Source organism: Pseudoalteromonas rubra (assembly GCF_005887095.1).
In the GTDB taxonomy this organism is placed as follows: Bacteria; Pseudomonadota; Gammaproteobacteria; order Enterobacterales; family Alteromonadaceae; genus Pseudoalteromonas; species Pseudoalteromonas rubra_E.
Genome location: NZ_PNCI01000059.1, coordinates 1 through 56,970, shown reverse-complemented (window position 1 = coordinate 56,970; position 56,970 = coordinate 1). Strand labels below are relative to the sequence as shown.

The window sequence follows — 56,970 nt, the reverse complement described above, 5'->3', positions numbered from 1 at the left end:
CGCATTATAGGGAAATCGAAAAACGATGCAACCCCTTTTTTCATTTTTTTGGATCTTTTTGATCATTTATCTTTAAACCCTCAATACTGACGGTAAATCCATCAAGAAGGTGCAATCTTTTCAACAGGTTCTATATTTAATTATTGCGATATTTGATTAAGTCGTTAATATAGCAACCTTTCTTGTTAAATTAATGTGTATTCAACGTTTTTTGGTAGATCCTTATGAATATTCTCGATCGTAAGACACTGTTTACTGTACTTCTCCTGGCAATATTGAGTTATGCGCTTGGCCATTTTGTACTACTAAACAGTCAAATTGATCCCGCCTTATTGTTGGCGCTAGGTATCATCATCGGAGGCATAGCATCAGCTTTCGCTTCCTCAACAGGAAATACGGGCAGTGACGTCAGTGGAACAGTAGAAACAACCACACTGTATGTCGGTAATTTACCTTACAGAGCAAATGAACAGGTCGTCAGAGATTTGTTTGAAGAAAAAGGGCAAGTTTTTTCGGTTCGTTTGCTTAAAGATAAGAATACAGGTAAACGCCGCGGGTTCGGATTTGTTGAAATGCCGCAGCCAGATGCCCTCAAAGCCATCAACGAGCTCAATGAATCTGAGTTTCAGCAACGCACGTTAAAAGTCAGAGAAGCGAAACAAAAACAAGAATCGCTGACTACTAACGATCAGGACTGATCTTTAATTTGATAACAGCTCGTTGTACACACTAACAGGGGTAGTACCAGTCAGGTTACTACCCCTTTTTCATGGCCGCATTTCAGCATGCTCCTGGATTTGAGCATGCTGAAATGCGTCCTCCAACCAGCTGCTTCAATTATTCCTGATCAAGATTGATCAGTCTGATTTCAGGCCGCCCAGCCAGGCGTGCTTGTTGTGCTGTTGCATACCAGTTCAGTGTTCCTTGCTTTATTCCTATACACTCAGCCTGAACCTCATCTTCCTTAACAACACTATCTTGTGCAAGTAATGTATACACCCGCCTCGCAATCGCTGTACCTGAATCAATCAAAGTTACCGACTCCGGAAGAGACTCACTCAGGGGTTTGCCAATGATAGGAAAGTGCGTGCAACCAAGTACCAGATGATCTAACTCAGGTGAGAAGTTAAGCTGGTTGATCTCAGCGACAAGCTGTTTCCGATCAATGTCACCGGACCAGTAAAACTGCTCGGCCAGTTCAACCAGCTTAGTCGACTGATAAAGGTCAACCCGGCATTCATTGGCGAATTGCTGGATCAGTTGCTGCGTATAGATATTCCGGGAGGTTGCTGGTGTCGCCAGTAACCCAATGTGCTTTGCGCGACTGGCTGATGCCGCGGGCTTAATCGCAGGAACTACTCCGACAATCGGAATAGAGGTTAATTGGCGAGTTGCTCCCAACGCATAGGTTGAGGCGGTATTGCATGCAATCACGATAATATCGACAGAGTGCAGGTCACGGTCAATCCACTTGATGAGCGCAGCCAAACGCTGCTGGATCGTCTGCTGGGATTGCAAGCCATAAGGCAGCAGCTGATTATCCATCACATAACTGTAGTCGGCATGAGGCAAAGCGTTACGAATGTGCGTAAGCACACTGGTTCCGCCAATACCAGAATCAAAGACAAGAATATGTGGCACATGCGCTCCTTAATTACAGTTCGCGCGCAGTGTGCCACGGTCAGGGTTTAAAATAAATACTTACGTCAAATCCTAAACTGGGAGAAATTGAGCTCCTTTTTATACTTGCTGATCTTGCTTATCAGCCTGACGAGATTCAAGTGCACTAAAGAACCCTTGAGCATAATCAAGAAACTCATTCAGACGCGCCTGGCCTTCGTTTATCCAGGCCATGATATCCGGCAACTGAGCTTCTATGCCCAGTCCTTTCGCTTCATCATGGATCCCTTCAAGACGTTGATCCAATGGCTGCAGTGCTTTTTCCAGATCTTTCATAGGATTACTCTGTTGATACTGGGCAATCGCAGCGGAAGTTTTGGTCTGGCGCAGATCCATAGTGAAATTGACGATTTGCTCACTGTTAATTCCCAGTTCCTGCACTTTGGCAAACGCATCATCATAGTCACCGGCGAAAAAGGTATCGCTCACATCGCGGATGTCTTTCATCATCTCATTAATCGCAGCCTGCTCATCTTCGTTGAGGTCGCCATTCACACTGATGGAAAAATTAAGCTCATGACTGCTTTGCTCACCATACGCAAACCCTTCGCCGTCGCCATTACGTGCATAGCTTGCCGCTTTCGACTGACTCATCGCATCACTGAAAGAAATCACCACTTCGTCGCCTTCAGCTGTGGTGAAGGCATACTCAGCTTGATTAGATAAACTGGCAAACTGTGCAGCACTCACTGATACTTGCTGCGGTTTAGGATCAAACAGCTCTTTTTCAAACTCATCCAACCCTTTAAAAATCCCTTCGCGGGACTTTTCTATGCCTTCCTCAATTTCATCATTAAACAGGCCTGTGCCTTTTAAATCTTCAGACGCTTCATCAATACCCATCTGCACGCCCTTACGTGCTTGATCAAGCATACTTTTGAGTGTGTCGTCGTCTTCTCCGGCGGCCTTGGCTTTTTTAACTGCCCCCTGGACAAACCCCAGCACATTTTTGACTATTTCTTCAAAATCAAACAGGGGCTTGTCTTTTTCTTCTTTTTTCTCGATCCCCAACGCCTGCGCCAGTTTATCATCGAGGATCTTTGCCGCTGCCTGAGATTTGTTTCCGTGGTAACTATCCGTATTAATTGACATATTAGGGATAAGCGATTTGGCTTTACCCGCGTTATGCTGCATCGCCGGATTCAACAGCTGATTCAACTGTCCGATTTTCATGTCTGCTCTCCGCTTTACTTGATAGTTGGTTATCGGCCAAAACGCCTTAAGCTTAAGTCTATTGTACAATAAAAGAGCAAAATATTTTGCTCTTTGCTGGACAAATCGAAAGTGCATCCTAAAATAGCGCCTCTTTGCATTAACTATGGTGGTTTTAATATGGCGGTGATCACGATTGACACTTCGACCTACGAGCAACAGTTGACAGAAAAACAACAGCGGATCAGTGCGCAATTTGCCCGCTTCGATGCGCCACAACTGGAAGTGTACGACTCCCCAAAAAGCCACTATCGCCAGCGTTGCGAATTCCGCGTCTGGCATGATGGAGACGATCTGTTCCATATCATGTTCGATCAACAAACCAAGGAGAAGATCCGCGTTGATCAATTCGATCCGGGCGCACCGCTGGTAAACGAAATGATGCAGGTCATGATGGATAAGCTGCGCCATAACGAGATCCTGCGCCGTAAACTGTTCCAGATTGACTATCTCACCACCCTTAGCGGTGAAGTGCTGATCAGCCTGCTTTATCACAAAGCTCTGGACGACGCATGGCAAGAGGCCATGCAGGTTTTGCGTCAGGAGCTACAACAAAGTTATAAAGTCGACTTTATTGGTCGCGCCAGAAAACAAAAAGTGGTGTTTGGCGATGACTTTGTAACTGAACAGCTGACCGTCAATGGCAAACAATACACCTATCAGCAGGTTGAAAACAGTTTCACTCAGCCTAATGCAGCAGTAAATGAAAAGATGTTGGCCTGGGCACAAGACCTGTGCGCACCACTGCAAAATGATTTGCTGGAGCTGTACTGTGGTAATGGTAACTTTTCTATTGCCCTGGCCGGGCAATTTAACCGAGTACTCGCCACAGAGATCTCTAAATCGTCTGTTCATTCGGCACAATACAATATTGCAGCCAATAAGGTGGATAACCTGGATATCATTCGTATGTCGAGTGAAGAATTCACGGCAGCCATGAAAGGCGAAAAGCAGTTCTCCCGCCTTAAAGGCATAGATCTGCAAAGTTACAACTGCCAAACTATTTTGGTCGATCCGCCCCGTGCAGGTATGGACGAGCTGACCTGTAAGCTGGTCAGTCAGTACGACAACATCATTTATATTTCCTGCAACCCGGATACGCTGGAGCGCGATTTGGACATGCTGTGCAACACCCACCAGGTATCGCGTATTGCTATCTTCGATCAGTTCCCTTATACCCACCATGTGGAGTCAGGCGTTTTTCTGACCAGAAAATAATAGCTGACTGCAGGCAATAAAAAACCCGCGTTCATCGCGGGTTTTTTTTCATCTTAAAGATTAGGACTTTTTCGCCAGATAATTGATCAGAGCAGCAATGTCATCCGGTGAAGTCACACCAGATTCACGCGACAAGATCAGCTTGTATTTACCGTTGACAATAAAAGTCGGCACACCCGTCAGCGCGCCTCTGTCTTGCATCTGCTCTTGTGAACGCTTCATTTTCTTCGCTTTAGTGCGTACAGAGAAGCTCTTGTACAGTTTATCAAACTTCTCTGCAGACACGCCCTGAGCCACAAACAAATCTTTAATGTCAGCAACCTCGTTGAACTTACCACGCTTGCCGTGTAAGTGGGCAAACATCGCCGCAACGATCTTATCCTTTTGAGGTAATACTGACGCCGTCGCTAGTGCATTACTCATCATCTGCTGGATTTCAGGATCACGTACACCAACAAAGTCAACGTGGCTTTTTTTGAATTTCACGTCGCTGTCGAGTTTTGGTTTGAACTCACCAATTAAGGACTCAAAGTTGTTACAGGCCGGACAATAAAATGAGAAGTATTCGGTTACTTCTGGCTTCTTAGTGCCTCGCTCAGCAACGACCTCATAGTGCTTGCCTTCCTGGAAATTGGCAGCGTTTGCCATCAAAGGTAGGAATAGTGCCAATGCTGCGGCGCAAATTGATTTAAACATGGTCTGCTCCCATTATTTTTCTAGTAAGTGTTTAACCAGCTCATCCAGCTCAGCCTGACTGCTCAGCTCTCTCAGGTTAATTTTGTATTTGTCATTCACAACGAAAGTCGGTACACCTGTCAGTGCCCCCGCTTTGCTGAAAGTATTCTGCTTTTCAACCATGGCTTTTTCCGCGCTAATAACTGGCATGCTGGCCATAGCAGCATCAAACTGCTCGCCACTGATCCCATTGGCTTCCAGCAGCTTTTTGATGTCTTTAAGATCTTTAAGTTGTACCTGCTGCACATGAATGGTGTTGAAGATCTGATCGCTTACCTGCTGCGCTTTACCATGGTGTTTGGCAATGATGTAGGCATAGCTCAGGTAACTTTGCACTTCAGGTGACAGCCCGTTCAGAAAATTAACGTGGCTTTTTTCAAATACGGCACCCGCTGGCAGGTTTTTCTCTAGCGCTTTTGCTACCGGCTCGAACTGAAAGCAGTGCGGGCAGTAAAAGGAAAAGAATTCAGTGACCTTGGCCGACTCACTCTTTGTCGTTGTTAATGTCTGGTAGTGTTTACCATCCGTGAAATCGGCAGCCATTGCCAGCACAGGCATACACAACGCAATTAGCGCAACCTTAATCGATTTTAACATTACTCTTCTCTCTAAATTTTTATGGATAAAGACTGATCGCCGCTTCATCCAGTGCGGCAAGTTGTTCTTTTAACGCCAGGATCTGTTGTTCCCAGTATTTGTCTGTTGCAAACCACGAAAAGTTCCGGGGAAACGCCGGATCATGCCAACGTTTGGCCAGCCACCCCATATAATGCACCATACGCATTGCTCTTAGCGGCTCAATTAACGCCAGTTCGCATGTATCGAACGAGGCAAACTCTTCGTAGCCGGATAACAGGGTATCAAGCTGCATGACCTGATTTTGCCTGTCACCACTTAACATCATCCAGAGATCCTGAACAGCGGGCCCCTGACGGCAATCATCAAGGTCCACAATCATTAACTGTTCCTGAGACCATAGAATATTGCCAGCATGACAATCACCATGCAAACGGATCTGCTGGGTTGGTGTAAATTTTTCTTCTGCCTTGTTAATTACCTGATCAAGCACTGTGGTAAACGCCAGCCGCAATGTATCAGGCAAACACTCAGACGCCAGAATGTCCTTGCGTGGTTGATGCAGGTAACCAGTAACATTAATCGCGGGACGGTGCACAAACGCACTCTGCTGTGCAACGCTGTGTAAACGACCAATGTAGCGCCCCAACATTTCCAGGTGATCCAGATTATCCATCTCGAACTGGCGACCACCGACGCTGGGAAATAAACAAAATCGATAGCCCTGATGCTCAAACAAACTTTGTCCGTCAACACGCAAGGGAGCGACAACGGGCACTTCGGCTTCTTGCAGGGCCCGTGTGAAATCGTGCTCTTCCTGGATCTGTTCTGACTGCCAACGCTCGGGGCGATAAAACTTGGCAACGTAACGACGGTTATCATCAGCACGAAACTGATAAACCCGATTTTCATAGCTATTGAGTGGTAGTAATCCAGATTCGGGGTAAATACCTACACTTTCAACAGCATCGAGGATCAGATCGGGCGTTAAGTTCTGAAAACTGAAATCTGTCATAATTTTTACCTTTCACAGCCCGACACCTCAATGGCGGTGGGCCAAGTAACAAAAAAGCGGGCTAACCCGCTTTTGTGATGTATATGAGTTACCCTATTGTACCCTATCTATGCTAACGACCTTTAAAAAAGTTCGTTGGCTGTGCGATGAACTCTTCAGGTTCGTCTTTCACTGTAATGACAAATTCAAACTCAGTCACCGGCAGCGTCAAATCGTACGGGTCAATCACAACCGATAAAGGCTGGTCTACGGTTGAGCCTGCCGCGATTTGAATTTCCTGTTTACCAATGATTGTGAAGTCAGACAAACCGCGAATACTGATCAGGAAAGTCTGAGGTACCTGTGCCTTGTTGATCATTTTCAGCGTGTAGGTATTTTCCACCAGGCCCTCTACATTGACCCGGTAAAGTTGATTTCTGTCTCTGATAATATCCAGATCGAGTGTCTTACGCATCGCAACATTAGCAACCAAAGCGCCACTTAATACAATCAATATCAGTAAGTAACCGATCAATTTCCCGCGCACCGCTTTGGTTTTGTCGCTGCCACTTTCCAGGTTACGCTCAGTTGTATACGAGATGAGGCCTTTTGGATAGTTCATTTTATCCATCACACCATCACACGCATCGATACAGGCACCGCAGTTTATACACTCGTATTGCAGTCCATTACGGATGTCGATGCCTGTCGGGCACACCTGTACACACAACTTACAGTCGATACAGTCCCCTAGCCCCAGCGCTTTGGGATCTTCCTTACGACTACGCGGACCACGACTTTCACCACGTTCGGTGTCATAGCTCACCGTAAAGGTATCTTTGTCGAACATCGCTGACTGGAAACGTGAGTAAGGACAAATATGCAGACACATGATCTCACGCATCCAGCCAGCATTGCCATAAGTACACAAAGTGAAAACCACCACGCTCAATGCCGCATATCCGGAGGCCGAGAACATCAGCAGATCGGGGAGTAACGTACGGATAGGCGTGAAATAGCCTACAAACGAAATGGCCGTATACAAGGAAAACAGCATCCAACTTAAATGCTTGGCTGATTTACGCCAGAACTTATCAAAGTCCATAGGTCGCTGATCAAGCTTCTTGCGCTGATTGGCAGTCCCCTCTAACTTTTCTTCAAACCAGATAAAAATAAAGGTCCAGACCGTTTGCGGACAGGTGTAACCGCACCACACCCTGCCATAGAAAGTAGTCACCAAAAACAAGGCGAAGGCCGCAATCATCAGAATAAAAGCCAGAATGGTTAAATCCTGAGGCCACAGCGTCAGACCAAAAATGTTGAACTTTTGCTCAAAGATATCGAACAGCACCGCCTGTTCGCCGTTGAAATTGATCCAGGGTAACAGCATGAAGGCCAGCATGCCGATAAAACCTATCTGTTTTCTGAGTTTCTGATGCAACCCGGTGACGGCCCTGACATAAATGCGGTTGCGGGGGTTAAACCTGTCTGGTTGTAAATCGTCGGGTTTATGGATTTTGACGTCGACGGGGATATTCTTGACCTTAATTTGCTTGTCCATCACAGCTCCTTACGCGCCTGGGACAGGTACTTGCTACAGTGACCTCTATTTTATATGTGTAGTATATCAATCTGGATTAGATCTTGCTCATTTTAAAGGGAAAAGCCGACATAAAACAGCATTGCAACTAAACTAAGTAATAAAAAATTCCTAGCACTAAACTTGCTTTTATTTCCCTCATTTTATTACACTGGCGACATCTTTTGGCTGTTTAGATCAAAGTAGTTGCAGTTATGAAAAAGTACCTGATTTTAGTTGTGGTGATCCTGGCCCTGTTCACCATAGACCATCCGAGCATCAAAGAGCCACGCGAGCAAATGATCCAGTATGGTGTAGACCTGCTTGGAGATACCAGCAAAGCTCAGTACAGTATGGCCGCGAAACTGGCCCGCCAGCAGATCAACAAAGAGCTGACTTTGACGGAGTCAGAGCAGTCTTACATCATGTCTGCACTGTCAACCAATGAAAAAATGAAGGTGTTTCACCTGAAATTTTGTGAAGGCAATGAGCTGAATATGTATTTCTACGGTCCAAAGCTTCTGACAGTGTGTGAGATTGCAGCCAGTTCATTGAAACAGGCGGGTTTGTAATGGATTTTTCTCAACTCAACAAAGCCAGGGCTAAGTCTTTTAATGACCAAAAGGCCCTGTTGAAAAAATTAAGCAAAGGTCAGACGGTATTATGCACACACTGCAATCAGCCTGTGTTACTCGACCTGACCGGTGCTGAGGGGACTAAAGGCAGTGCCCATTGCGCGAAAGGCTGCACCCACATCGCACTTGATTTGATGTAATTGAGTTACTCGTTATACAGGCCGCTGGCCAGAGCAACTTGCTCTATCAGGGCGGCATACCCCTGCGCAAAGTCGTTGGCAAGGCTTAGTTGTTCAGCACAAAAAGCAGCCATATCATGCCCACCCTGTTGACAAAACTGCGCAACTTGCTGTTCTTCCAGACTGAAAAAAGCCAGCTGTTCAGTGGCCATTTGCAACGCCTGGAGCAGCTCTTGTGATACACCTGGGGCACTCATCAGGCGTTCATAATACTGCTGGCTGGCCAGTAAAAACCCCTGGCTCCACTGTTGCTTCTCAGCCCACAGAGAGTCTGCCTGCACAGGCACAGTGAACTGGCCAGAAAAAACCTGCTCACTGATATGATGATGTAATGCTAAAAAAGCAAACACAGTATGCTCTTCTAACGCCGCGTCATTCAGGCTCAACTCACTCAGCCATTGTTCTGGCTCTATCCCATCCGGACCACAAATAAGCGCAAACAGGTAGCCTTCAACGCCGCGCAGGCTCAGAGCTCCGGGACGCTGCTCAAGATACTCGCTGAGCGCAGCCTGATGCTGCGCCTCGTAACTAAAGGTCATCATAGTTTATAGGCTTACCGGGTAACGCCCTTCGCTATCCGGACGTCCTAAGAATTTAACTGCATCATGGACTTCTTTAGGTAAAGAAGCTTCCGGTTTGATATTGCCCGCAACGCGAAACTGCATGTTGGCAGCCAGGGTTGCATCAGCACGCAGCCCAAGGCGATTTTCCGGATCCACCGTCACGGCGATATCACCAGACTTACAGGTCAATGTGCCACTCATATCACCGATACTAAACCAACCCGTAAGACCTTTGATATCAATATTCGGGCTACTGATCTCACCATTAAGCGCTTCACAATAAGGCTGTCCGGTATAGTATTCATCAATACTCAAAATCACACGACCTTTGGCATCCACGGGCAAAGGCAGGGTAACCTGCTGCATAGCCTGCTCAACACTAAAGCGCAGTATCGCATCATCCAGCTTGGCCGACTTATCCAACAGTGACATAGAGAAATTGCTGTTGCCTGAGATTTCATCCAGTGTTCTGGGTGAGCCAAAGCGGACTTTACCCTGCACCTGGCCGGTCAGCAATCCCCAACCATTGAGCTGCCAAGTAACGTCATTGAGCTGAACGTTTTCATAGCGCACCTCGCTGATCCGCCCTTCCCAAATAGAGCCAGACACGGCGCCCACAGACAAGGCTCGTGGCAGCGATCCTTGTGACAATTGTAAAACGATACTGGCAGGCATAGTGATTGCGACAAACACGCTAAACGCCAGCAAAAAAACCAGTACCAGACTGATGATCTTTTTCATACTTATTTCTCTAATACCAGACGACTAACTCGAACATATCCGGGGGCGTCTTCTTTGCCCAAATCCAGGTTAGCCACTTTAACACCATGCTGATTGGTCAACTCGTCCAGCCAGGCAATCAATTGGTTAAACTCTACATTATCGATATTCACACGTAGTGAGTTATCGCTGGGTTGCATTTTGCTGATGGCAATTTTATATCTACCGCGAGTACGGTTGACCAGCTGAGTCAAGTTCACATTGCCCGCAGAAGCGCGACTTGAACTCTGACTTTTCAATTGCGTCACACTTTTGCTTACCCAGGAAACCAATGCCTGTTGTTTATCAACTTCTTTTTCTGCTTTTTCAACCGCATTGTTCAACGGGCGAATTATCCCCATTACCAATACAAATACGCAGAACACAACCCCAGCAACAATCAGTAACTTTTGCTCCTGTTCTTTGAGGGACTGCCAATAATTGATCACTTGCTGTTTCATGCTGCACCTCGAATGCGGATCTCACCGATCACGTAATCGCCATCATTATTAAGGGCACCTTGCTGTACTGTCATACCACGCTGCTCGAGGATACTCTTCACCTGACCAAATACCTGGAAGCCATTTGCTTTAGCACGGATCCTTAATTCATTACGGCGTTGATCATAACGCAAGGTCTCAGGTTCAAAATTTTTCACCTCGTCAAAAACCGTCACAAAGTGGTTTGTCAGCTCCAGAAATCCGCCTTGCTGTTCACCAGATAAACTGTTCAGCTCATTCTGGATCTGTTTCTTTAACAGGTGTGGGCGTACGACTTTATTCGGAAATGCCTGCTTGTAACTCGCAACAGCCTGAGCACTGAGTTCATCGGCCTGATTCTGTAGCAAGAGAAGCTGAGTCGATTTGACTGCAATAAAACACACTAATGCGACCGAGGCCGCAATCAAGCCACTGCGCCAGTCACGCCACCATTGGGGCTGCTTCTTCTTCGCGGCAAATTTACCCTGACGTAGATTAAACGCTTCATGTTCCAGCTGCTTGGCGAACAGCGCAAGGGGTAAGTCATACTCACTTTCCATTGCTTCTAATGTCTTTTCAGACTCCAGTGCCTCACCCGGGCTAAAATGCTGTATGCGCTCAGCAGGCAATAAGCTCAGATAACCCGCCAGCCAGTCCGGTTCAACACCGCTTACCTGCCATTCAGCTGTGCGGAACAACCACTGTGTACCCAGCTCAATGGCACTGACAGCACTTTCCGCTGGTACTGGTAGCAATAACGCATCAGGTATCAAACGCTGCACACTGATATCAAAGTCATCGAATAACGCCATCCAGCCGGTAAGCCAGGTTTTGTCACACAGGGCAACATCTATGGTGTGCTGCTCATCACGCTGACCCGCTTTGCCGACCGCAATAAAGGCCTTATCGATGTCACAGGCAATTTGCTCTTCCAGCATAAAGGGCAGAGCCTGCTCCAGCTTCCTGTTCCATTTTGCCGGTAAATCAATCGTTTTTAACTGCACGCTAGAGGCAGGCAGCAACACGGCAACCGAGCGGCTTTGTGCTTTTTCGCTTAGCTCACCGAGCAGTCCGGCATGTTCCAGCTCACCGCTGGCAATGATCTGCGCATCTTGCGCCGACCAGACCAACCAATGAACCGGCTCTTGTTGTGAGTGACCCACACGGATCATCAATTTTTCTGACACTAAACGCCTCCAAATTTACGCGCTAGGATGCTCGCCCGACCCTCTTTTATTTCGATTATTGAGGTCAGGCGAAACAAACGCTCATCGAACTGAGCCTTTGCTCGTAACTTAAAATAATTGCTTGAAATAGTAAAAATTTTCTCGTTCTTTTGCTTATCTGAAGCACCTTGATTCGCAGCTTCAGCGTAAAATTCCTGAATCGAGTCAAAGCCTTTTTCCGGTCGTGCAGAAATAATCGCCTCCGCACCAGACTGACTCAACCCGTCCATCAACGCACTCAGTAACAACGCTTGCTCAGGCTGTATCGTATTGACGTTAATAGCCAGCTCAGTGTTACCTGGAATAACACACACATAGGGCAATAGCTTTTCCATCACCAGCGGATTAAATCCTTTGATGATCCTCAGCTCACTAACCGATGCAAACAAGTTATTCGCCGTCAGATACGGTGTTCTGAGTGACATATATTCATCTTCTTCTGCCCCAGAGCGGAACGTGATGCTGTCATCATCCAGCCAGTCATACACGCTGTCTGCCATCGCCTCTTCGCTTTCTTCACTTGGCAAGTCTTCGATGTTCTTTAACAGCTCAAGCAGCGCTTTATGTGCCGGGTTTGTGTCATTTCGGCCACCGCTATTTTTTTGCGGTTTATTGCGTAACGCATTGAGGTTTAAACATGCCTGCAAATCGGTGATCTGCCCGCTTAATGTGCCATGGTCGACCGGATAGGGCACTTCTTCCAGTGCCCAGGGCTGGCCTAGATGCACTTTATCTGGCTCATCTTTTCGACTGTCCAGTAAGACCTTCTTTACTAACTCTTCTGCGCCGTAGCTATACCACTTTGCCTGTTGGTGGGTTTGCAGATTGGTCGCTTTTTGCACCTGAACCATCAGGTTCATGGTCATTTCCGTCGCAATCGTCGCCGCCAGAGCCACAATGAATAAAACAATGACTAACGCTGCACCACGTTGAGATCTCACGCTAGCCCCTCCTTTGTCCATCATCATTCTTATCGCCGCTATTATTGTTCCCGTTGCGATTATCATCATCGCTGCTGGCCTGCTTAACCTTACCGTCCCCGGGGGTTAAGAAAATACGCCTGATAGGCTCTGCATCTTTTTGTTGCACTGTGACGGCGACTGCCAACGGCAGGGCTTTAATATCCCAGTTATTTTGCCACTTTTGCTTGTCGTCAAGGAATTCAAACTTGAGTTCCTCTACATTTTCAAGGATCACCTGGCTACGGGGCTCTGTACCGTCCAGCTGATCAACATAAATTCGATAAATACGCTCCAGGTTGTCATCTACAACCCGGTACCCGACAGCCTGCAACTCAGAGCGTGGAAGCAGACTGATGGGGTTCGTCCAGCCGTCCCGAACAAAGGCAATACCATCGTACTGGCTGTTTAAATTATAACGACCATGAAGAATGTAAGTTGGGCTGAAGTCTCCGGCCTCATTACGCACCTCTCGCTTGGTCATCTGATTGAAATCCTGGTCCATCAAACGAAACATCGTCTGTAAAGACTCCAGCTCGGCCACAGTTTCCTCGGATGCCTCTTTCGCTCTGAGTGTGGTATCAAGGATCTGATGTGTTGCCGTCACCACCATGGCGAGAATAGCCAGTGCCAGTAATACTTCAATCAGGGTGAATCCACCTTGCCGGGCAGTGTTCTGCAACTGCATTACCGCTTCCCTTTCTTGTAGATAAAGGTGGTCAGGTCATACACCGAGTGTTCACGTTTTTCATCAGAAAAGACTTCAATCGTGACCTTTACAAAAGTCGGATCTGCTGTTGCAAGAGTGGACTGAGACCAATACCAGGTAACCCCCCCCATTTCCTCGTCGCCCTTAAGGCCATTTCTGACAGCCCCTTCTTTGGCACCTGCACGCATCATGACGAGGCGGTTTTCTGCAACCCAGGATGCGTAAGCCTGCTGCTCCAGCGTACCAATGTGGTTAATGTGCTCACCCGTTGCCTGCATCGCAGCAATACCGGCAACAGCACAAATACTGAGCGCCACCATTACCTCAAGCAGTGTAAAACCTGCCTGTCTAGTTCTTGCAATCAGACCGTTCATGAGTCTTCCGGCTCCTTGCGTAAATTCACCGGCGCCATAAACTCGCCCTCAATAAAATACACGGGCTCGCTTTGTTCCTCTAGCTCCAGGCTGACCTGAAACGCACTCACTTCGCCTGACGAGAGCAGCAATACCTGAGGGATTTTTAATTTCTTAAGTTCCAGTAAGCTTTCTTCGTCACCGGAGCCCATCAGCTCACGCCAGTTCGCCTGCTCCAGCATATTATCTTGTGCCCAGGCGAGATCTTCGGTAGTGAGTTCAATTTTATACTCATCCGGATAGTCTATGGCCTGGTAAAGTTCTTCCGCATCAAATGTGGCCCACTTCTCACCATCAAACACCAGAAACTCAAGCTTTTTCTTGTCCAGATGAAAGCCCAGCTCAATTTGGTTTAGAATAGCGAATTCAGAGGCCATGTTAATCACACTGTGCAGTCGAAGCGCTTCGCGCTCCAGTTCTTCTTCCATATCATCTGACAAGGTGTAAGTGACCAGATTGACTGAAAAGCCAATGATCACCAGTACCATCAGAATTTCGATAAGGCTGAACCCGGCCTGACGACCGAACTTCGGCGAGTGTGCTTGTTGCACACTCGGCTGAACGTCTACTGCTGTGCGCATAAGAATTAACGGTCTTCTTCGCTGTCCCAGTTACCCAGGTCGTCATCTGTACCAACTTCACCATCTGGTCCCATAGAGAAGATGTCGATCTTACCCATCTCACCCGGGCTAACCAGCTGATAAGGGTTACCCCATGGGTCTTCAGGCAATTTAGAAATGAAGCCGCCCTCAGGGAAACGCTTAGGCACCGGATCAATGGTGGTTTGTGTCACCAGCGCTTCCAAACCTTGCTCTGTAGTTGGGTATTTTTTGTTTTTAAGCTTATACATTTTCATTGCGTCTTCAATCTGACGAATGTCCAGCATCGCTTTTTCTTTCGCTGCTTCTTCTTGCTGACCCATGATGTTAGGTGCCACGATTGACATAATCATACCGATGATCACCAGAACCACCATGACTTCTAATAATGAGAAACCGGATTGTTTATTCACGTTATTTACCTCAATGCTGTTGGCGCATGGCAAAAAGCCAAGACGCTGATGTTGTATATGCAATTAATTTGACTACAGACCAATTGCTTTGTTCATCGCCATGATTGGCTGTAGGATAGCCATTACGATAAACAGCACGATAACAGCCATGCTTGCAATCATGGCGGGTTCGAGCAGTTTTAACGAAACGCTGACCATACTTTCGAATTCCCTGTCCTGGTTGTTGGCGGCACGCTCAAGCATTTGCTCCAGTTCACCGGACTTTTCACCACTTGCAATCATATGAAGCATCATGGGCGGAAATAGCTTTGTTTGTGCCAGTGCAGCCCGCAGGCTTGCACCTTCACTCACATGAGTTGCCGCATCTGTGACAGCGGCTTTGATTTTTTCATTTTCGAGTACCTGGCCAGAGATTTTCATACCCTCTAACAATGGCACCGAGCTTGAAGACAAAATACTTAAAGTACGGGCAAAACGGGCCGTGTTAATGCCTCGGCTGATTTTGCCAATGCCGGGAAGCTGCAAAAGCTTAGCGTCGTACCAAAAACGGACTTTGGGCCTTTTCAGGGCTTGTTTGCTCAAAAACACACTGCCAAATATCACCACCAGTGAAATCATCCAGTACGCCTGAACGAAATTACTGGCAGCCATTACCCACTCAGTAGTCCAGGGCAGTACCTGCTTGGACTTTTCGAAGGTTTTAAGGATTTTCGGTACCACGGTGCCCAACAAAACCGAGACGATGGCAATAGCAAAAATCACCAGAATGGTTGGATACACCATCGCCTGAGTGATCTGGCTGCGCATGTGCTGTCGCTGTTCGGTGTAATCCGCCAGGCGATTCAGTACCTGATCCAAATGACCAGACTTTTCGCCCGCCGCGACCATAGCACGATAAAGATTATCAAAGACATGCGGAAACTCAGACATACCATCGGCCAGCGTGTAACCTTCCACCACCTTGGAACGCACAGCCATCAGCATACGTTTCAGGCGCGGCTTTTCACATTGCTCAGCAACGGCCATTACCGCCGCTTCTACTGGGAGAGAGGACTGTATCAGGGTTGCGAGCTGGCGCGTGATAAGGGCGATATCGGATACCGAAGGCTTGTAACCTCGCGTTAAGGTAAAGCCGCCTGAGCTGGCCGACTTTTCCTTTTCCGCAGCCGGAGACACCTCCAGCGGCATCATGGCTTTTTCGCGCAACATCTGGCGGACCTGTTTGGCGGTGTCCGCCTCCAGAATGCCTTTTTTCTCTTTTCCTTTGCCATCTAAAGCACGATACTCAAACGCAGCCATTAGCCTTCCTCACGGGTGACCCGCATCACCTCTTCCAGCGTCGTCTGGCCTTTTAGTACCCGCGCACACCCATCCTGACGAATACTCGGACTGAAAGTACGAATGTACTTTTCTACCGACTGCTCACCTTTACCGTTGTGGATCAGCTCACGAATATGCTCGTCTACTATCAGTAGTTCATGAATACCGGTTCGACCCTTGTAGCCATTGAAATTACATTCTTCACACCCTACTGCACGATAAATGGTCGTTTGCGACCCTTTCTCAACACCTAATAGTTCACACTCGCGATCGTCCGCCAGATGGGCTTCTTTACAGTTAGGGCATAAGGTTCGTACCAGTCGTTGTGACAGTACACCTAACAGTGATGAAGACAACAGGAAAGGTTCAACACCCATATCTTCCATCCGGGTAATCGCACCCGAGGCCGTGTTCGTGTGCAGCGTTGACATTACTAAGTGACCAGTCAGAGATGCCTGAACACCGATTTGTGCAGTTTCCAGATCCCGGATTTCACCGACCATCACCACATCGGGATCCTGACGCAAAATAGCGCGCAGACCACGGGCGAAGGTCATATCTACTTTCGGGTTAACCTGAGTCTGGCCAATCCCCGGAATTTCATATTCAATGGGATCTTCTACGGTCAGTATGTTGCGATCGCGGGAGTTGATCTGCGTCATACCTGCGTACAAAGTGGTACTTTTACCAGAACCCGTCGGGCCGGTAACCAGAATTATACCGTGTGGCTTGGCGATGATCTCAGCAAACAGCTCACGGTTGCGCTCTGTCATACCCAAGTCTTCCAGATTCAGGCGTGCATTGTTCTTATCTAACAGACGCAATACAACACGCTCGCCAAAGCTTGATGGCATGGTCGATACCCGCACATCAACCGCACGGCCTGCAATTCGCAGACTGATACGGCCATCTTGCGGCACCCGTTTTTCAGCGATGTCGAGCTTAGCCATTACTTTGATACGTGACACCAGCAATGAAGACAACTTACGATTCGGCTTGAGGACTTCTTTTAGCACACCATCCACCCTGAAGCGGATCACCAGTTCCTGCTCGAAGGTTTCGATGTGAATATCCGACGCGCCCTCTTTGATCGCTTCACTGAGCATGGCATTGATTAATTTAATGATCGGTGCATCATCATCAGCTGCCAGCAGATCTTCCGTTTGTGGCATTTCTTCAGCTAATGAGAACAAGTCAACTTCGTTTCCGATGTCTTCCATCATTTGCTGTGTTTCAGAGCTGTCGCGCTGATAAGACGCTTCCAGTAGCAGTTCAAACTTATCGTCATCCAGCTGCTCTAGGGTAAAGCCAGCCTGGGCAATACGACGCACTTCGAGCAGTGCATCCAGCGAGGGCTGACCTTTGTAGTAAACTTTCAATCCGTCTGGCTGTTGACTCAGCAACAGGCTCTGACGTCTGGCATAGGCAAAGGGCAAACGCACATGCGACGCAGCTTCTGGTTCCATTGCCTCGTCCAGCGCAAGCGCCGTCTCATCATGGCCGTCAATCAGTTCCTGTACCGCCTCAGTCATTGTTCTTCTCGTTTTGCTCGTTCAGAAACTCTTCGTACGTTGGCGGTAGCACCATCGCATCGTCCCACTGCGGCAGAATTGGCGCATCCTGTAACGGCATCAGATCAATACCATCTTCACGCTGCTTAGTCTGCTCACTACGGATAAACTTGTACTTAGCATGGCTCAGTTCGTTCATACTGCGGCTGTCACGAACAATCGTCGGACGAATAAATACCAACAGGTTACGCTTACGCTTGGTCGTGTTGGTTGACTTGAACAAATGTCCCAGGAATGGAATATCACCCAACAATGGTACTTTAGAAACACTTTCCTGTACGTCTTCGTCAATCAGACCACCCAGGATGACCATGCCGCCGTCATCAGCAATTACGGTCGTGTTGATAGCGCGTTTATTCACTGAGATATCAACCGCAGTTGCTCCACTGACGCTGGAAACTTCCTGCTCAATGGTCAGCTGAACCGCTGTACCGTCATTAATTTGTGGGGTGACTTTCAGTTTTACACCCACTTCCTGACGGTCAACTGTCTGGAATGGATTCGAGTTATTCTCACTGGCAGTTGAGCCGGTAATAATAGGCACTTCCTGACCAACAATCATGGACGCTTCTTCATTGTCCATGGTTGTAATAGAAGGTGTTGCAAGGATATTCGAGTTGGTATCGGTTGATACCGCCTGGATGATCGCGCCCCAGTCGTTTTTCACAACGCCCATTGCCAGACCATTGATGCCGCCCAGCAAGGAACCCAGCCCGCCTAAATCACCTTCAACGGTTTCGTTGTATTCGGTTATCTTAGTCGGATCTTCTGTACCAGCCTGAGTACGAACAACCGTCTTATCACGAGCCTGCTCAGCCGCCACGGCCAGTGCCCCAACCGGCACGGTGGTGCCATTATTGAACTGCAACATGCCGCCTTTTTCGGTGATCCATTGCAGGCCAAAGTTGATACCATCGCCTTCCTGTACTTCTACGACAATGGCTTCAACCAGAACCTGAGCACGACGCACATCCAGTTTTTCGATGACGCTGGCCAGTGAACGCATGGTATCCGGCTGTGCCGTGATCACCAGTGAGTTAGAATCTTCATGCGCTTCAATGCTGGTCTCATTCTGATTGCTACGAGAGCGAGTTTTACTGCCGCCCTGCGCTTCTTCCTGCAGGGTTTTACTCACCCCTTGCAGCACTTTAACCAGCTCTTCAGCCTTCGCATAATCAAGATAGAAAACCTGGGTATTACCCTGGTTTTCCAACTCTTCATCCAGGCGCTTAATTAATTCAATCGCGCGAGTACGGGCTTGCACTTCACCACTGACCACGACGCTGTTAGTACGGTTATCTGAAACGATCTTAGGTATTAAAAACTGTGGCACCTGATTTTTACCACCGTCTTTATAAATTTTTTCGACGACCTGAACGACATCATCGGCCGTTGCATGCTTCAGGCGAACTATATCAACTCGCTGGTCACCGGCCTGGTCCACCGACTTGATAATGCTAACTAACCGATTTACCGAGGCAGCATGACCTGTCAGCATCATTACGTTGGCTGAGTTAAAGTTGGTGACGTGACCGCCATCTTTTTGGTCACTGAACTGCCGAATAAGTGGACCCAGCTCTTGCACGCTGACGTTCTTAACCTCAACAACCCGAGTGATCATCACATCGCCGTTATCAATGTCACCGTCACCCACTAAAGGTACGTTGGCTTTTTTACCATCTGAGCTACGCACAACTTTGAGCACCCCAGTTTCCATCTCTACGACTGCATAGCCATATACTTCCAGTACGTTGAGGAAAAACTGATAGTACAGCGCTTCGTCCATCAGCTCATAGCTGCGGACATTAATATTACCCCGAACGTTAGGGTCGATGATGATGGTCTTGTTGAGGTTTTTACTGATGATATTAATGAATTCGTTAATATCAGTGCCTTTAAAGTTGGCCGCATACTCAACCGCAGAAACAGACAAGGACAATCCAGCCGCAAATAACAGAGCTGCATACTTAGCTAACCCTTTTTTGATTTTTGTGAGGTGTAGCTTTCTACCCATGATTTTTATAACTCCAAAATTATAGTCTTTACAGGCTAAATTGCACATCGACAGTCTGGCCGTCACGTTCAATCGTGATATTGGCATCAGTACTATTTCTCAGCTCATTCATTGCTGACATAGCCTGTTTCATATCCGTGAGTTGGAAGCCATTTATAGCAATGGCGAGATCGTTATTTTTAAGCCCCATCTTCTTAAACAGTTCGGGGTCTTTGCCCGGACGTAAGCGATAGCCAACCAACTGGCCATTACGTCGCTCAGGCGAAATACGAATGTAGTCGAACAATTTGCCCGGCTCGGCCAGCAACTCATCACGGCGCTGTTTTAGCTCTTCACGGGCTTTGTCACTGATCTGTTTTGGCTGGTTGCGGTTAGCAGTGCGACGAGATTGTACCGGCGTGGCAACCTGACGACTAAACTCAATACCGTCCAGCATCAGGGTTTCAAACCGGCCACTGACGTCGAGAATGACTCGATCAGGCAGTACCTGAGCCAGTTTTGCACGCGTTCCCTTGATGGGGTCCTGCACCACATAGGTTTCCTGGCGACCCTGAGATTCAATAATAGCAAGACCCGCTGCATCATCCTGGCTAACCGCCACGATGCCGGTCAGACGCACATTCAATTGCGTTTCAGGCGCATCAGAAATCACTGGCTTGGGCGCTTCAACAACAGGTTTTTCGTTTGCCTTGCCAAATATGTTGTGGCCAAGAATGGTTTGACTGCTTACCGCAGCTGAAGTTTGCGCGTACATCTGAGATTGGGTGGGCAAAGGCTGAGTCTGAGGGACAGGCCAGAGCAGCCAAAATAACTTAGCACAAAGAAATGCGATATACACAACAGCCAAATACACCACCAGGCGGCTAAGCTTCGCATGGGGTAAGTCATGTATTAATTTTTGCAACTGTTGTAGCTGTAATTCCATATGTCATATTCTTATTCTGTTGAGCGCCTCAGTGTACCGCCTCGAATTCGATTCAACAAGCACGCGTATATGAAACTTTAAAGTAAATAGGTACAACTTAGGATACCTACCTGAACACAGTATTAACAGTGCTTGTGGCTGAGATATAACCACATCAGAGCGTGTCCAGATGCTTTTTTTGCCTCATCAAATGTGTTAAATTTCACCGATTAAATTAGCTTTGGGCATTAGTTAACGAATTGTGACAAAAGTCAATCAAGAAAACAACCTAAGCGAAGTGAAAGTACGCCTGGACAAATGGCTCTGGGCGGCACGCTTTTATAAAACTCGTACCATAGCCCGAGAAATGATCCAGGGTGGCAAGGTACACTACAACGGCCAGCGCTGTAAACCCAGCCGAATGGTTGATGTTGGTGCGGTGATAAAGTTGGCACAGGGCTTCGATGAGAAGGAGATCACCGTGCTGAAGTTAATGGAAAAGCGCCAGAGTGCGCCTATCGCTCAGACACTCTATGAGGAGTCCGCAGCCAGCCTTGAAAAACGGGCGCAAAACGCCATAGCGCGCAAAAACAATAGCTTTTTTGCTCCGCGCCCCGAGCATAAACCGGATAAAAAGCAGCGTCGCGAACTGCTTAAATTGAAATCTAGCTAGGATCTGAATTGATGCAACAAGATTTACTTCATCGATATATTTTCGATCAACTCGATGTACGTGGTGAGCTCGTACAAATTGAACACACCTTTAATGACATTATCAGCGGTCATGACTACCCAAAGGAAGTACAAACCCTGTTGGGCGAGCTACTACTTGCGTCCAGCCTGCTGACCGCCACATTAAAGTTTGAAGGCGACATCACAGTGCAATTGCAGGGAGATGGGCCGGTCAAATATGCTGCCATCAATGGTGACCACAAACAAAATATGCGTGGCATTGCCCGAGTGCAAGGTGAGGTTGCAGGTAGCAGTGTTCAGGATCTGATGGGCAAAGGCTATATGGTGATCACCATTACTCCTGATAAGGGCGAGCGCTATCAGGGCGTGGTACCGCTAAGTGGCGAGACCCTGGCTGCCTGCCTGGAAGACTACTTTGTTCAGTCTGAACAATTAAAAACTCGCTTGTGGTTTGCCACCGATGTCAGTGGTGAGCGCGCTAAAGCAGCCGGACTGTTTTTACAGGTGCTGCCGGTAGACAAAGCCAAATCGGAACAAGATTTTGCCCATCTGGAAGCACTCAGCAACACCATTAAAGATGAGGAACTGCTCGAGCTTGACGCGCAAACAGTGCTGACACGCTTATATCACGAAGATAACCCACAACTATTCGAACCTCAGGCGATTAATTTTGTCTGTGGGTGTAGCCGCGATAAAACCATCAGCGCTTTGGTTAACATTGGTCGTGATGCGTTACTTGATGACGTTAAAAAGCAGGGCGAGATCAATATTAGCTGTCATTACTGCCTGAAAAATTACCGGTTTGAGGAGCAAGATATTAAGGCAATTTTTAATTAGCCAGGCTACTTTTATCAAACCGGAGACAAGCCGCCATTTTGGCGGCTTTTTTGTCGCTAAAAATTGATACCGGTGTCATTTTAAGGTCTCATTTCATGACACCGGTATCATTGAAATTATTCGATTTTTTTGACAAATTTATGGCGTTTTACCTAGTTTCAGGGCTCGAATATCTGAATTTCATCTGTTACTATGATTTCAGCTTTTGGTGAAACTTCTCCAGAGCTATCCCGTTCAATTCTCACATTTAGGTATAAACATGACTTCAAGCGCTACTCGTTTTGTCGATTTAACTGCAGCTGAACTTGTCGAACACGCCATCCGCCGTGGTGAAGGGACTTTGGCCGCAAATGGAGCTTTTGTAGCAAAAACTGGCCGCCGCACAGGGCGTTCACCTAACGACCGTTTTATCGTTAAAGAGCCAAGCACAGAAAATGACATCCAATGGGGTAACGTTAACCGCCCATTCGATGCAGACAAATTCAACGCGCTGTGGGCCCGTGTAGAAGCACACGTGAACAGCAACGACCACTTCGTCTCTCACCTTGAAGTGGGTTCAGATCCTGAACACTATCTACCCGTTGTTGTAACAACAGAAACAGCCTGGCACCATATTTTTGCCAAGAACATGTTTATCGAGCCTGAAAAATATAATGCAGCTGATTTGCCCCAATGGCAGGTGATGAATGTACCCTCTTTCGTTTGCGACCCAGAGCGCGACGGAACAAACAGTGACGGTACGGTTATCATCAACTTTGCAGAGCGCAAAGTGCTTATCGCAGGTATGCATTACGCCGGTGAAATGAAAAAGTCTATGTTCTCTGTACAGAACTTCCTGTTACCAGCGAAGGGCGTACTGCCAATGCACTGTAGTGCAAACGTAGGCGAAGCAGGCGACACCACATTATTCTTCGGTTTGTCTGGCACAGGTAAAACAACCTTGTCGGCTGATCCTAAACGCTTCCTGATCGGTGATGACGAGCACGGCTGGGCACCTGGCAGTGTTTTCAACATTGAAGGCGGTTGTTACGCAAAATGTATCGACCTGTCGCAAAAGAACGAGCCAGTTATCTGGAACGCAATCAAGTTCGGCACCATCCTTGAAAACGTGGTACTGGACGAAGCACGCGTACCTGACTTCAATGACACCAGCCTGACGCAAAACACCCGTGCAGCTTACCCGCTTGAGCACGTTGAAAAGCGTAAAGTAGAAAACCGTGCTGGTGAGCCTCGTGCAGTCGTCTTCCTGACGTGTGACGTGAGCGGTGTACTGCCTCCAGTGTCTATTCTGTCTGAAGAAGCAGCAGCTTATCACTTCCTGAGCGGTTATACGGCCAAAGTGGGCTCAACAGAAATTGGTTCTACGTCAGACATCGAGTCAACCTTCTCGACTTGTTTCGGCGCACCTTTCTTCCCACGCCCTGCCGGCGTTTATGCTGAGCTTCTGATGAAGCGTGTACGTGAGTTCAACTCAAAAGTTTACCTGGTTAACACTGGCTGGACTGGCGGTCCTTACGGCATTGGTAAGCGTTTCGATATCCCAACCACACGTGCTGTGATTGATGCTATCGTTAACGACACACTGGAAGGCGTAGAAACACAACACATTGACGCGCTAAACCTGGACGTACCAGTTGCTGTACCAGGCGTAGACAGCAAACTGCTTAACCCAATCAACACTTGGGAAGACAAAGCAAAATATGCTGAGTATGCGTCTAAGCTGGCTGCAGATTTCGAAGCGAACTTCGCAAAATACGATGTCTCTGAAGCCATCAAATCAGCAGGTCCTCGCGGCTAAGCTGATTTAGAATCAGATTCCTTTATCAAAAGCGCCCCTCGTTGGGCGTTTTTTTGTGCCTGAATTTAAGCTAGAACTGAAATCGAGTGCAGCCCGACTAAAACAGATTTTTAAGCTGCTTCCAGGCTGTGGCGAGAAGTTGTCTTAAGGTTACCGGGATCACGGCAAGTAATGCCACCCCTTCATCAAAGTTGGGGTTCACAGTACAGTAATGGGCTATTTCTGCTTTGTTACTGGCTTTAAACTGAGCCACTTCCGCAGCTGAATAACGTGTTTTTCTTCCCACCAGTTTAAGACACAACATCCCATTCACGTCACTCTCAAGCCCAGTCGGATTTAACACCTGATACAATTGAGACTCCGTCGATGAGCCTGTCGCGGTTGGATAAACTGTGGCAATGTTTTTTGCCATAGCCCGGAACATGGCAGGACTGAGCATGGTATCTGCATATATCAAAGTGCGCCAGGGCCGGCGCAGATACGCCTTGGTCACCTCAAGAATAGAAAAAGAAAAGGTGTTGTTTTTGCCGCGAAATTGCGGCAAAAAGCCGGCCGATGCGCCGATGACACAAAAGGCCTGATGGCTGTCGTCAAAAGTGAGCAAACAGTACCCTGCCAGCTCGCCCGCCTGCGTGTAATACAAGCGCAGCCGCCGAATAATGGGCCCGTCTTGCTCAAAGTAGTAAGCAAAATAGGCCTCGGGCTCTATTCCCTCAAAGCACTGCCCAATGATACTAAGCAGCTGAGCTCTGGTTACTGCACTCAAACAGCCGGGCAGATAAGATAAGTCGCGTTTATTCACTGGGCTTTGACTGCTCAGGTGCAGTATTCATGGTGCCGAATTTTTTCGCTACCGGCAGCATAACTTCGGCGCTCAGACCGCCTTCTTTACGATTGCGCAGGCGCACTTTTCCGCCGTGGGTGGACACGATCCGCTTGATAATAGCAAGGCCTAAACCACTACCTTCACTCCCTCGGGCCTGATCGCCTTGCTTAAACGGCTCAAAGAGCGATTCTAACTCCTCTTCCGGGATCCCAGGGCCGCGGTCCTTCACTTTGATAAAAACCGCTTTGTGACGAGCACTGAACTCTGTCATCACCTCTATCTTATCCTCAGAGTAGCGGATGGCATTCTCAATCATATTGGTTACCACACGCTTTAGTGCAACATGATTCATCATGACCGCGGGGATATTTGCCGTCGTTGTCAGGACGATTTCTCTTTGATGCTGTTGTTCAGCATGTACAACTTCTTCAACAACCGCATTGACATCATCCAGCACCATTTCTCCGCTGTTATGATGTCTCAGGTACTCAATAAACTGATCGATGATGGCATTCATGTCTTCAATGTCGTCGATTATTCCTTCTTTTAAATAGGCTTCCTCATCCGACATCATCTCCGTCGCTAGACGGATACGCGTCAATGGCGTTCTTAAATCATGGGATACACCCGCCATCAACAAACGTCGATCATTCTCAAGTTCTGCGATCCCTTTGGACATTTTATTAAATGCACGAGTTACTTCGATAACCTCCGTGGAACCATGTTCAATCAGACGAGTAGAAAAATCACCGACTCCAACCCGACTGGCCGCAATCTGTAAGGCCTTAAGCGGCCGATTCAGATGCCGAGCAAACAACCAGCCTCCGAGTACGCTTAAAAAGCCGATACTGGAGAGATAGAATACGAGAAATTCCATTTTTGTTTCAGAAAAACCCGTGAGGGGCACCCGCACCCAATAACCCGGTGCCTGAGGTGCTTCTACCCAGTAAACAACAGGGTCACCCTGACTGATCCGCACCCGGGCAGACCCATTAAGCTGCTCAGACATACTGCGTGATAGCAGAGTATATTCCTTTGCCTGTCCAAGCCCGCTGCGGTAGGCCTCGCGCTGAGCCATGACCTGAATGCCTGTGATCTCAAAAAACTTTTCCGATAAAGCAGAGTCGACCTCAACGCCTTCTTCCCAATCAATGAACACCGTTTTGACCTGCTTGGCGAGCATCAGGTTAACCTGCTCAAAGGTCGGCTTAAACACGTACAGGGTCACCGTAATGTAGGAAACAATCTGGTTGATCAGCAGCAGCGCACCGACAAAAAATACCGTCTGTCCAAATGCGCTGCGAGGCAGGATACTCATTTACTTCTCGCCATCTGGGACAAAAACATAACCCAGACCCCAGACAGTCTGAATATAACGGGGGTTAGAGGCATCTTCTTCTATCATTCTGCGCAAGCGCGAAACCTGAACATCAATGCTGCGCTCCAGTGCGCTGTAATCTCTGCCACGGGCCAGGTTCATCAGCTTGTCACGACTCAGTGGCTCTCTGGGGTGGCTCACCAGCGCCTTCAGCACAGCAAATTCTCCACTGGTCAGGGCGATGGTTTCATCGCCTTTTTGCATTTCCCGGGTTGCCAGATTGAGTTTGAAGGCTCCGAATTCGACTTCATTTTCTTCGACCGCTGGCGCACCAGGTACCTCTTTAGCGCGGCGGCGTAACACCGCCTTGATCCGTGCTAGTAACTCACGTGGATTAAATGGCTTTGGTAAATAATCGTCCGCCCCCAGCTCCAGGCCAATGATCCGGTCAACTTCATCTCCCTTTGCCGTCAACATGACAATGGGTATTTCATTTTCTTTTTGCCTGAGTCGACGGCAGATAGACAAACCATCCTCACCTGGCAACATGAGATCCAACACCATCAGATGAAAGTTTTCACGTTCAAGCAATCTGTCCATTTGTTCAGAATTAGCAGCACTGCGAACAATAAAGCCCTGCTCAACCAAATATCGCTCCAGCAGGCTGCGTAAACGCATATCATCGTCAACGACTAACACTTTAGTGGTTTCATTCCCCATTGGCATTCTTCTTATTTTTTCTCTAGTTGACCTAAATATAATTGAAATTAAAACGCTTAGACACCATAAACACAGAATAAGATTGTTACCGAACATTACAAGTGTTTACCTGGTTTGGCCTTACAGATTTCAAGTTTTGTGGAATTGGTATGCACCCGGATCCGGAGTACACTAAACACATGTAGTCGTTTCACCCTAGTATGCAAAAGATGAAAACCAACCTAATTACACCTGAGGGCTATCGAAAGCTTCAGCAGGAGCACGATCACTTATGGTTTGAAAAGCGCCCGGAAGTAACAAAGATCGTTAACTGGGCAGCAAGTTTAGGCGATCGCTCAGAAAACGCCGACTATACTTTTAACAAGCGCTTGCTACGCCAAATAGACCGTCGCGTCCGCTATTTACGTAAACGCCTGCCAGACTTGAAAATTGTAGAGTACTCACCGCAGCAACAAGGTAAGGTCTATTTTGGTGCCTGGGTCGAAATAGAGAATGACGATGGTGAGGTTAAGCGCTTTCGCATTGTAGGGCCAGATGAAATCTATGAGCGAAATGATTACATTTCAATCGATTCTCCCATGGCAAGAGCGCTACTCGGAAAGTCAGTTGATGAAGAATACAGTGTGAAAACCCCGCAAGGGGAAATGCTTTGGTACGTCAATAAGATCGATTACACGGCCTGACCACATCCGTTCCAGATATGATATGATGACCGCAAATGCTGGCCAAGAAATAGAGCTAGCCAATTGAACTATATAAGGATTTTGCATGAGCAATATCTCAGCCCGTTTAGCTGCTGAGCTAAACGCATCACAACAGCAAGTGGATGCTGCTACCGCACTACTGGATGAAGGTGCGACCGTTCCGTTTATTGCCCGTTACCGTAAAGAGGTAACCGGTGGCCTGGATGATACTCAGCTGCGCTTGCTTGAACAGCGCCTGGGCTATTTACGGGAATTGGAGGAACGCCGAGCTTTCATTATTAAGACCATTGATGAGCAGGGCAAACTCACCGAACAGCTTGCGTCAGAACTCAACCAGGTACAAAGTAAAACCGAACTGGAAGATTTATACTTACCCTACAAGCCTAAGCGCCGTACCAAGGGCCAGATTGCCATTGAAGCTGGGCTTGAGCCACTGGCCGATTTACTATTCAGCGATCCGGATCAAGCACCAGAACTGGCGGCTGAAGCCTATATCAATGCAGACAAAGGCATTGAGGATTGCAAAGCCGCACTGGATGGTGCCAAGTTTATCCTGATGGAGCGCTTTGCAGAAGACGCAAAATTACTCAGCAAGTTCAGAAACCAGTTAAAACAACATGGCTATTTACAGAGCCGTGTTGTTGCGGGGCAAGAAGATGCTGGCAGTAAATATCGTGACTACTTTGAACACGATGAAAAACTGGCTGGGGTCCCGTCTCACCGTGCACTCGCCATGCTCAGGGCCCGTAATGAAGGGATTCTGCAGTTGTCTATCAACCCGGAACCACAGGCAGAAGACCCCCAACAATATTGTGCTCAGATGATAGCGGACCACTACGGTCTGGATGTATCGGGCCGTGCAGCAAGTAGCTGGTTGATGACGGTTGTGCAGTGGGCCTGGAAGATCAAGCTGGCCACGCATCTTGAAAATGAAATGCTGGGTGCGACTCGGGAATTTGCTGAGCAAGGCGCCATTGATGTTTTTGCCAAAAACCTCAAAGATCTGCTGATGGCGGCCCCAGCGGGACCGCGTGTGACAATGGGGATCGATCCAGGCCTCAGAACCGGATGTAAGGTTGCCATTGTCGACAAGACGGGCAAGTTACTGGCAACCACTACAATTTACCCACATGCGCCGCAAAATCATTGGGATAAATCACTGCGCACCCTGGAACAACAGTGTCGTCAACACAAAGTGGAGCTGATTGCCATTGGCAATGGCACGGCCTCTCGCGAGACAGACAAACTAGCCGCCGAGCTGCTGAAAGCCGCCAGTGAGCTGAAGCTCACTAAAGTCATGGTCAGTGAAGCAGGCGCGTCGGTCTACTCCGCTTCGGAGTTTGCTGCCAATGAATTTCCGGATCTGGATGTCTCGTTACGTGGTGCCGTGTCGATCGCTCGCCGATTACAGGACCCACTTGCTGAACTGGTTAAAATTGAGCCTAAGTCGATTGGTGTAGGCCAGTATCAACATGATGTATCACAAAGTCAGCTGGGCCAGACACTAACGACCGTTGTAGAAGACTGCGTAAACTCGGTTGGTGTCGATGTCAACACAGCCTCAGTGCCTCTATTAACGCGTGTGTCAGGGTTAAATAAAACATTGGCCACCAACATCGTTAAATTTCGGGATACCAATGGCTCATTTAGCAACCGTAAACAGCTGAAACAGGTAGAGCGTCTGGGGCCAAAAGCGTTTGAACAGGCTGCGGGTTTCTTGCGTATTGCCAATGGTGATGACCCTCTGGATGCCTCAGCGGTTCACCCCGAGGCTTACCCTGTGGTGAAAAAAATCTGCGGTAGTAGATCACTGGATGTCACCGCACTGATAGGTAACAGTGATGTACTGGGCAAACTGGATCCTGCCGATTATGTCGATGACAAGTTTGGTGTGCCAACCATCACTGATATTCTGGGTGAACTGGACAAGCCAGGTCGCGATCCTCGCCCCGAGTTTAAAACGGCTCAGTTCAAAGCTGGGGTAGAGACCATTTCCGACCTAAAGGTTGGCATGACCCTTGAAGGCGTCGTCTCTAATGTTGCTAACTTCGGTGCCTTTGTCGATGTTGGCGTACATCAGGATGGACTCGTCCATATTTCAGCACTGACAGACAAGTTTATCTCCGATCCACGAGAAGTGGTTAAGGCAGGTGACATTGTTAAAGTTAAAGTCATTGAAGTAGACGTAGCCCGTAAGCGGATCAGCTTTACCATGCGACTAAACGATGAGATCCCGGCAAGTGCAGGACAAAAACAGAGTAAGCCCGCCGCGCAAAAGCCCGGTGGCAAGTCTCAACGAACAGCACAGCGCAAAGACACTCGGCGTGACAATCGTCGCGACAACGGCAACGCTGCAATGGGCAATGCCTTTGCTGAAGCCTTTGCCAAGCTGAAAAAGTAATTGCTGATAAACACAACGACACAGGCCCGCATAAGCGGGCCTGTGTCGTTTAACTGATTGGGCTTATTTGCTATTTAAATTACCACCGATAGCTGAGATGCTTCTTTGGGCTTGGCAACATGGCCGTAAAAGCCCTCTATTCTCAATGCCCGTGACGCTATTTCAGGATCCCTGTCGATAGGCAGCGCTACCGCAAATGGGTCTACCTCTTCTTCCAGGCGCGCAGACTCAGGTTGCTGCTCGTTTAACTCATCTTCATTCAGGCGACGAGTCTGATACCCCACAACCCGGTTGCCGTTTTCATCCGCGTCTTCACCGCTGATGGATTGTTTGGCAAGGTCAGCCTGAGCCTGTGCAATTTTGGCCGTTGCATCTGCTGCGATAGCTCTGTCTGCACCCGAAGGCTCTGCCGGCGCTAACGCTGCTGCACGAACTGTTTGCATTTTGTCTATGGTTTCACGCGGATCCCCAGTCGGCGCTACGTCTATCATCACTTCGCCGCCAACAGCGTAATTGTTGCCGTCCGGACCGCGCTGATATTCATAGCTGGGCGACCCTGCATACTGACCACCCACTCTGGCATGCGCTTCTTCGTGCAGGCGCACTTCCCGATCCCGCTCTTTCAGTTCTTGTATCTGGGCTTGCTCAGCTTCCAGTTCAGCCTGTTCACGATCGCTTAGTTCTTGCGGGTCTTGCTGATCCTGTTGATTGCCCTGCTCACCTTGTTCTCCTTCCTGACGCTCTTCAATCGTCTTACCATCTTTAAGCTGACCTGTACTGTCGTACAGGCCGGAATCATCGGCAGAAAAGGTTTTTTGTTTTTCACCGTCAGACAGCGGCTTGTTTTCCGTAAACGCAGGAGAAACCGGCGCAGGTTTAGGAATAACCTCGCGGAGCTGATTGTCACGTTGCGCCGTCTCAGTGTAGACGTTCGCCGTGTTTAGGTTCATCGCCGGGGGTGGCGTTACTATATTCATTACACTTTAATATCAATCAAAGTACCCAATACTTCGTCGGCTGTGCGAATGGTCTGCGCGTTCGCTTTGGCGTTAAATTCTGCTACTTTTAGGTCAACCACAGCTTCGTCTAACCTGGGGGGTTGTCCCACAGGCGCAGTGACGCCTTCATTACTGGATGCGCCCTGGAGTTGACGTTGCTGAGCAACCTGTTGCTCACTTTGCTGGTCCAGTGTTGCCTTGTTAATATCGGCTGCGGCTTGCTCGGCACTTTGGCGGGCAAACTCAAAACCCTGAACACCTGCATTGAGGATATCATTGACTGCCATATTTCGCCCTAAAGTTAGAAAATCTCACATTAATTATTGCTCAATTTATAGACGAAATAAAGTAAAGGCGGCAAAAAATTGCCGCTTTTTCCATTGTAGAAAACTAAAGAATTGATTTTAAATGAGTAACAAACTCATCTTTATGGGAAATAAACGGCGCGTGTGATGCTCTGGGGAAAGTAAACGCCTTAAACTGCGGATTAAGTGTAGCCATTCTCTCAATCACATCACTCGGTATCAGTGTATCGAGACGACCAAAAAAACCAAAGACAGGCTGACGGAGTGCACCTAAATAAGCGCGGTAGTCACAGCCCTGCAATGCATCCAGCCCAAGGCTGAGTGCTTTAGGGTGCGGGGCTGGTAGCAGGCTTAACAGCTGACGCAATTGTTTGATGTCATCCCGGGCATGTTCGCTGCCCATCGCCTGAATCGCGAGAAACCGCTCTATGGTTTTGGCGCTGTCATCGGCCAGTGCTTGTTTAAACCCTGCCAGTACTTTCGGTTTTATCCCAGGCCAGTCTGGTTGCTCAACGAAGAAGGGATTAGATGCCACCAGCACAAGTTTAGCGACTTTTTCCGGATATCGATGCGCCAGGTTGAGGGCCACAAGTCCACCCAACGACCAACCTACCAGCACTGAGCCATTACCCAACTGAGCTGCAATGTCATCCGCAACCTCATCTAAGGTGGAGATGTGCTCAGGAAACGCCGCACCGCCAAAGCCAGGTAAATTCACCGCACGGACAGGCAAAGCTTGTGCTTGCTGAAGCGCTTCAACGCTCAGCTGCCATACCTGTTTATTCATTCCCCAGCCGTGCAATAAGACAATTTCGCTTTGCATTAACTCACTTCCTCAACCAAACTTGTCGCTATGATAGCGATTCAAGGATGGAAAGCAATGTCATTATCCCGTGTAATCACGCAGACTCTGTTCCCCTGCCAGTGCGCCTGTTGCCGCAGTCCAATGGAAACCACTGGCCTGTGCGCATCATGCCTGGAGGCCCTGCCACTTTTCTCGCCTGCAGAGGGGAACCTGCTATTTCGCCCGGATATACAAGCGCAGTTTAGCTTACCTTGCTGTGATGGGCTGATCGCCTGTGGGTGGTATCGTGGCGCACTGAAACGTTGGCTGTGTGAGTTAAAACTGCATCAGAGAAACCATGCAGCCTGCTTGCTACGTCAGGTCATTGCGCACCAGTGGCAGTGCTACTGTGAGGAGCAACTGATTGATGTTGATGCCGCTATTATTATCCCTTTGCCCAGACACCGTTTGATCAACCGTGGTTTTAATCAGGTGATGCAGACCTGGGGCCAAGTACTTGAACCCCAGCTATCGATTCTACCTGTATTATCAAAACGTATGACCCGACCCCAGCAATCGATGAATCGCAGGGCAAGATTGCAAAACCAGCGCCAGGCTTTTACCTTATCGGGAACACTGGTTGGCAGGCGTGTTGTGTTGGTTGATGATGTGATCACCACTGGGGCAACCCTAAATGCAGCTGCCCAGCTCTGCCAACGCGCTGGCGCTGAACAGATCTGGGCATGTGCTACATGTCTGACGCCAGCCTAATGAACTGCTTGTGCGAAAAAGAGCGCATTATTAAACAGTCGGCTGCTGCCATACCAGAAACCACGAAACACAGGGTTGTCCGTCATCGCTATTACCACCCCATTTCCATAGCTGTCAGCGACCAGTGCTGCTGATTTTGCGATTTGTGAGACATTCCGCTCGTCAGCATAACCCGCAAGTAGCGGCTGTTGTTGATACACAGCCACATCGAGGAACGGGGCTTCATTGGGCTCAATCACCCAGGTGCTGTTTTTGAATACTGGCAAGATGTGATTGTCAAAACCAAAGGCCAGTGGATGGGACAGATCTAAGCGTGTCTCAAAAATGGCACCTGCAATTCTTTGTTGTGCAGCCAGTTGCTCTTTGTCTTCAAAACGCAGTCCCTTGGTATCAAACGCCTCGCGCATTTCTTTACTGCCGATGACCTTGGCATTGAGCAACTGGTGCTCGATCAGCCACTGCGCACCGCGCTTATGACCCCAGATAACACCGCCTTTATGGACCCAACTGATAATAGCAGCTTGCGCTTTTTTACTCAGCGCTGAATAGCGCCCATCGGCCAGCACAATGTGGCTATAGCGACTCAGGTCAACCCGTTCAAGACGATTTAGTTCAATGATGCTGGGGGCAATCCCCACATGCCTGTCGAGATGGTACCAGACTTCGCCCACCTCATACTGACTGGTACCCTGACCACCCACCAATAATACTTCAGGCTTGTGCAGTGGCATCATACGACGGGAACCTAAATCGATCCCCTGGGGCGTCAGACCCGAGCTGATAGTTGTAAGGGGAATACCGAGTTCCCTTGCCTGCTTTGTCAGCAAGTGCTGCCAGTCATGCTGGTGTTGCAGCCCCGCAGGGATCACAACCGTGCCGGCATCAAAATGTTGCTCTCCGTTTGCCAGTTTGGCAGTGAATGACTGCAATGCGACCCGCGCTTCCAGCCCTTGTGTCAATAGCTGGTTAAGTAACTTAGGTGCCAGATAATGCTGCCATGAAAAGGCATAAGCGTACGCTTTATCAGACATCGGCTCTGGTTCACTCAAGGCGGCCGGCTGCCACTGAGTGTCACTGACATTCAGACCCCAACTACTGGCGACCTGCGCAAAGTCCAGGTCATAGGCATATGGCAAGGTCCATCCCGATACATCGTAAAATGTATTGTCCTTAAAATGCGTTTGTTCGCTGAACATGGCCAGGATGAGGCGAACCTGAGGCTGCGCCAGTGGGATGTAAAGATCCCCAGCCTTAAATTGATGTGTTTTAACCTTTAATGGTTTTTCCAGCCGATACGCCTTCACCTGATGCTGGTTCAATAACGCAACAAACTGCTTTAACCGATATAGATCTTTACCAGCCGACACCACATATCCCTGAAAGTCTTGTTGTTTTGCTTCTTTGAGCGCACTTGAATAAAAGTGCTGCTGGTAATCAAGTAGTGCCTGACGGTTAGCAGCCGCTCCCTGAATTGTTGAAAATGAAGTAATAAGCTGGTTCTTGATCGTCTGTGGAAAGGTCAGCAAGCCATTAATGGTCTCCTGTGCATGGCCACGGCTACTGGCTTGCTCAAACAAAATACCCACAGAGCCATTAATATCCGGGTAGGTTGATCCTTTGCCATAGTAAAAGTCGTCAAAACTCTCCTGAGTAAAATACAGCTGACCGGTCTGGTCCAGTGCATCTGCATGAAACTGACCAATGGCCGCAGTTAAACTTTGGTTACGCTCGGGCGTCAGTGGATGCGTGCGCGATGGGATCCCAGGCTGGAAAAAGTAGCTTGAGTTAGGTCCCATTTCGTGAAAATCAGCCAAGACATTAGGCTTCCACTCATGAAATGCCGCGATCCGTGCCTGTGACTCGGGATGTTGCAGCAACAGCCAGTCCCGATTTAAATCAAACCAATAGTGATTGGTTCTGCCAGAGGGCCAGCCTTCAACATGCTCTCTGTGTTGCGGGTCGCTTGACAGTACCTGGCCGCGATGACTATTCGCCCAATTAGCAAAACGCGCCAATCCGTCCGGATTCAGTGATGGGTCTAGCAATATCACAGTATCGCGCAATAGGGCCTCTATTTTCTCCCCCTGAGCAGCCGCCAGATAGTAAGCCACCAGCATGGCCGTGTTACTGCCCGACGGTTCATTGCCGTGAACACTATAACCGAGCCAGACAATGGCCGGCGCCTCTTTACGGGGCTGTGACTGTTGCAGCGCAGTGAGGTGTGCACTTTTTACTGCTTCTATGTCTTTAAGCCGTTTTTCATTGGTGATCGTCAGTAATACCAGTGGCCGGTGTTCATGGCTGTGACCTATGGTCTTTATCGTTACCCGCGGGCTGGCCTCTGCCAACTTGCTTAAGTAGTGTACCAATTGCTCCGGGCGCACATGCCACTCTCCGACTTCATACCCCAGCACCTCATGTGGTTTTGGAATGAGTGGGTCAAATTGTTGTGTGTCATCAAAATAAAAACTCAGTGGCTTGGCGCTGAGTTGCAAACTCAACACACACAGCGCGATTAACAGGCGATACATAGTTACTCCATCTACTCCGGCAATTTTTAACCAGCCAGTACGCTAGCAATGAGGCTCGAGTTGCTGCAAATTTTTACGCCCAACACTAGCTACAACAAGATGAGGGGAGTATCATAGGGATTAACCGAGTAATTTAGTCAAGTATAGCGTAGATTATGATCACAATTTCAGAGACAGCTCAGTCACACTTTGCCAAGCTATTGGCCGACCAAGCCGATGGTACAAACATTCGCGTATTCGTCGTAAACCCAGGTACAGCTCAGGCTGAATGTGGCGTTTCATATTGTCCAGCCGATGCCGTTGAAGACAGCGATATCCGCTTACCATTCAATGGATTTGATGCCGTTGTCGACGCAGAAAGTGCACCATTCCTTGAAGAAGCAGAGATCGACTTTGTCACTGATAAAATGGGCAGCCAGCTGACCCTTAAAGCGCCTAACGCTAAAGCGAAAAAGCTCAGCAACAATGCGTCACTGGAAGAGCGTGTCGAGCATATGCTGGTGACCGAAGTAAACCCTCAATTAGCCAATCACGGTGGCCAGGTCAGCCTGGTTGAAATCACGGCCGAGGGCATTGCCGTATTACAATTTGGCGGCGGTTGTAACGGCTGCTCTATGATCGATGTCACACTCAAAGAGGGTATCGAAAAAGAAATGATCGCTAAGTTCGAGGAAATCACCGGTGTCCGTGACATCACCGAACACTCACGGGGCGATCACTCCTACTATTAAATCCGTATGCGGTATTTAATATATCGCTTAGGGTCGCACCCTAAGCGTAGCCTGCGATTCTTCCTCTCAGGGCTGGCGTTATTTGTTCTGAGTATGGTGCTCATTGCCTTAGGCTATTTTTATCAGCCCTGGCTGCAACTGCCTGGAGTGATGGTTCTGATACCCGCGCTGGGTGTTGCAGGTTATGGTTACCTGGGAATTTTCGCCAACCGTTTTTCTCAGGTGCTATCGGCACGCGAAGCAGCCAAAGCGGCAGCCAAAAAAGCCTTTGAGGAGTAACCCACCTCCTCATTAGATTACCTACTCCAGTAACTGCTGTCTGACACTCAACTGCCGGAACTTGAGTATCAGGGTCAGCCCCCTCAGTGCCATAAAGCAGCTCATGGCAAACCATAAGCCATGATTCCCCCAATGCTGAACCAGCCAGAACGGCACGAAGAACCCAAGCACAGCAGACAATAACATACTGTTGCGCATTTCTTTTGCGCGGGTCAGACCTACGAAAACACCATCAAACAAAAAGCAGCTTGTTGCAATCAATGGAAGCACTATCAACCAGGGCAAATATATTTGCGCAGTATCGATAACAGCAGGAATATCGGTCAATAAGCCAATTACAAACGGACCAAAAAGGGTAAATACCCCCGTGTATAACAGTGCAAAGCAACCAGCCCAGAAGCAGCTGATCCGGACCCAGCGCCTTAACATAGTCAGATCCCGGGCTCCTTTTGCCTGCCCGACTTTAGCTTCGACCGCATAGGCAATGCCATCCATCGCAAAGCTCACCAGCATCAGGAAATTCAGCAATACCGCATTGGCAGCCAGAATATCTTCGCCCAGTCTTGCACCATAAAAGGTCATAAAGCTGAAACACAGCTGCAGCATGAGTGAACGAATGAAGATATCACGATTCAGATGCAGCAGACGCTGTACTTCTTGTCGGTGAGGAACTTTGAGCTGCCACTGCCAGCCAGCGTCGTTCAGCACCTTGCGAAGCAAACAACAAGACAACACCAGCGCCGAATAGTCTGCAATCACTGATGCCCAGGCGGCACCTGCAACGGCAAAATCCAGCACCACCACAAACAATACATCCAGCACTATATTAACGATATTAGTAAACAGCACCACATAGAAAGGACCACGCCCGTATTGCATCCCCAACATAAACCCAAGCATCACCAGGTTTAGCATGGCCGCTGGCGCACTATAAATTCTAATGGAGAAGTATACCTCGGCTTGCTCAAGCACCTGAGACGTTGCACCGGACAACACCGCTATGAGCTCAAGCAACCAAGGCGTACACCCTATCAGCAACAAAGAAAATACCAGAGCAAAACTCATACTGGCTGAGAGTGACTGCAGCGCCCGGCCTGAATCCTGCTGACCATGTGCCTGAGCAATCTCCCCCGTGGTACTCATTCGCAGAAAACTGGCCAGCCAGAACAGCAAAGCAATACTGCCAGAGCCCAGCGCTATCCCGGCAAGGTAATATGCATCACTCAAATGACCAATCACAGCAGTATCAACTAACCCTAACAGGGGCACCGAAATATTTGATAAAATCATCGGAGCAGCAATAGCAAGCAACTGAAAATGGTGGGAAGTATGCGCTCGATTAAGTGGTTTCATGTTTTAGTTCTTATACTCGTTTTATTTAATACCCGAACAGGCCTGGCCGCGGTCATTCTACAATATCATCATGTCAGTGAAAAACTGCCGGCGGTGACCAGTGTCAGTGAAGCTACTTTTCGCCAGCACCTGAATTTTCTTAAGTCGGAGCAGTTCTCAGTCATCGCGCTAGATGAACTGATTCAGCAGCTACAAGCAGGAAAAACCCTGCCACCTAAAACAGTCGCCATCACCTTTGATGATGGCTATCTAAACAATATGGAAGCCGCCGCACCGATACTTGAACAGTTTGGCTACCCTTACACAATTTTCGTAAATCCTAAGCTTATCGATGAAAAGAAAGGCTACGTTATGAGCTGGCCACAGCTACGACAACTGTCAAAACGCGGCGCATTAATCGCCAATCACAGTGCGCAACATGACTATTTACACCTCAAAAAGGCAGGAGAAAGCCAGGCACAATGGCGTAGCCGGATCCGTCAGGATTTGGTCTGGTCACAGGCCAGGATCAAAGAAGAAATAGGTCATGACTTACCTTACATAGCTTATCCCTACGGCGAGTTCGATCGCCCTTTACAGGATCTGGTCGCGGAACTTGGCCTGGTCGGGATTGGCCAACATTCTGGTGCTGTGGGGCCAGACTCAGACTTTACCCGGCTGCCACGGTTTCCTGCATCCGGCATTTATGCCAATCTCAGCACCTTAAAAACCAAACTGTATTCACTGGCATTTTCACTTGCAAAAGCTGACTACCAGGACTCGGTCACGGATAATCGAACCCCATCAATCACGCTGACTTTTAAAGAAATGGATTTCTACCAAAACCAGTTTGCTTGTTTTGTTTCAGGGTTAGGCAAAGCCGATTTGACTTGGCAGGGAGAAAAGACCGTGACCATTACAACCCCCAAACCTTTGTCTAGTGGCCGTTCGAGATACAACTGTACTGCGCCGTCTAAACGCTTTAGCGGACAGTTCTATTGGTACTCACAACCTTGGGTCGTTACTGACGCTTCACAGCATTAAGCAACTCCATTGTCACTTTAGACAAGGGGACCACTTTCTCAGCCGCCTGCAGTTCAACGGCGGCTCGGGGCATGCCCCACACAACCGATGTGGCTTCATCCTGAGCCAACGTTTTTGCTCCGCCCTCTCTCAGACGTAATAAAGCTGCAGCACCATCACTGCCCATACCGGTTAGCAGGCCTGCACTCACTTGTTTTGCCCACGGCATCAAAGAATCGAACAACACATCAACAGATGGCCGATGACGATTAACTTTCTCGCTCTGACAGAGCTGGCATTGCAAGCGCCCGCCTTTTTGAACGATTTTGAGGTGCATGTCTCCCGGTGCAATAAACACATGGCCGGGCATAAGGACATCACCATCCTCGGCTTCTTTCACATGTACATCACAACAACGGTCCATACGCAGCGCAAACGAGGTACTAAACACCGGTGGTATATGCTGTGCTATAACGACGGGGGGGCAATGCTTGGGTAAGCGCACCAACACTTCACGCAGCGCTTCGGTACCACCGGTAGATGCCCCTAGTGCCAATACGGCACTGCTTTTAAACTGTGTATGCTGAGACACCGGCATTTGACTGGTATCTTTTTCTGCACGAAATGCGTAGAGATTGGCCTGGCGAGCAATTCTTATTTTCTGATGTAGCGTTTCTGCGTAGGCAGTGAGCTTTTCAGCGACATTTGAGGTGGGTTTGGCAATAAAGTCGATTGCACCCAATTCAAGCGCTTCCAGTGTGGCGGGCGATCCTTGTTGCGTTAAAGTCGACAGCATAATCACGGGCATGGGGCGTAATCGCATAAGATTTTTAAGAAAACTCAGCCCGTTCATTTTTGGCATTTCTATATCGAGTGTTAACACATCTGGGTTCAGCTGCTTAATCATGTCTCGTGCCTGATAGGGGTCTTCTGCTGCGCCAACCACCTTAATGTCATCGGCAGCCTCCAAAACCGCCGTTAATATCGCTCTGAGTGATGGGGAGTCGTCAACTATCAATACCTTAATCATGCATTCCCTCTAAAACAGCTCAATATCAGTTTGTTTGCCTTGCTCTTCAATATCATGCAGATATTTGACCTCACGTTTTTCAATGGTGTCATTATGCATCTGACGTAACTTTTTAACCTGAGCTTTGCCGGTTTGGGGGTGGAATACCACTTTGCGTGGCCACGGACCACCAACATCGTGAGAAACCAGCGCGAGCTGTTCTTCCTCAACATAGGCTTCCGCAAACCGAATATTGCCAATGCCTATGTCAGTCATCGAACTGATGATTTTACCTCCACCAAACAATTTTATTTTCAGGTTTTCACGTCTGGCGCCATTTTTAATCACTTCGTTAATCAGATATTCCATCGCCCAGTTACCATAGCGGCAATTGAGATCATCGGCATGAATTGAGGAGGTACCCTTTACGCCAGGTAACATAAAGTGGTTCATACCTCCAACACCTTGTTTTTCATCATAAATGCATGCGGCAATGCAAGAGCCCAAGACAGTCGAAATCAGTTCGTCGCTTTTAGACACATAAAACTCTCCTGGCAGTACTTTGGCCACTACAGCTCCCCGGCCAGAATCCCAGAACCGTTTTACATGCTCAAAACCGTGTAGTACTGGCTGAAACTGATTCATATCTGTGCTGCCTTTTGATACATAGTTTTCCCCAGGTTCTTAAACTCCAGATGCTCCTTGCCCATTGTCTCAGAATGGCCAATAAACAAATAACCGTGCTCTGCCAGCAATTGATAGAAGTTCTCAAACAACCTGTCCTTTGTTGTCTTGTCAAAATAGATCAGCACATTGCGACAAAAAATCACATCGAAAGGCCCTTTCATAGGCCAGGGCTCAAGCAAGTTAAGGCGTTTAAAGTACACACTTGCCCGCAACTTATCTTTTACTCTGTATTGGCTTCCATCAGGGCTGCACATAAACCACTTTTTTAGGTGTTCATCGGTCAGGCCGGTCACTGAAGCGCTGTTATAGATACCTTCTTGCCCTTTGTGCAAGACGTTGGAGTCTAGGTCAGTTGCCAGTACCTTGACATCCCAGTCAGCTGGAAACGCATTACTGATTGTCATAGCAATACTGTATGCTTCTTCTCCGGTAGAACAACCCGCTGACCATATCCTGATGCGTCTATCTGTTTTATGCCTCTCCTTGAGCTGAGGGATCACTTGTTGGTGCAAAAAATCAAAATGATGTGACTCACGAAAAAAAGAGGTCAGATTTGTCGTGATGGCATTAATAAAGTGGCTAAACTCTGCGTCTGTATCTTCATTTAGAAATTCAAGATAGTCAGAAAAAGAGCTTAACCCGTTTGCTCTCACCCTGCGTGCAAGCCGCGAGTACACCATATCGCGTTTGTGAGGCCCAAGCACAATGCCACATGTTTCGTAAACGCGTCGAGAGATACTGCTGAAGTCCTCGTCGGTCATCAAAAATTCTTTCATATCTCTGCTCACTCATACGCAGTGAAGTCTCAACTCCCGTGGCTTGCTGTGCCATATGCTACTTCTGAATATTACTCCGGGTGACAAAGACCTATTTCCAAGGCGGAGCCGCACCCGTTACAGCATCGCGGCTCCGTAAAAATTGTAACGAACTCCAAGCAGTTAAAATTCTTCCCACTCCTCAGAGTCGTCTGCAAAGCGGTTGGCAGCTGGCTCCAGCGGTTGCCGCACTGGACGATTTTGGGGAGCCGACAAGCCAATCGGCGTATGGGCTTGGCCATTGGTCGTTTTAGTTTGTTCCGGTATTGCTTGGCGAGCAACAGGCGCTTCACTCACTTTGAAAAAGTTCAACATATTACGCATATCATTGGCCTGCTCAGCCATCGATTCTCCAGCAGCAGACGCTTGCTCAACCAGGGCCGCGTTTTGCTGAGTCATTTCATCCATCTGAGTGACCGCTTTGTTAACCTGTTCAATCCCTGAGCTCTGCTCCACCGACGCATCAGCTATATCGGAGATCATGTTCGTTACCCGTCTGACTGACGCAACTATCTCTTTAAGGGTCTCACCCGATTCATTCACTAACAGCGTACCATCTTCAACCTTGCTTACACTGTCTCGGATCAAATCTTTGATTTCTTTTGCCGCACCAGCTGAACGCTGGGCCAAGTTACGTACTTCGCCCGCGACTACAGCGAAACCGCGCCCCTGCTCACCGGCACGCGCAGCCTCAACTGCCGCATTGAGAGCCAGCAGGTTTGTCTGGAAAGCAATTTCGTCGATCACACTGATGATGTCAGCAATTTTCTTACTCGCATCATTGATAGCGGACATGCTTTCAACCGCTCGATTGACCACTTCACCACCGCGCGTTGCTTTCTCACTGGTTTCTTCGGCCAGTTCATTTGCGACTTTAGCATTGTCTGCATTCTGACGAACCGTACTCGTCATTTGCTCCATGCTTGAAGCTGTTTCTTCAAGAGAAGAAGCCTGCTCTTCTGTACGCTGGCTCAAGTCAGCATTACCTTGTGATATTTCTTCTGCACCACTGGCTACCAGCCCAGCTGAGGCACTGATCCGCTCTAACACATTGGTTAGCTTGTCGGCCGTACTGTTGGCGTCTTGCTTCAATTTATCAAACGCCCCCTGATACTCAGCTTCAATTCGCTGCGTCAGATCTCCCCTGGCAAGCGCATCAAGCATGTTGCCGGTATCGGCTACAGCACAATCGACACTTTCCAGTAAGCCATTCAGGCCTTGTGTTAAGCGTAAATAGAAGCCCTGCTTATCACCTACCTCCAATCTGGCGGACAGGTTACCTGCCCGGGCCGATTCAACAACAGCGTTCACTTCCTGTTCAATGGCGACTTCACCGGTTCTGTCTTCCCACTCTACGACGGTACCCGTACGTTCACCTGTGTCTGTAATGATCGGATTAGCAACCAATCCAAAAGTCCGCCCCCCCACTTTAATCTCTGTTTTGTAGGGTTTAGACAAGGTTTCCAATAGGCGTCTCTGATGCGCAGGATTACGGTGGAATACATCAATATTTTGTCCGACTAACTGACTGCTATCGAAGTTAGGTAAGTCTTTACGAATATCAGACTCAGCGTTTCTCATCATCTCGAGCACAGCCTGATTCATGTATATAATCGTATTGGACGAGTCCGCAATCATGGTATTGGTTTGCACATTGTCGAGTGCCCGCCGCACCCGCAGGTTTTCATTGGCAACCTGGCGCGCTTTTTTCTCTGTGGTCAGTCGCTCTGTTTTATCCTCCCACTCCACCACTGTACCGATGCGTATCCCTGTTTGATCAAACACCGGCGTGGCAATCAAGCCAAAGTTAAAGCCCGCTATAACTATATCTGTGTTGTACACGTCCGATAATTTGTTCAGTATGCCGCGTTGATGTTGCGGATTAGCATGAAATACATCAATGTTGGTTCCTATCAGGGTATCTGCATCAAAGTTAGGTAGTGCCGTGCGAAGCTGCTCTTGATTTTTTCTGAGCATCGCCAGCACAGACTCGTTGACATAAACAATATTAAGGTGCTCATCTGCTAGCATCACATTGGCCTGACACACGTCCAGTGCACGCGAAATACGTGCATTTTTCTCTGCTAAGCTTCTATGCTTTTCTTCCACCGCCAGCCACTCAGTTTGGTCTTTCCACTCCACCAGCGTCGCGATTCGCTGCCCTTCTTCAAATACAGGCGTTGCAATCAGCTCGAACGTTAAACCGGCAACTTTTATCTGGGTTTGATATGTTTCTCGCAGATTAGCCAGAATATTGCGTTGATGACTTGGGTTTTTATGGAAAGAGTCAATGTTGGTACCAATCAGGCTCGCAACGTTAAACCCAGGCAGGTCAGCTTGTAATTGACGTTCATTCGCGCTTAACATGGATTTGACTGAATCATTCAAATACACAATATTCAGGTCTTTATCCGCAACCATGATATTGGCTTGGCATCCCTTTAAAGCCAGTAACAGGCCCTGTGTGTGGTCAGAGTGTTGTTCTTCATGAGCCACATTTAAGGCTTGAAATAATTCAGGGAAATCTGTGAGATCCATTGCATGCAAAACACTCTGGTCATCCATAGACATATGGGGGAGAACACGATATACACAGCCAAGTTGAGCGCCCAGCACTGACAGCGCCATTTTGAGATAGCCCAGCGCAATTACAACGCCGAATACAGGTAGGGCTATCGATAACATCTTCATTTGCTCAGAGCCTGTGCCCCCAAGTTGGAGCCCAAGTATGATACTGACGATCAGGATCACACCCGCAATTAAGATTTTATTGTTTAAACTACTTTGAATACTCTGACTACTCATCTCAGCCCCCGCTGCTCTTAACACTGCTCTTGTCGTGTAAATCGAGCACTTTTTTCAGATTTAGTAACACCACCATTTTTTCCCCAACATTGACCAACCCATGAACAAACTGGGCGTTCTCAGAATCCTGAAAGTCCGGTACGTCTTTGGCTTTTTCTTCGGAGATGCTGTACACATCAGACACGGCATCAACGACAATCCCCATCAATTTGGTCTGTTCTTTTAGTTTTACCGACACCACTATGACGACCGTTAACGGGCCGTAGTCGATATGCGTTATGCCAAAACGCTGCCGCAAGTCAATAATAGGGACTATGGTTCCACGTAAGTTCATTGCTCCCTTCACGTAAGATGGTGAGTTGGGGATGACAGTGACAGGCTCCCAACCCCGAATTTCCTGAACCGCTAATATATCAATGCCGTATTCTTCTTGGTCCATCATGAATGTCAGAAACTGTTTTTCATCACTCTCGGTGTCCAGTACCAATTGTTGATTTAATTTTGTATGCTCTGTCATGCTGTAACCGCCTCATCCGCCTTCAGATCTACAAGCAATTCTGAAGAGCCAGGCCGCCTTAGGCCGCTCAGTTTGATTAATCCACTAATATCTATGATCAAAGACACCGTTCCATCACCCAAAATGGTTGCGCCTGATATACCATCAACACGTTGGTAGTTGGCCTCTAAACTTTTTATGACAACCTGCTGTTGCGCAAGCAAATCATCCACCAGAATTCCAACCTTATAATTGTCGTTTTCAACAACCACCAGTAAGGTTTTATCGAGCTCTTCTCTCGCCCCTCTGTGATTGAAAATATCGTACAAACGCAATATCGGGATATATTCGTCACGCAAACGCAGCACCTGTAACCCTTTGCCAACGTTACTCACTTTGGCAATATCAATTTGTAGTGACTCAACAATAGAGATCAGGGGGATAATATAAGTATGGTCAGCAACCTGTACGAGCTGACCGTCCAAAATGGCTAAGGTGAGAGGAAGACGAATTGTAAACGTTGAACCAACACCCGCCTCTGAGCTCACCTCGACCGAGCCATTTAAAGCCTGGATGTTTTTGCGAACCACATCCATTCCGACACCGCGCCCGGAGATTTCACTGACATTGTCGGCAGTGGAAAATCCAGGCATGAATATCAGCTCATTAATTTCGTCAACTGTGAGCTCATCCATTTCCTGGATCAGCCCGTTTTGAACGGCTTTATTACGAATTTTCTCTGTATCCAGACCTTTGCCATCGTCCATAATTTCGATAACAATATTACCGCCCTGATGAAATGCGTTTAACGTAACGGTCCCAACGGGGTCTTTGCCTTGCGCGATACGTTGCTCTGGGGTCTCTAGCCCATGATCCAGAGAGTTGCGCACCAAGTGCACCATAGGATCCGAGAGCTTTTCCATCACCGTTTTGTCCAGCTCAGTTTGCTCTCCAATCAACTTAAGCTCAACTTGCTTGTTCAGTTTTTGTGAGATGTCTCGTACCAGCCTGGGAAAGCGACTAAAAACAAAGCTTATCGGTAGCATACGAATACGCATCACATTTTCCTGAAGGTCACGCGTATTGTGCGCCAACTGTGCCAGACCTTCCTGTAATGCGGCAATACTGGATTCCGTTATTTCCTGCTCGCCAATCTGGCTAAGCATTGCCTGTGTGATGACCAGCTCACCGACCATGTTAATCAATGAATCGACTTTATCGATACCCACCCGAATGGAAGTCGTACTGGGATCGGCGTTTTTTCGGGCATCTTTAACTTGTGGTGATTCTTTCTTTATTTCCTGAACAGGTTTTGTAAGGGCTGAGCTATCAGCCTGCGATTCGGGCTCACCAGGGGGATGTTGCGTATCGCTTTCAGAGGGCTCACTGGCGGGTTCTTCGAACAAACCTCCACATTGAACTATGGTGATCTCGGCATCATCCTCAACCCATTCGAATATTTCCCGAATGGCGCTCTCCCCGCGCGTCGTTGTCAGAAAAAACCGCCAATATAAATAACAATCCTCGGGGTTGAGTTGTTTAAATTTAGGCAGTTCATCATGTAATACTTGCGTTTCTAATTCACCAAGTTCAGCTAATTCCGCAATCATAAACAAGGGTTCATTACCTGTTTTGAACAGATAAGGCAATGGCTTGAAGTCGATCTGAAAGGTGATAGGGAGACTCGAACTTTCTCCGGGTTCGCTGACTTCTTCAGCCTGACTGCTTGAGGCATTGTCGCCATTGAGGATGGCTTCAAACCGCAACTTTAGCTCATTCGCTTCCTCTTGCTCGGGCTCCTGCTGTGCTTGTAACGCCGTCAACATAGCACGCAAGCAGTCTACGGCCTTGAGCAGCAAGTTTACATGCTCTGCGGTGAGCTGGCGTTCTCCATTGCGAATTTGATCAAGCAACGTCTCAAGTACATGAGTGAAGTCAGAGACAGCCGTAAAGCCAAAGGTACCGCTGCCTCCCTTTATCGAATGTGCAGCCCGAAATATGGTGTTGATGGTTTCCTGATCTTCTTTCCCCGGCTCGAGACTTAGTAGCTCGGACTCCATCGCATCAAGCCCTTCAAAGCTTTCTTCAAAAAAAACGTCGAAAAACTGACTTAAGTCGATACTCATGGCAGCACCTCGTAAGGGTTAACGAATTACTTTTTTCAGTACAGCCAGTAGTTGTTCCGGATTAAATGGTTTCACAATCCATCCTGTCGCACCTGCTGCTTTACCTTCGCTTTTTTTGTCCAACCCAGACTCAGTGGTCAGCATCAGAAGTGGCGTGAATTTATAGTCTGGCAGATTACGCAACTCTCGTATTAATGTAATACCGTCCATCACCGGCATATTCACATCTGAGATCACAGCATCAAACCCTTGTTGCTTAGCCAGATTGAGTGCTTCACTGCCATCCTTAGCTTCTACCACATCAAAGCCTGCTTTTTTCAATGTAAAGCCAACCATCTGACGCATCGAAGCAGAATCATCCACAGCTAAAATCTTTTTCATAATGACCTCTTAATTCGTACTACTGATAGATAAAAGTTCGGTTAACCCTAGTTTCTCAACAGATAAAGACAATGCAGCACTTTCGCCTACCCACATGATCTGCTGCTCAATATCCCATAAATACTTTTGCAGCGCGCACAACAGTTGAATTGAAGCCGTGTCCGCATGCTGTACTTCACTAATGTCTAAAGAAATGGCATGACCAGCTTCGAGCTCTAGCAACAACTGTTGATGCAACTCTTCAACCTGGTTTATCACAAGCTCTGAGGGGAGTTTAATCATGTGCCTTGCACATTCCTTGCAAATCTTATTGATATGAATAGATTAGACCGTGACCGTGAAATTGCCATATTTATAACGGAAAAGAAATAATTAATTATTAAATTCAGTGACTTTACTCAGCTCACTAGTACTTGGACACGATTACTTTAAAGTCGTCTATGAGCTGTTCGGCATTGATAACGGGCACTTCTCCGGCCTTGAACTCTGGTTTAAATATTGCCTCCAACTGTGCCTTTGGATTAACCAATGCAATGGATGCACTATGGTCAACATAATACTCGGGTTCATCACTGTTATTAATGGCATAGATCAAACCAATGTCTCTAACAAATGGAAATAAGACGTTATGCGGTGCAGACGCTGCGACAAACCGAGGGTTGAAATAGTCTATATACTGTTTGCGCTTTTCCTGAGTATCACGTTGTGGATCAACAGCAACGAACCAAACATTGACAGCCTGGACAGACTCCAGCGATGCAGCAATATTTGTCAGCTTAGCCAAGGTCATAGGGCATATATCGGGGCAGTGTGTGTAGCCGAGAAACAGCAAGCTCCATTGTCCAGTTAGCTGTTCAGTCGTCACCTGCTGGCCATGTTGATCTTCCAGAACGAACGGCTTTAGTGTCCGACTTTGCTCGTAATGTACGGCAAATTCAGATACTTTCGGTGCTGGCTGACACCCACTTAACATTGCCAGCACCACAAAAAGAATAAAAAGGGTTTTCATACCAGTGCTCTGTCTACGAATAATAAGATAAAGAGTAACAGCAAATACCAGATAGAAAAACGAAAAACCCCCATCGCCTGTTGCGCTGTATGATCCACGTACAGGCGCACAACTAAAAATGTAAAAACCCCATTGAGGATGCAAGCCGAAACCAGATACACAAGTCCCACCATACCAATCAAATATGGCAACACACATACCAGGGATAGCAACACCGTATAGACGACCATACATAGCTTGGTAAACTGTATCCCATGTGTGACGGGCAGCATGGGGATCCCTGCTCTTGCATAATCCGCTTTGCGAGCGATCGCCAGTGCCCAAAAATGAGGCGGCGTCCAGGCAAAAATAATCATAACCAACAACCAGGGCTCTGCTGCCAAAGTACCCGTCTCGCTAACCCAACCGAGCAATGGTGGTAACGCACCTGCGAGCCCACCAATCACAATGTTTTGTGGTGTCATATGCTTGAGAAACACAGTATATACAACGGCATAGCCAAGTAATGCCAGCAAAGTCAGTACCGCGCATAACCAATTACTAAACCATAAAAGACCTATGGTCCCAGTAACGGCCAGGCAGGCAGCAAAGAGTAGCGCTTTAGATACAGAGAGTTGTTGCATGGCAAGAGGCCGATGGCGCGTCCTTGCCATTTTACTGTCTCTGTTACGGTCTACGACATGATTGATGGCCGCTGCCGACGCAGAGATCAGGCCAATTGATATTAAGCTCATTAATTGCTGGCCATAACTACGCCCTAAATCAGGTGCAAGTGCGAGACCCACCCAGGCCGTCAGCACCAGCATCAAAACCACCTTGGCTTTGGTAATCGCCAGGTAAGGCTTCATACCGGAAAAGAAATCAGGAAAAACAGAGCCGAGTTGTTGTACGCTCATCGCCATACCTTACCCCCTGGATTGATAAAACAGTAGATAACACACCCGAACCAGTGACAGTAACAAAAGTGCAGCCATCACGTTGTGGAACAACGTCAGCAACAAGGGGAACTGCCAATGTACAATTGCCCCCCCTAAAAGAACTTGGCACAGCACCAAAATAGCCGGGAACAAAATAACAGGCCTTACACGTATGTCAGGAATACGCACATAAAGTCTCCAGCAAAGAAACAAAATAGCGGCCAGCGTTACCATGGCCCAAATCCGATGAACCAGGTGGATAGAAAGACGAGTTTCAAAAGGTAAGACACCGAACTCATAGCTGGCAGAGGAGTGTGGTAACTGAAACAAGCTACTCAGCGAGAACAGCTCACCATTTTCACACAGCGGCAATCCTCGGCAGTGTGGTGCAGCGTAATTTGCAGCCAGCCATCCTCCCAGTGCAATTTGTATTATCAAAACCATGAGTACACTGAGTGCTATCACTCTCAGGCCTGATAAATGCGTAATAGTGACGGCAGGCGGCTTACTGGCTTTAAGCCACAGCAGGGTCAACAGGCTGAGTATGGTAAACCCACCCAGCAAATGGCCCATGACAATCAATGGCTGCAAGTTCATCGTCACTGTCCACATACCCAGCAGCGCCTGAAACACGATTAATACGACAAGCAAAGTAGACAAGCCTTTGATCCCTTTACTATAGCTAGGATGACGCAGTGCTAAAATGAAAATCGCGGCAACGACTAACCCTAACCCACCGGCAAAATACCTGTGTACCATTTCAATCCAGGCCTTCTTTTGATGGACTTCGCTACCGGGAAACTTTTGTTGTGCAGATTTCAGTTCATGTGCTTCATTAGGCACCGTCAAAAAACCATAACAGCCGGGCCAGTCCGGACATCCCAGACCTGCATTACTTAGCCGGGTGTAGGCACCTAAGGATACAACCAGTGCTGCGAGCAACGCTGACATCAAAACCAGCTTTTTAAATCCCTGCGTCATTGACTACCTCCAGAACTGCTTCGTTCATAAGACAAGAGTTTTTTTAGATCTTTCAGCAGGCCTTTGAGCAATACTCTGTTTGCAGTTTGGTCCTGCTGTGGTAAATATTCCAGTACGACCAGACCACGCTTGTCGACCAAATAAAACGCCCCCGGTGACAATACTGGTGCTTCCGGTATTACGCTGGCCACTTCGCTCTGACCTTCCCCCAGCAACAAAAGACCAACTTGCTGACGATGCTTTCCCAAAGCAACAACTAACTGGTCCATTAATTCTGACTGACCCAGGCATGCCTGATTACAGTCTCTTGGTTGATTCAATGCAATAAACCAAGCTTTGTGCGCTTGTTCTGGTACACCCAGTATGATTTCCTGACTTAAAAACCGCCCCTGATTGGTCGTCGTGTCTGGTTGCCATCCAGACCTGAGTACGAGCCAGGCAGCAAGCAAAGGTATGATACAACACGCTAAAAATAATCCTGGAACCTTACTCATCATGCTTCCTTTTAAAGGCAAAATAGGGAATGATCATCGCCGCAACGGCCAGTAAAAACCATTGCAATGCATAGGCTCTATGCTTTTCCGGTCCCATCACCACCGCCTCATAATGAGGTAGAATTGCCGTAGTAACGGGACGAGAAACATACGCGAGTGTGGGCGCAACAGAGCGCTGTGTCTGAGAAATAAAAAATGCATGATCTAGATACTGGAGCAGCTGTGGCTGCGTAGCATTTAAGTCAGGCTGAGTTGCCAGAGTAAATCCCGCCCACTTACCGATTTTGAACTCAACGTCGATTGTTTGTTGTAAGGCAGGTAGCTCAACTTTTGGTAATACCGTACGACTTTGTGTTGCAGGTACAAATCCCAAATTAACGACAAGCCATTCGTCACGATATTCAGGGCGAAACAGAGCCACCACGTCATAGCCTGGTAATCCATCGACTATCTGGTTGTCGAGCAACCAGTAGCGTGATTCGTCAAAGTATCCACGTATCCGAAACTGTTTTCCCTCTAATGCCGCCTGGTTTTGCAGATCTGTAAGCGCATTAAACTCATGTGGTGCCTGGTCGCTTTGCCGCTTCTCAATCAGGTAAGATTTTTGGGCTGCTCTTTGCCATTGCCACACAGAGAGAGCCAAGCATGTACATACCACAACACTCACTGCCAAAAATGTGCAATATGCGCTAACCTTTGATCTACTTATACTTATCTGCGTCATATGCCATGCTACTCAAGTTAATTATTATTGTTTTGCTTTTCAGCATCATTTATAACCTGTTTCGAGCTTTGTTCATTATGCTCAAAGGAGATCACTCTGGTGAATCTATGTCTCGGCTCCTCGGTAAAAGGGTATTTTTCTCTGCAAGCGTGTTACTGCTTATTCTCATTGCGAAAGGGTTGGGCTGGCTCAACTTCAATCCAGCCCCGAACGCTATAACACATACACAAACACAAACAAGCACAGCCAAACCACGTCCACAAAATGCCAGTACCACGCGCCAGCCTGAAACGCAAAGTGGTTATGTGCGCTAAAATGGCCTTTCATCACCCTTAACCACACCACAGCTAAAATAATGGCTCCGAGCGTGACATGCATGCCGTGAAAGCCTGTGAGCATAAAGAAGGTGTTGCCGTAAATCCCTGCATCTAGAGTTAACCCCAGATCCTGATAAGCATGTATGTACTCCTCTACCTGAAGTACAAGAAACGCAAAGCCCAAAAGAATGGTGAGCCCCAAAAATACTTTTACTTTGTTTCTTTGGTCCTGCTCCATTGCACTGTGCGCAAAATGCAAAGTGACGGAAGAGATGAGGAGAATAATGGTGTTTATAAGGGGTAACCCCTGCCAGCCCATCGCCTGTGTTGTATCTCCACCTGGTGTACTCAGTAGCGGCCACACTGCCTCGAAGCTGGGCCACAGTATTTCGTGCGTCATAGCATTGTTACTTGCCCCACCAAGCCAGGGAACAGCAAACATTCGGGCATAAAATAAAGCACCAAAAAATGCAGCAAAAAACATCACTTCCGAAAAAATAAACCAAGCCATGCCCTGACGAAAAGAGCGGTCCATTTGCGCCGAATATAAGCCTTCTTGTGACTCATGAATGACGTGCCGAAACCACCCAGCCAGCATAAACAACAGCAGGCCAATTCCCGCATACAAGATGAACTGACCACTGGGACTCTCCATTACTGTTAACCCACCTCCTACGGCTACACCAAACAGCGCAATTGCCCCCACTATGGGCCACGGACTTTGCTCTGGTACATAGTATTTTTCGTAACCACTAGCCATGACTTATTCCTCGTATTTGTTGATACACTGCGGCCTGTATGCTCTGAGCATAGTCTTCGCTTACCGTGCCATCCATGAGATTCATTGCTGGCCCGTTATGAGCGGCCGCTTTTCTGTCTGTGATGTCATAGAGCGTATATGCGAGTGTCAGCTCTGCAATGTCATTGGGCAGTTCAGTATCTACATAGAAGCGCAACGTAAATGACATTTTCTGGCGAGCCTGCATACTCTGCTGGTCAAAGCAAAAACAAGCGAGTTTATGCAGATACTTAGCTGCCATACCGGGCGAAACCGAGGGAATAGCCTGCATAATCCGAGCATCACTACTTAGATTCTCGGCTGTGAAGTTCACCTCGGTTAACGTGCCAGGTGTTACTGTTACCTGATAAGTCGCCGCTTTCACCTTGAAAGGTGCCTGCCCTTGAGTGTGGGTCGTGAAACTGACATCAACTCGTCTTGCCAAATCTTGCTCTTCGCTTGCTTCAGCCGCTGTCAGCTCTACTTTGCCATTCAAACCGGTTATATCGCAAAACACGTCGTAAAGCGGTACCAGTGCAAATGCAAATGCAAACATACCCAAAACCAACAGCACAAGTTTTCTAAGCAACGGGGTATGCATCACTTCACCTCAGGGGGGGTACTGAAAGTGTGGTAAGGCGCAGGCGAAGCAACCTCCCACTCTAGCCCTTCAGCGCCATCCCATACTTTAGCAGGCGCACGCTGACCACCTGCGATACACTTAAAGACCACAGCCACGAACAGTAATTGTGACAAACCAAATGCAAACCCCCCGATACTGATCAAAGCATTAAAATCCGCAAACTGCAGAGCATAGTCAGGGATCCGCCTTGGCATCCCCGCCAATCCGACAAAATGCATAGGGAAAAAGAGGATATTTACACTGATAAGAGACAGCCAAAAGTGCCATTTGGCCAATGTCTCGCTATACATGTAACCCGTCCACTTGGGTAACCAGTAATAAGCGGCAGCCATGATAGAGAAAACTGCGCCTGTCACCAGTACATAGTGAAAATGAGCGACCACAAAATAGGTATCGTGATACTGAAAATCAGCGGGGGTAATCGCCAGCATCAGCCCGGAGAAGCCGCCAAGCGTAAACAACACGATAAATGCGATAGCAAAGAGCATGGGAACTTCAAAACTAATTGAGCCACGCCACATTGTGGCCACCCAATTGAAGACCTTTACACCCGTAGGCACGGAAATAAGCATGGTCGCGTACATAAAGAAGAGTTCACCCGCCAGCGGCATACCTGTGGTAAACATATGATGTGCCCACACGATAAACGACAAAAGCGCAATGGAAGATGTCGCATAGACCATAGACGCATAACCAAACAGTTTCTTTCTCGAGAATGTCGGCACGATTGTAGAAATCACCCCAAAAGCAGGCAAAATCATGATATATACCTCAGGGTGGCCGAAGAACCAGAAGATATGTTGAAACATGACCGGATCACCACCACCGGCAGCATCAAAAAAACTTGTACCAAAGTACTTATCTGTCAGCACCATAGTCACCGCACCAGCAAGCACAGGCATTACCGCAATCAACAGGAAGGCGGTAATCAGCCAAGTCCATACAAACAGTGGTAGCTTCATCCATGTCATACCCGGAGCGCGCATGTTGACTATAGTCACAATGACGTTGATTGCACCCATGATTGAACTAACACCCATAATATGAACAGCAAAGACAAATAATGCGGTGTTATCGTTGCTATAAGTCGTGGAGAGTGGCGCATAGAATGTCCATCCGAACGCAGGGCCACCGCCTTCCATAAATAACGAGGCAAGCAAAATAAGAAATGCAAATGGCAGGATCCAAAAGCTCCAGTTATTCATGCGTGGTAGTGCCATATCGGGAGCGCCGATCATCATGGGCACCATCCAGTTTGCAAGGCCTGTAAAAGCAGGCATGACAGCACCAAATACCATGATCAAACCATGCACTGTAGTCATTTGATTAAAAAAGTGTGGATCAACAAGCTGCAAGCCTGGCTGGAACAATTCAGCCCGAATGACCATAGCCATGCCGCCACCGATCAGGAACATCAACAACGAAAACAGTAAATACAAGGAACCTATGTCTTTGTGGTTAGTCGTAAAAAGCCAACGCTTAATTCCGGTAGCCGGACCATGGTGGTCATGCTCATGCTCTTGATCAAGAGCAGCCTGCTGTGTACTAGAAGTCATTTGGCTTCCTCCTGTTTACCGTCAAGGTAGGCTTGTATTTGACTAGGTTGGATGACTTCCCCGGTATCATTCCCCCAGCTATTTCTTTTATAAGTGATAACTCCCGCGACTTCTTTTAACGATAGTTGCTTCGCAAACGCTTGCATTGCGGTGCCAGGACGCCCTTCCATAATAATTTCAATATGAGCCTGTAAATCCCCGGTTACCATTGCGCTCCCTTTTAATGCAGGAAACACACCTTGTAGACCGAGCCCTGTAGGTTGATGACACGCCGCACAATAGGCCATGTAAACACGCTCCCCTGTAGCCATAAGCTCTTCTTTACTGAGCGTTTGGTCAAGTAAGGCAGCCTCTTGCTGAGCAGCAAGTGCTCTTTGTGCTTTTTCATTGGCAAGCCATTCCTGAAACTCTGCTTCAGGTTTGGCTTCTACAACGACAGGCATGAAGCCATGATCTTTACCGCACAACTCAGCACACTGACCACGATAGGTTCCGGGCTCATTTACATTCGTCCAGGCTTCGTTGATAAACCCTGGGTTAGCGTCTTTTTTAACTGCAAAATCAGGTACCCACCAAGAGTGAATTACATCATCAGAGGTCAATAAAAAACGTACTTTCTTGCCAGTAGGAATGACCAGAGGTTTATCAACCTCAAGCAAATAATTTTCTGTTTTGTTCTGCTTATTATCGATCTGCGCTCTCGGCGTAGACATAAGAGAATAGAAGTCCACATCATGGCCTAAATACTCATAGTGCCACTTCCATTGTGAGCCGGTTACTTTAATGGTTAGATCGGCCTTATCGGTATCTTCCATCGCAATTAATGTTTTTGTTGCAGGCACCGCCATTGCAACCAAAATTAAAAAAGGAATAGCTGTCCAGAGGATTTCGACTTTAGTGCTTTCGTGAAATTGTGCAGGTTCAGCACCTTTAGAGCGTCGATGATGGATCAGAGCCCAAAACATGACGGAGAAGACAATCAGCCCAATCACACAGCAGATCCAGAATATGGTCATGTGCAATTGATATACCTGATTGCTAATGTCAGTAACACCTGTGCGCATGTTATAGTCACTTGCGAACGTAAACGTACTGACAAGTAAACACATCGCAATTGTGATGAGTTTGGCTATTTTCATTAGACGTCTCCCTCAATTGCTTCAAGTGTGAGAAGCAACGGTTCTTATTATCGGATGACTGTCATTTCACTTGGGTTATCCCATGAGTACTGCACGACCACTTAACAACTAGTCAAAATTTAACCGTTTAGCAAGTTTTTATCTGACGCTGATTTTGATTTCTATGGTAGGGAAATATTTGAAAAATAGCTGTTTGTTAGGATTCACTCATACGCTGCAGCACTTGGGATGGCTGAGTATAAGTGTTTACAAGACGTAAAATTCGCCCGACTTATGTTGCGCCGGGCGGTAGGAAATATTTAAATATCACTGCGAATCACGCCGACGGCCAGGCCTTCGACAGAGAAGTTCTGTTGCTCTAGATCCACTTCAATAGGAGAGAAATCTTCATTTTCAGCATGTAAGTATACTTTCTTACCTAGCTTCTCAAAACGCTTAACTGTTACATCTTCCTCAACCCGAGCAACGACAACCTGGCCGTTATTCACAACCTGAGTACGGTGCACTGCCAATAGATCTCCATCCATAATCCCAATGTTCTTCATACTCATACCATTGACTCTTAATAGGTAGTCTGCGGCAGGATGAAACATAGCAGGGTCAACTGAGCAATGACTTTCAATATGTTCTTGCGCAAGTATCGGCTCGCCTGCGGCAACTCGACCAATTAAAGGCAAACCCAGTTGCTCAGGTTCGTCCTCAACCAAACGAATGCCTCGACTTGCACCAGGTACCATTTCGATTACGCCTTTTTTGGCCAATGCTTTCAAGTGCTCTTCTGCAGCATTTGCACTGCGAAACCCAAGCGAATCCGCGATCTCTGCTCGAGTCGGCGGCATGCCAGTATCCTTAATGAAAACTTTTATAAGTTCAAAAACTTGCTCTTGTCGTTTTGTAAGTGGTCGCATATAACTGGTTTTCCATACAGTGCATTTACTGTGAGTATATACAGTTATCATTTTTTCGCAATGGTTAATCGTCTCTAACCTGAAAACGAAGTTTAGTCATTCATTTAAATCTGTTTGTTATTAGATACAATCCTGTTCTTCGTTCATTGTGCGCCGTCAATGATTCAGCTGCCAGCCTGAACGAGCAACGTTTGCAACAACAACTCCTCCGTCATCCCGCACCCGATGCGAGAGCTGTTTAAACCGGTTTTTCAGTGCTGAGTAGGTTTGCTCCGGTGTATTTGTCATGCCTACGAAATAGCCTTGCAGCAGTGGCTTCAGGCTCACCCTGCTCTGCCACACTTCCAACAACTCCGTCGTCATCCCGCACGCGATGCGGGATCCATTTAAACCTGTT

The 56,970-nt window shown here is 47.8% G+C and carries 60 protein-coding genes; 14 read left to right on the top strand and 46 right to left on the bottom strand.

Annotation, left to right across the window (positions count from 1 at the left end; translation table 11 throughout):
• Positions 1 to 224: 224 nt before the first annotated feature.
• Positions 225 to 698, top strand: coding sequence for an RNA recognition motif domain-containing protein (locus CWB99_RS21075; RefSeq protein ID WP_138551742.1), 474 nt, complete (start codon positions 225 to 227; stop codon positions 696 to 698).
• Positions 699 to 837: 139 nt separating this feature from the next.
• On the opposite strand, the gene murI is transcribed toward CWB99_RS21075, so the two are convergent.
• Both murI and CWB99_RS21065 read right to left on the bottom strand, forming a co-directional pair.
• A complete protein-coding gene (gene murI, locus CWB99_RS21070; RefSeq protein ID WP_138551741.1) occupies positions 838 to 1,641 on the bottom strand; it encodes a glutamate racemase in 804 nt (267 codons plus the stop codon).
• Positions 1,642 to 1,740: 99 nt separating this feature from the next.
• Positions 1,741 to 2,853 carry a DUF5610 domain-containing protein gene (locus CWB99_RS21065; protein ID WP_138551740.1) on the bottom strand — a complete coding sequence of 371 codons (1,113 nt, stop codon included), beginning with the start codon at positions 2,851 to 2,853 and terminating at the stop codon, positions 1,741 to 1,743.
• A gap of 159 nt (positions 2,854 to 3,012) precedes the next feature.
• Between CWB99_RS21065 and trmA the strand changes: the two genes are divergently transcribed.
• Positions 3,013 to 4,110, top strand: coding sequence for a tRNA (uridine(54)-C5)-methyltransferase TrmA (gene trmA / locus CWB99_RS21060; RefSeq protein WP_138551739.1), 1,098 nt, complete (start codon positions 3,013 to 3,015; stop codon positions 4,108 to 4,110).
• 60 nt (positions 4,111 to 4,170) lie between these two features.
• On the opposite strand, the gene CWB99_RS21055 is transcribed toward trmA, so the two are convergent.
• From CWB99_RS21055 to ccoG, 4 genes are all read right to left on the bottom strand, one after another.
• Positions 4,171 to 4,806 carry a thiol:disulfide interchange protein DsbA/DsbL gene (locus CWB99_RS21055; RefSeq protein ID WP_138551738.1) on the bottom strand — a complete coding sequence of 212 codons (636 nt, stop codon included), beginning with the start codon at positions 4,804 to 4,806 and terminating at the stop codon, positions 4,171 to 4,173.
• 12 nt (positions 4,807 to 4,818) lie between these two features.
• Positions 4,819 to 5,442 carry a thiol:disulfide interchange protein DsbA/DsbL gene (locus CWB99_RS21050; RefSeq protein WP_138551737.1) on the bottom strand — a complete coding sequence of 208 codons (624 nt, stop codon included), beginning with the start codon at positions 5,440 to 5,442 and terminating at the stop codon, positions 4,819 to 4,821.
• A gap of 19 nt (positions 5,443 to 5,461) precedes the next feature.
• Positions 5,462 to 6,436, bottom strand: a complete 975-nt coding sequence (locus CWB99_RS21045) for a serine/threonine protein kinase (RefSeq protein ID WP_138551736.1) — start codon at positions 6,434 to 6,436, stop codon at positions 5,462 to 5,464.
• 112 nt (positions 6,437 to 6,548) lie between these two features.
• Positions 6,549 to 7,976, bottom strand: a complete 1,428-nt coding sequence (gene ccoG / locus CWB99_RS21040) for a cytochrome c oxidase accessory protein CcoG (RefSeq protein WP_138551735.1) — start codon at positions 7,974 to 7,976, stop codon at positions 6,549 to 6,551.
• A gap of 233 nt (positions 7,977 to 8,209) precedes the next feature.
• Here ccoG and CWB99_RS21035 point away from each other — a divergent pair, with 233 nt between their 5' ends.
• Positions 8,210 to 8,566: a hypothetical protein gene (locus tag CWB99_RS21035; protein WP_138551734.1), complete on the top strand. Its 357-nt coding sequence runs from the start codon at positions 8,210 to 8,212 to the stop codon at positions 8,564 to 8,566.
• A complete protein-coding gene (locus CWB99_RS21030; RefSeq protein ID WP_138551733.1) occupies positions 8,566 to 8,769 on the top strand; it encodes a hypothetical protein in 204 nt (67 codons plus the stop codon). The genes CWB99_RS21035 and CWB99_RS21030 overlap by 1 nt, the downstream gene beginning before the upstream one ends.
• 5 nt (positions 8,770 to 8,774) lie before the next feature.
• Here CWB99_RS21030 and CWB99_RS21025 read toward each other — a convergent pair whose 3' ends face one another.
• The 13 genes from CWB99_RS21025 to gspC all read right to left on the bottom strand — a co-directional run bounded on the left by CWB99_RS21025 (position 8,775) and on the right by gspC (position 20,758).
• On the bottom strand, positions 8,775 to 9,350 hold the full coding sequence (locus CWB99_RS21025) for a UPF0149 family protein (protein WP_138551732.1): 576 nt from the start codon (positions 9,348 to 9,350) through the stop codon (positions 8,775 to 8,777).
• A 3-nt stretch (positions 9,351 to 9,353) separates the two neighbouring features.
• Complete coding sequence (locus CWB99_RS21020; RefSeq protein ID WP_138551731.1) at positions 9,354 to 10,112, bottom strand: type II secretion system protein N; 759 nt, start codon at positions 10,110 to 10,112, stop codon at positions 9,354 to 9,356.
• Between the two features lie 2 nt (positions 10,113 to 10,114).
• Positions 10,115 to 10,591 (bottom strand): type II secretion system protein GspM, encoded by a 477-nt coding sequence (gene gspM, locus CWB99_RS21015; RefSeq protein WP_138551730.1) that lies wholly within the window; start codon positions 10,589 to 10,591, stop codon positions 10,115 to 10,117.
• Positions 10,588 to 11,796, bottom strand: a complete 1,209-nt coding sequence (gene gspL / locus CWB99_RS21010) for a type II secretion system protein GspL (protein WP_138551729.1) — start codon at positions 11,794 to 11,796, stop codon at positions 10,588 to 10,590. Before gspL ends, gspM begins: the two co-directional genes overlap by 4 nt.
• The gene (gspK, locus tag CWB99_RS21005) at positions 11,796 to 12,797 is read right to left on the bottom strand and encodes a type II secretion system minor pseudopilin GspK (protein ID WP_138551745.1); all 1,002 of its coding nucleotides are present in this window, start codon (positions 12,795 to 12,797) and stop codon (positions 11,796 to 11,798) included. The genes gspL and gspK overlap by 1 nt, the downstream gene beginning before the upstream one ends.
• A complete protein-coding gene (gspJ, locus tag CWB99_RS21000) occupies positions 12,778 to 13,482 on the bottom strand; it encodes a type II secretion system minor pseudopilin GspJ (RefSeq protein ID WP_138551728.1) in 705 nt (234 codons plus the stop codon). Before gspJ ends, gspK begins: the two co-directional genes overlap by 20 nt.
• Entirely contained in the window at positions 13,482 to 13,877 is a 396-nt protein-coding gene (gene gspI / locus CWB99_RS20995; protein ID WP_138551727.1) for a type II secretion system minor pseudopilin GspI, read from the bottom strand. Before gspI ends, gspJ begins: the two co-directional genes overlap by 1 nt.
• Positions 13,874 to 14,497, bottom strand: a complete 624-nt coding sequence (locus CWB99_RS20990; RefSeq protein WP_171045416.1) for a type II secretion system protein — start codon at positions 14,495 to 14,497, stop codon at positions 13,874 to 13,876. The genes gspI and CWB99_RS20990 overlap by 4 nt, the downstream gene beginning before the upstream one ends.
• A 5-nt stretch (positions 14,498 to 14,502) precedes the next feature.
• The gene (gene gspG / locus CWB99_RS20985) at positions 14,503 to 14,928 is read right to left on the bottom strand and encodes a type II secretion system major pseudopilin GspG (RefSeq protein WP_054017544.1); all 426 of its coding nucleotides are present in this window, start codon (positions 14,926 to 14,928) and stop codon (positions 14,503 to 14,505) included.
• Positions 14,929 to 15,000: 72 nt separating this feature from the next.
• Positions 15,001 to 16,227, bottom strand: coding sequence for a type II secretion system inner membrane protein GspF (gene gspF, locus CWB99_RS20980; protein WP_138551726.1), 1,227 nt, complete (start codon positions 16,225 to 16,227; stop codon positions 15,001 to 15,003).
• Positions 16,227 to 17,714: a type II secretion system ATPase GspE gene (gene gspE, locus CWB99_RS20975; RefSeq protein ID WP_128064772.1), complete on the bottom strand. Its 1,488-nt coding sequence runs from the start codon at positions 17,712 to 17,714 to the stop codon at positions 16,227 to 16,229. The genes gspF and gspE overlap by 1 nt, the downstream gene beginning before the upstream one ends.
• 58 nt (positions 17,715 to 17,772) lie before the next feature.
• On the bottom strand, positions 17,773 to 19,833 hold the full coding sequence (gene gspD, locus CWB99_RS20970) for a type II secretion system secretin GspD (protein ID WP_138551725.1): 2,061 nt from the start codon (positions 19,831 to 19,833) through the stop codon (positions 17,773 to 17,775).
• 28 nt (positions 19,834 to 19,861) lie between these two features.
• On the bottom strand, positions 19,862 to 20,758 hold the full coding sequence (gene gspC / locus CWB99_RS20965; protein WP_138551724.1) for a type II secretion system protein GspC: 897 nt from the start codon (positions 20,756 to 20,758) through the stop codon (positions 19,862 to 19,864).
• Between the two features lie 241 nt (positions 20,759 to 20,999).
• Between gspC and hslR the strand changes: the two genes are divergently transcribed.
• From hslR to CWB99_RS20950, 3 genes are all read left to right on the top strand, one after another.
• Positions 21,000 to 21,410 carry a ribosome-associated heat shock protein Hsp15 gene (gene hslR / locus CWB99_RS20960; protein ID WP_138551723.1) on the top strand — a complete coding sequence of 137 codons (411 nt, stop codon included), beginning with the start codon at positions 21,000 to 21,002 and terminating at the stop codon, positions 21,408 to 21,410.
• A gap of 11 nt (positions 21,411 to 21,421) precedes the next feature.
• The gene (hslO, locus tag CWB99_RS20955) at positions 21,422 to 22,267 is read left to right on the top strand and encodes an Hsp33 family molecular chaperone HslO (protein ID WP_138551722.1); all 846 of its coding nucleotides are present in this window, start codon (positions 21,422 to 21,424) and stop codon (positions 22,265 to 22,267) included.
• Positions 22,268 to 22,526: 259 nt separating this feature from the next.
• A complete protein-coding gene (locus CWB99_RS20950; RefSeq protein ID WP_125721725.1) occupies positions 22,527 to 24,065 on the top strand; it encodes a phosphoenolpyruvate carboxykinase in 1,539 nt (512 codons plus the stop codon).
• Positions 24,066 to 24,162: 97 nt separating this feature from the next.
• On the opposite strand, the gene CWB99_RS20945 is transcribed toward CWB99_RS20950, so the two are convergent.
• Genes CWB99_RS20945 through ompR form a run of 3 tightly spaced genes read right to left on the bottom strand, consistent with a single transcriptional unit; the run spans position 24,163 to position 26,929 of the window.
• A complete protein-coding gene (locus CWB99_RS20945) occupies positions 24,163 to 24,867 on the bottom strand; it encodes a hypothetical protein (RefSeq protein ID WP_249332028.1) in 705 nt (234 codons plus the stop codon).
• Positions 24,860 to 26,209, bottom strand: a complete 1,350-nt coding sequence (gene envZ / locus CWB99_RS20940; protein ID WP_138551721.1) for a two-component system sensor histidine kinase EnvZ — start codon at positions 26,207 to 26,209, stop codon at positions 24,860 to 24,862. The genes CWB99_RS20945 and envZ overlap by 8 nt, the downstream gene beginning before the upstream one ends.
• The gene (ompR, locus tag CWB99_RS20935; protein WP_054017535.1) at positions 26,210 to 26,929 is read right to left on the bottom strand and encodes an osmolarity response regulator transcription factor OmpR; all 720 of its coding nucleotides are present in this window, start codon (positions 26,927 to 26,929) and stop codon (positions 26,210 to 26,212) included.
• 209 nt (positions 26,930 to 27,138) lie between these two features.
• On the opposite strand from ompR, the gene greB reads away from it, so the two are divergent.
• A complete protein-coding gene (gene greB / locus CWB99_RS20930; RefSeq protein ID WP_046007056.1) occupies positions 27,139 to 27,612 on the top strand; it encodes a transcription elongation factor GreB in 474 nt (157 codons plus the stop codon).
• Between the two features lie 85 nt (positions 27,613 to 27,697).
• The gene (locus CWB99_RS20925; protein ID WP_138551720.1) at positions 27,698 to 30,034 is read left to right on the top strand and encodes a Tex family protein; all 2,337 of its coding nucleotides are present in this window, start codon (positions 27,698 to 27,700) and stop codon (positions 30,032 to 30,034) included.
• Between the two features lie 74 nt (positions 30,035 to 30,108).
• On the opposite strand, the gene CWB99_RS20920 is transcribed toward CWB99_RS20925, so the two are convergent.
• From CWB99_RS20920 to bioH, 3 genes are all read right to left on the bottom strand, one after another.
• The gene (locus tag CWB99_RS20920; RefSeq protein ID WP_138551719.1) at positions 30,109 to 31,011 is read right to left on the bottom strand and encodes a putative metalloprotease CJM1_0395 family protein; all 903 of its coding nucleotides are present in this window, start codon (positions 31,009 to 31,011) and stop codon (positions 30,109 to 30,111) included.
• Positions 31,011 to 31,319 (bottom strand): hypothetical protein, encoded by a 309-nt coding sequence (locus tag CWB99_RS20915; protein ID WP_046007059.1) that lies wholly within the window; start codon positions 31,317 to 31,319, stop codon positions 31,011 to 31,013. The genes CWB99_RS20920 and CWB99_RS20915 overlap by 1 nt, the downstream gene beginning before the upstream one ends.
• 103 nt (positions 31,320 to 31,422) lie before the next feature.
• Positions 31,423 to 32,160, bottom strand: a complete 738-nt coding sequence (gene bioH / locus CWB99_RS20910; protein ID WP_138551718.1) for a pimeloyl-ACP methyl ester esterase BioH — start codon at positions 32,158 to 32,160, stop codon at positions 31,423 to 31,425.
• Between the two features lie 57 nt (positions 32,161 to 32,217).
• On the opposite strand from bioH, the gene CWB99_RS20905 reads away from it, so the two are divergent.
• A complete protein-coding gene (locus CWB99_RS20905) occupies positions 32,218 to 32,892 on the top strand; it encodes a ComF family protein (protein WP_171045415.1) in 675 nt (224 codons plus the stop codon).
• On the opposite strand, the gene CWB99_RS20900 is transcribed toward CWB99_RS20905, so the two are convergent.
• Entirely contained in the window at positions 32,889 to 35,423 is a 2,535-nt protein-coding gene (locus CWB99_RS20900; RefSeq protein WP_138551716.1) for a M14 metallopeptidase family protein, read from the bottom strand. The two genes, CWB99_RS20905 and CWB99_RS20900, sit on opposite strands and share 4 nt — an antisense overlap.
• A gap of 155 nt (positions 35,424 to 35,578) precedes the next feature.
• Here CWB99_RS20900 and nfuA point away from each other — a divergent pair, with 155 nt between their 5' ends.
• Both nfuA and CWB99_RS20890 read left to right on the top strand, forming a co-directional pair.
• Positions 35,579 to 36,154, top strand: coding sequence for a Fe-S biogenesis protein NfuA (gene nfuA / locus CWB99_RS20895; RefSeq protein WP_046007063.1), 576 nt, complete (start codon positions 35,579 to 35,581; stop codon positions 36,152 to 36,154).
• 6 nt (positions 36,155 to 36,160) lie between these two features.
• On the top strand, positions 36,161 to 36,433 hold the full coding sequence (locus CWB99_RS20890; RefSeq protein ID WP_138551715.1) for a hypothetical protein: 273 nt from the start codon (positions 36,161 to 36,163) through the stop codon (positions 36,431 to 36,433).
• Between the two features lie 21 nt (positions 36,434 to 36,454).
• Here the strand turns inward: CWB99_RS20890 and dinF are convergent, their stop codons facing one another.
• Positions 36,455 to 37,786 (bottom strand): MATE family efflux transporter DinF, encoded by a 1,332-nt coding sequence (dinF, locus tag CWB99_RS20885; protein ID WP_138551714.1) that lies wholly within the window; start codon positions 37,784 to 37,786, stop codon positions 36,455 to 36,457.
• Between dinF and CWB99_RS20880 the strand changes: the two genes are divergently transcribed.
• A complete protein-coding gene (locus CWB99_RS20880) occupies positions 37,763 to 38,809 on the top strand; it encodes a polysaccharide deacetylase family protein (RefSeq protein WP_138551713.1) in 1,047 nt (348 codons plus the stop codon). The genes dinF and CWB99_RS20880 overlap by 24 nt on opposite strands.
• Here CWB99_RS20880 and CWB99_RS20875 read toward each other — a convergent pair.
• The 13 genes from CWB99_RS20875 to CWB99_RS20815 all read right to left on the bottom strand — a co-directional run bounded on the left by CWB99_RS20875 (position 38,787) and on the right by CWB99_RS20815 (position 51,232).
• On the bottom strand, positions 38,787 to 39,818 hold the full coding sequence (locus CWB99_RS20875; protein ID WP_138551712.1) for a protein-glutamate methylesterase/protein-glutamine glutaminase: 1,032 nt from the start codon (positions 39,816 to 39,818) through the stop codon (positions 38,787 to 38,789). The genes CWB99_RS20880 and CWB99_RS20875 overlap by 23 nt on opposite strands.
• 9 nt (positions 39,819 to 39,827) lie before the next feature.
• Positions 39,828 to 40,442 (bottom strand): chemoreceptor glutamine deamidase CheD, encoded by a 615-nt coding sequence (cheD, locus tag CWB99_RS20870; protein ID WP_138551711.1) that lies wholly within the window; start codon positions 40,440 to 40,442, stop codon positions 39,828 to 39,830.
• Positions 40,439 to 41,260, bottom strand: coding sequence for a CheR family methyltransferase (locus CWB99_RS20865; protein ID WP_138551710.1), 822 nt, complete (start codon positions 41,258 to 41,260; stop codon positions 40,439 to 40,441). Before CWB99_RS20865 ends, cheD begins: the two co-directional genes overlap by 4 nt.
• 162 nt (positions 41,261 to 41,422) lie before the next feature.
• On the bottom strand, positions 41,423 to 44,104 hold the full coding sequence (locus CWB99_RS20860) for a methyl-accepting chemotaxis protein (protein WP_138551709.1): 2,682 nt from the start codon (positions 44,102 to 44,104) through the stop codon (positions 41,423 to 41,425).
• A 1-nt stretch (position 44,105) separates the two neighbouring features.
• Complete coding sequence (locus CWB99_RS20855) at positions 44,106 to 44,621, bottom strand: chemotaxis protein CheW (RefSeq protein WP_138551708.1); 516 nt, start codon at positions 44,619 to 44,621, stop codon at positions 44,106 to 44,108.
• On the bottom strand, positions 44,618 to 46,726 hold the full coding sequence (locus CWB99_RS20850; protein WP_138551707.1) for a chemotaxis protein CheA: 2,109 nt from the start codon (positions 46,724 to 46,726) through the stop codon (positions 44,618 to 44,620). The genes CWB99_RS20855 and CWB99_RS20850 overlap by 4 nt, the downstream gene beginning before the upstream one ends.
• A gap of 18 nt (positions 46,727 to 46,744) precedes the next feature.
• Entirely contained in the window at positions 46,745 to 47,107 is a 363-nt protein-coding gene (locus CWB99_RS20845) for a response regulator (protein ID WP_046007072.1), read from the bottom strand.
• A 9-nt stretch (positions 47,108 to 47,116) separates the two neighbouring features.
• Positions 47,117 to 47,389: an STAS domain-containing protein gene (locus tag CWB99_RS20840; RefSeq protein ID WP_138551706.1), complete on the bottom strand. Its 273-nt coding sequence runs from the start codon at positions 47,387 to 47,389 to the stop codon at positions 47,117 to 47,119.
• Between the two features lie 124 nt (positions 47,390 to 47,513).
• The gene (locus CWB99_RS20835; RefSeq protein WP_138551705.1) at positions 47,514 to 48,116 is read right to left on the bottom strand and encodes an SCO family protein; all 603 of its coding nucleotides are present in this window, start codon (positions 48,114 to 48,116) and stop codon (positions 47,514 to 47,516) included.
• Entirely contained in the window at positions 48,113 to 49,018 is a 906-nt protein-coding gene (cyoE, locus tag CWB99_RS20830; protein WP_138551704.1) for a heme o synthase, read from the bottom strand. Before cyoE ends, CWB99_RS20835 begins: the two co-directional genes overlap by 4 nt.
• Positions 49,019 to 49,021: 3 nt before the next feature.
• Complete coding sequence (locus tag CWB99_RS20825; RefSeq protein WP_138551703.1) at positions 49,022 to 50,014, bottom strand: COX15/CtaA family protein; 993 nt, start codon at positions 50,012 to 50,014, stop codon at positions 49,022 to 49,024.
• Entirely contained in the window at positions 50,011 to 50,508 is a 498-nt protein-coding gene (locus CWB99_RS20820; RefSeq protein ID WP_138551702.1) for a transmembrane cytochrome oxidase associated protein, read from the bottom strand. Before CWB99_RS20820 ends, CWB99_RS20825 begins: the two co-directional genes overlap by 4 nt.
• A complete protein-coding gene (locus tag CWB99_RS20815; RefSeq protein WP_138551701.1) occupies positions 50,501 to 51,232 on the bottom strand; it encodes an SURF1 family protein in 732 nt (243 codons plus the stop codon). The genes CWB99_RS20820 and CWB99_RS20815 overlap by 8 nt, the downstream gene beginning before the upstream one ends.
• A 5-nt stretch (positions 51,233 to 51,237) precedes the next feature.
• Here CWB99_RS20815 and CWB99_RS20810 point away from each other — a divergent pair, with 5 nt between their 5' ends.
• On the top strand, positions 51,238 to 51,546 hold the full coding sequence (locus tag CWB99_RS20810) for a DUF2909 domain-containing protein (RefSeq protein WP_138551700.1): 309 nt from the start codon (positions 51,238 to 51,240) through the stop codon (positions 51,544 to 51,546).
• Here the strand turns inward: CWB99_RS20810 and CWB99_RS20805 are convergent.
• The 6 genes from CWB99_RS20805 to CWB99_RS20780 form a co-directional block, all read right to left on the bottom strand.
• Positions 51,446 to 52,309 carry a cytochrome c oxidase subunit 3 gene (locus CWB99_RS20805; RefSeq protein WP_138551699.1) on the bottom strand — a complete coding sequence of 288 codons (864 nt, stop codon included), beginning with the start codon at positions 52,307 to 52,309 and terminating at the stop codon, positions 51,446 to 51,448. The genes CWB99_RS20810 and CWB99_RS20805 overlap by 101 nt on opposite strands.
• Entirely contained in the window at positions 52,302 to 52,931 is a 630-nt protein-coding gene (locus CWB99_RS20800; RefSeq protein ID WP_138551698.1) for a cytochrome c oxidase assembly protein, read from the bottom strand. The genes CWB99_RS20805 and CWB99_RS20800 overlap by 8 nt, the downstream gene beginning before the upstream one ends.
• Positions 52,928 to 54,526, bottom strand: a complete 1,599-nt coding sequence (gene ctaD / locus CWB99_RS20795) for a cytochrome c oxidase subunit I (RefSeq protein WP_138551697.1) — start codon at positions 54,524 to 54,526, stop codon at positions 52,928 to 52,930. The genes CWB99_RS20800 and ctaD overlap by 4 nt, the downstream gene beginning before the upstream one ends.
• Positions 54,523 to 55,635, bottom strand: coding sequence for a cytochrome c oxidase subunit II (gene coxB, locus CWB99_RS20790; RefSeq protein ID WP_249332030.1), 1,113 nt, complete (start codon positions 55,633 to 55,635; stop codon positions 54,523 to 54,525). The genes ctaD and coxB overlap by 4 nt, the downstream gene beginning before the upstream one ends.
• A 329-nt stretch (positions 55,636 to 55,964) precedes the next feature.
• The gene (gene lexA / locus CWB99_RS20785; RefSeq protein WP_054017508.1) at positions 55,965 to 56,573 is read right to left on the bottom strand and encodes a transcriptional repressor LexA; all 609 of its coding nucleotides are present in this window, start codon (positions 56,571 to 56,573) and stop codon (positions 55,965 to 55,967) included.
• A 156-nt stretch (positions 56,574 to 56,729) separates the two neighbouring features.
• A partial coding sequence (locus tag CWB99_RS20780; RefSeq protein WP_212748533.1) for a hypothetical protein occupies positions 56,730 to 56,970 on the bottom strand: 241 nt, incomplete at its 5' end.

Coding starts and splice junctions, on each gene's coding strand:
- CWB99_RS21075 (WP_138551742.1), top strand. CDS start 225: ATGAATATTCTCGATCGTAAGACACTGTTTACTGTACTTCTCCTGGCA.
- CWB99_RS21065 (WP_138551740.1), bottom strand. CDS start 2,853: ATGAAAATCGGACAGTTGAATCAGCTGTTGAATCCGGCGATGCAGCAT.
- trmA (WP_138551739.1), top strand. CDS start 3,013: ATGGCGGTGATCACGATTGACACTTCGACCTACGAGCAACAGTTGACA.
- CWB99_RS21055 (WP_138551738.1), bottom strand. CDS start 4,806: ATGTTTAAATCAATTTGCGCCGCAGCATTGGCACTATTCCTACCTTTG.
- CWB99_RS21050 (WP_138551737.1), bottom strand. CDS start 5,442: ATGTTAAAATCGATTAAGGTTGCGCTAATTGCGTTGTGTATGCCTGTG.
- CWB99_RS21045 (WP_138551736.1), bottom strand. CDS start 6,436: ATGACAGATTTCAGTTTTCAGAACTTAACGCCCGATCTGATCCTCGAT.
- ccoG (WP_138551735.1), bottom strand. CDS start 7,976: ATGGACAAGCAAATTAAGGTCAAGAATATCCCCGTCGACGTCAAAATC.
- CWB99_RS21035 (WP_138551734.1), top strand. CDS start 8,210: ATGAAAAAGTACCTGATTTTAGTTGTGGTGATCCTGGCCCTGTTCACC.
- CWB99_RS21030 (WP_138551733.1), top strand. CDS start 8,566: ATGGATTTTTCTCAACTCAACAAAGCCAGGGCTAAGTCTTTTAATGAC.
- CWB99_RS21025 (WP_138551732.1), bottom strand. CDS start 9,350: ATGATGACCTTTAGTTACGAGGCGCAGCATCAGGCTGCGCTCAGCGAG.
- CWB99_RS21020 (WP_138551731.1), bottom strand. CDS start 10,112: ATGAAAAAGATCATCAGTCTGGTACTGGTTTTTTTGCTGGCGTTTAGC.
- gspM (WP_138551730.1), bottom strand. CDS start 10,591: ATGAAACAGCAAGTGATCAATTATTGGCAGTCCCTCAAAGAACAGGAG.
- gspK (WP_138551745.1), bottom strand. CDS start 12,797: ATGGACAAAGGAGGGGCTAGCGTGAGATCTCAACGTGGTGCAGCGTTA.
- gspJ (WP_138551728.1), bottom strand. CDS start 13,482: ATGCAGTTGCAGAACACTGCCCGGCAAGGTGGATTCACCCTGATTGAA.
- gspI (WP_138551727.1), bottom strand. CDS start 13,877: ATGAACGGTCTGATTGCAAGAACTAGACAGGCAGGTTTTACACTGCTT.
- CWB99_RS20990 (WP_171045416.1), bottom strand. CDS start 14,497: ATGCGCACAGCAGTAGACGTTCAGCCGAGTGTGCAACAAGCACACTCG.
- gspF (WP_138551726.1), bottom strand. CDS start 16,227: ATGGCTGCGTTTGAGTATCGTGCTTTAGATGGCAAAGGAAAAGAGAAA.
- gspE (WP_128064772.1), bottom strand. CDS start 17,714: ATGGAACCAGAAGCTGCGTCGCATGTGCGTTTGCCCTTTGCCTATGCC.
- gspD (WP_138551725.1), bottom strand. CDS start 19,833: ATGGGTAGAAAGCTACACCTCACAAAAATCAAAAAAGGGTTAGCTAAG.
- gspC (WP_138551724.1), bottom strand. CDS start 20,758: ATGGAATTACAGCTACAACAGTTGCAAAAATTAATACATGACTTACCC.
- hslO (WP_138551722.1), top strand. CDS start 21,422: ATGCAACAAGATTTACTTCATCGATATATTTTCGATCAACTCGATGTA.
- CWB99_RS20950 (WP_125721725.1), top strand. CDS start 22,527: ATGACTTCAAGCGCTACTCGTTTTGTCGATTTAACTGCAGCTGAACTT.
- envZ (WP_138551721.1), bottom strand. CDS start 26,209: ATGAGTATCCTGCCTCGCAGCGCATTTGGACAGACGGTATTTTTTGTC.
- ompR (WP_054017535.1), bottom strand. CDS start 26,929: ATGGGGAATGAAACCACTAAAGTGTTAGTCGTTGACGATGATATGCGT.
- greB (WP_046007056.1), top strand. CDS start 27,139: ATGAAAACCAACCTAATTACACCTGAGGGCTATCGAAAGCTTCAGCAG.
- CWB99_RS20925 (WP_138551720.1), top strand. CDS start 27,698: ATGAGCAATATCTCAGCCCGTTTAGCTGCTGAGCTAAACGCATCACAA.
- CWB99_RS20920 (WP_138551719.1), bottom strand. CDS start 31,011: ATGAATATAGTAACGCCACCCCCGGCGATGAACCTAAACACGGCGAAC.
- CWB99_RS20915 (WP_046007059.1), bottom strand. CDS start 31,319: ATGGCAGTCAATGATATCCTCAATGCAGGTGTTCAGGGTTTTGAGTTT.
- bioH (WP_138551718.1), bottom strand. CDS start 32,160: ATGCAAAGCGAAATTGTCTTATTGCACGGCTGGGGAATGAATAAACAG.
- CWB99_RS20905 (WP_171045415.1), top strand. CDS start 32,218: ATGTCATTATCCCGTGTAATCACGCAGACTCTGTTCCCCTGCCAGTGC.
- CWB99_RS20900 (WP_138551716.1), bottom strand. CDS start 35,423: ATGTATCGCCTGTTAATCGCGCTGTGTGTGTTGAGTTTGCAACTCAGC.
- nfuA (WP_046007063.1), top strand. CDS start 35,579: ATGATCACAATTTCAGAGACAGCTCAGTCACACTTTGCCAAGCTATTG.
- CWB99_RS20890 (WP_138551715.1), top strand. CDS start 36,161: ATGCGGTATTTAATATATCGCTTAGGGTCGCACCCTAAGCGTAGCCTG.
- CWB99_RS20880 (WP_138551713.1), top strand. CDS start 37,763: ATGCGCTCGATTAAGTGGTTTCATGTTTTAGTTCTTATACTCGTTTTA.
- dinF (WP_138551714.1), bottom strand. CDS start 37,786: ATGAAACCACTTAATCGAGCGCATACTTCCCACCATTTTCAGTTGCTT.
- CWB99_RS20875 (WP_138551712.1), bottom strand. CDS start 39,818: ATGATTAAGGTATTGATAGTTGACGACTCCCCATCACTCAGAGCGATA.
- cheD (WP_138551711.1), bottom strand. CDS start 40,442: ATGAATCAGTTTCAGCCAGTACTACACGGTTTTGAGCATGTAAAACGG.
- CWB99_RS20865 (WP_138551710.1), bottom strand. CDS start 41,260: ATGAAAGAATTTTTGATGACCGACGAGGACTTCAGCAGTATCTCTCGA.
- CWB99_RS20860 (WP_138551709.1), bottom strand. CDS start 44,104: ATGAGTAGTCAGAGTATTCAAAGTAGTTTAAACAATAAAATCTTAATT.
- CWB99_RS20855 (WP_138551708.1), bottom strand. CDS start 44,621: ATGACAGAGCATACAAAATTAAATCAACAATTGGTACTGGACACCGAG.
- CWB99_RS20850 (WP_138551707.1), bottom strand. CDS start 46,726: ATGAGTATCGACTTAAGTCAGTTTTTCGACGTTTTTTTTGAAGAAAGC.
- CWB99_RS20845 (WP_046007072.1), bottom strand. CDS start 47,107: ATGAAAAAGATTTTAGCTGTGGATGATTCTGCTTCGATGCGTCAGATG.
- CWB99_RS20840 (WP_138551706.1), bottom strand. CDS start 47,389: ATGATTAAACTCCCCTCAGAGCTTGTGATAAACCAGGTTGAAGAGTTG.
- CWB99_RS20835 (WP_138551705.1), bottom strand. CDS start 48,116: ATGAAAACCCTTTTTATTCTTTTTGTGGTGCTGGCAATGTTAAGTGGG.
- cyoE (WP_138551704.1), bottom strand. CDS start 49,018: ATGGCGATGAGCGTACAACAACTCGGCTCTGTTTTTCCTGATTTCTTT.
- CWB99_RS20825 (WP_138551703.1), bottom strand. CDS start 50,014: ATGACGCAGGGATTTAAAAAGCTGGTTTTGATGTCAGCGTTGCTCGCA.
- CWB99_RS20820 (WP_138551702.1), bottom strand. CDS start 50,508: ATGAGTAAGGTTCCAGGATTATTTTTAGCGTGTTGTATCATACCTTTG.
- CWB99_RS20815 (WP_138551701.1), bottom strand. CDS start 51,232: ATGACGCAGATAAGTATAAGTAGATCAAAGGTTAGCGCATATTGCACA.
- CWB99_RS20810 (WP_138551700.1), top strand. CDS start 51,238: ATGCTACTCAAGTTAATTATTATTGTTTTGCTTTTCAGCATCATTTAT.
- CWB99_RS20805 (WP_138551699.1), bottom strand. CDS start 52,309: ATGGCTAGTGGTTACGAAAAATACTATGTACCAGAGCAAAGTCCGTGG.
- ctaD (WP_138551697.1), bottom strand. CDS start 54,526: ATGACTTCTAGTACACAGCAGGCTGCTCTTGATCAAGAGCATGAGCAT.
- coxB (WP_249332030.1), bottom strand. CDS start 55,635: ATGTGTTTACTTGTCAGTACGTTTACGTTCGCAAGTGACTATAACATG.
- lexA (WP_054017508.1), bottom strand. CDS start 56,573: ATGCGACCACTTACAAAACGACAAGAGCAAGTTTTTGAACTTATAAAA.